The sequence below is a fragment of the Virgibacillus sp. W0430 genome, from assembly GCF_051846935.1.
In the GTDB taxonomy this organism is placed as follows: domain Bacteria; phylum Bacillota; class Bacilli; order Bacillales; family Amphibacillaceae; genus JBPYCR01.
This window is the reverse complement of the sequence record NZ_JBPYCS010000007.1, coordinates 57672-115342: the sequence shown is the minus strand read 5'-3', so window position 1 is coordinate 115342 and position 57671 is coordinate 57672. Positions and strand designations below refer to the sequence as shown.

Here is a 57671-nt window from a genome sequence, read left to right as displayed (position 1 = left end):
AAAGGAGTTCTTTGATTGCGTACGGATCGTTTTCAAAACATCGTTTACTTTTCCAATATGAATAACCGTTGGAACGAGTGCAGTTGTTGGACCAGGTAGTTCATTTCCTTTTTGTTCAACAAAGGAGCCAAATTGCATTTTAAGCATACGAAAAAGTTTCTTTTCGGTTAAAGCTAACAGATACATCGAACGATTGCTTTTAGCATGCTCTAAAATTATTTGAATAAATACGTAAAAATATCCTTTTCTTTGAAAATCGGTATGAATACATAATTTATCTATTTCCCATACACGGTTTTGATTTATACGAAATTCTTTATACGTATTAAATGCTGCTCTTCCCGGACCGTCTACCGTACTATAAGATGTATTCGGCTTATATGGGATTAGCTCCAACGTACCAATGACTTCATTTTTTTTAAACGCATTTTTCTTATATAGTAAATTGTATCTTGTTCCTACTTTTGTATATGGATCATTATACCAACCATATTGCTTGCAAAAGTATTCCCATGTTTTGGCAAAGCTCTCTTGCTGACGCTTTGTTTTCACTTTTTCATACAAGTAAAACCATCCTTTATTAAAATTCATATCAATTTTGGTAAAGTTTTGCAGCCCTTATTAAAAATTAAGAGCTGCAAATTCCATCGAGCTTTAAATTAACTGTCACAAAGTTTATCGTCCCAAAAATCCGACTCTGCTTCCGCAGATGCGCTCTTAAGTTCTGGCCAGCATTTCATCGTCTTGCTTACATCCAACTCTTCTAATTGTGGTGTTATCCATTCTTTTTTCACATTCTTCACTCCTTTCTCTTATCCTACAATGCTATGTATAGCCTCATGGCATTGTATGCTGCATAGCAATAAACTATGCAGCAACTTGTTCTCTTTAAAGAACGAGTTGATGCATATATGATACCTAAGTTCGCTTCTATTTGCAACAATTATTTTAATATTTAGAAAAATAAATCCCTTAAAAAACCATTTCCAGCAAATATATGACTAATGGTCCTAATAAGACGATAAATATCGCAGGGAAAATAAATAACATCATTGGAAAGATCATTTTAACAGGCGCTTTCATTGCTTGCTCTCGTGCTAATTGCGTCCGTTGCTCACGAATTCTTTCTGTCAATGTACGAAGCACTTTGGACATACCGACTCCAAGCATATCCGCCTGAATAAGGGAAGTAATAATGCTCTGGAATCGAGGTACCGGAACACGATTTCGTAAGTCAGAAAATGCTTCTCTTCTTGACTTTCCTAGCTTCATATCTTCAATCGTATCCATAAACTCCTCTGACAAAGGACCTCTTGTTTGTCTGCATACCTTTAGTAATGCCGAATCTAAACTCATTCCCGCTTCAATTGATAAATTAACCATATCAAAGAAATCTGGCATTGACTTTTCAATTATTAATCGCCTTTTTTTCGTTCGGTTGCTTATATAAAAAGAAAGAAAGTACATTCCTAGAAGTGCCATTATACCTGCTAAAAAAAGGTTAGACAGCGGACTTTCGCTTATACTGCTTATCATTGCAAACACAGTAATAAAGAATAAAAGCCCAATAATAGATTGCATAAGACGAAATTCAACCGGTGTTAACTTAAACGGATACCCTGCCTCACGCAACCTCCGTTCCAGATCATTTTTTTTGTTTTGTGGTAGTCTTTTATCAATGAATACCTTTAATTTATTGCTTAGTGTGATAATACTTTTAAAATGCGTTCGTTTTGTAACTTCTTCGCGTTTTTTTTGTATGCTTCCTTCCGGTGAAAGGTGCTCGGTAATTCTTCTTGAAATTACCAATTGCTTACGATACACCTTTGTTAAAGCCCCTGCAAACAGAAAAGTGAAAAAAGTCATCGTTATCAAAAAAAGCAAGATCATTAGCATTGTTTACACCTCGATATGCACAATTTTCTTAATAAATAGCCAGCCAAGAATAATATTAATTACCCCAATAATAACCATCCCCCAGCCAAGTGGATGTGAGAATAGCATAAAAAAATACTCTGGATTGACAAACCGAATATAGACGGCTAATAATATCGGTAAAAGTGTTACAACGATGGATGACATTTTTCCTTGTGCAGTCAATGCTTGTACTTCATCTTTAACGCGCCCACGATCAATGATGGTCTCTTGCATCGTTTCCAGCAAATACGTTAAATTCCCTCCACTTGAACGTTGAATAAGAATCGTATTAAGCACGATTTCCAACTCTTTATCGGGCAGCCGTTTTATTAAATTTGCAAAGGCATCTTCCACATTAACCCCGTAATTAATTTCCTTTAATGCATTTGCAAACTCAGGCCCAAGTGGTGCATCAACCTCATCTGCAACCATCTTCATCGTTTGCATAAAACTAAATCCTGCCCGTAGCGCATTAGCCATTGTGCCAAGTACGTCTCCTAGTTGCTCCGAGCATCGTTGGAGCCGTTTTTTCCTTCTCTTTTTTACATAGACAACCGGTAATTGAAAACCAATTACACCTAGTAATATAATAAGTACAAAGTGAAACGCATAAAAGTAACCAATTAGCATACATATCATTGTTGTCATTATTCGGCCAATAAACAGCTCTCCTGCAGATAGTTGTACACCTGATTGTGTTAAAATCGGCTCATATTTGGAAAGGTTAATTCCCTTTTCAATCGCATACCCTACCCTTGTCACAAACGGTGTCTTTTCTTTCGCTTTACTATTCTTCTTTTGAGGAGCCGAGTCCCCTGGCTCGAGCATTCCATATTTCTTTAGTCTACTTCTGTATTTCTGCTTACGTACCATCCGTGTCGCTGTATATTTAATTAGTAACGTCGTCCCAATAAATGAAATTAAAATAATAATCAGGGAATAATATTCCATTACCATTCCCCCCCAAACATATCTTCTATATGAAAACCGGCATTTTTAAATTGCTCAATACAATGTGGCTGGACGCCAGTTGTAACAAAGTTACTATTCTCAGAGGAATTGTTAGGTGAGGGCTGATAGATAAATACATCCTGAAGAACGATTGTGTCCCCTTCTAAACCTAAGACTTCTGTTATACGGGTGACTTTTCTTGTTCCATCTCGCATTCGTTCTTGTTGTACAATTAAATCCAGTGCACTCGCTATTTGTTCTCGAATGGCTCGGACAGGCAAATCAAACCCAGCCATTAAAACCATTGTCTCTAGACGAGCCAATAAATCTCTAGGCGAATTTGCATGCCCGGTACCCAAGCTTCCTTCATGCCCGGTATTCATTGCCTGCAGCATATCCAATGCCTCTGCACCCCGCACCTCACCTACAATAATACGATCTGGTCGCATACGTAATGAGTTAACGATTAAATCCCTTATCGTTATTTGCCCTTCTCCTTCAATGTTAGGCGGACGTGACTCCAATGAAACAACATGCTCTTGCGTAAGCTGCAGCTCAGCAGCGTCTTCAATGGTAACGATCCGTTCATCCGATGGGATAAATGAAGACATCACATTCAATGTACTCGTCTTCCCAGATCCTGTTCCTCCACTAATAAAGACATTTAACCTTGAAACGACGGAAGCTTTTAAAAAGGCGGCCATATTTTCATTTAGTGTACCAAATCGTACCAAATCATGAATCGTAAAAGGATCTTTAGCAAACTTTCGGATAGTTAACGTCGGACCATTTAAAGCAAGCGGTGGAATAATCGCATTCACCCGGGACCCATCCGGTAGCCTTGCATCTACCATTGGCACACTTTCATCAATTCTCCTACCTAGTGGCGCAACGATTTTTTCAATAATACGCAATACATGCAAATTATCACGAAATTGAACATTCGTTTTTTCAATTTTACCTGAGATTTCAACAAAAATGTCCTTTGGCCCATTCACCATTACCTCTGAAATCTGAGAATCTGCTAACAGAGGTGAAATTGGTCCATAGCCTGTTAATTCATGCGAAGTATCCTTCAATAACTGTTCTTTTTCCTCATAAGAAAGATGACTTCCTTCCTTTTCAAAAAACACATTACATAGATTATTAATAAGTGGTTCAATGTCCTGGCCTTGGTTAGCAGGTTTTTTAAGCTCATCCACAAGATAAGCGTGTAGTTGTCTCTCCAAATCTTCTAATTCCTCTTCTTTATTCATTAAGGAATCTGGTGGCTTGCTTTCTATTTGTTCTACAATCGGCTTTGTTCCTTGCTCTTCTTTACCAAGTCTTGATAATAAAGACATTTATGCATGCCCCCTTGCTTGAACAACTTGCTTCTTCTTTTTTCTATTTCGGTCTACTTCGACACCAACTATAGAAGATGCCAAGCGAAACAGTTGCTTCGCTGGCGCAGATCGTGGGTTAGAAAAGCAGATGGGATTTCCTTCATTTATTGCTGCACTCATCCCTTTTTCATTTAAAGGTAAGCTTGCAAAAACCTTTCGCCCACAAACTTTCTCAACGGTTTCAAGCGTTATTCCTTTAACCTTTGCTTCTTTATTCACAATCACTTTAACTTTTGCTGATAGCTTTAATGAACTGATCGTTTCGAGTAGTAGCTTGCTATTTTTCAACGCTGGCAGCTCGGGAGAAGTCGTTAATAAAATGTCATCGGAATTTTCTAGTGCAACAATGGTATTTTCATTAAAGTGTGAAGATGTATCAATAATAATAATGTCAAACTGTTCTCTCATTAAACGAATAGCTCTGCGCACATCGTCTCCTGTAATTACTTCTGCAAACTCCGGTCGATGTGGTGCTGACAAAAAATGCACACCACTTTTATATAAAGTTAAAAACCGATCGATTTGAACCCCGCTTTTATCCTCTTTAACCCAGTCGTAAATACTTTTCTTAGCGCTTACATCACAAAATAATGCAACATCACCAAACTGTAAATCTAAGTCTAGAATAGCTACTTTCGACATCTTCTTGCTAAATGCTATTGCAAGATTAACGGCTAAAGTTGTTTTCCCAACGCCGCCTTTTGTACTCGTAATCGTAATGACCCGTGATGCCTTTGTTTTTTTTGGTTTTTGGGCGGCTTTATGTGTTTGTAGTTCTTCTTTTTTTTCTATTGCCGCATCTATATCTCTTTTTATTTTCGAAGTAGAATCGGTTAAAAAGACAACATCGCTTGCTCCAGCTCGCAGTGTTTGCCTCATGTCTATATCTTTCTCGGCATTAAAAGCTAACAATACGCTCAAATGGGGAAAATAATATACAAGCTGTTCGCATAAATGATATACGTTATAGGAAGGGGAGTCAGGTAAAATAACAAATGAATGTGCCTCTGCCTTTAGACGATCAAGTAGCATCGTTTCATTCGTAGCCCAATCCACTGCATATGCTTGAAAGTCTAATGATTGTTCAAGCTTTGTTTTGAATTCTTGCGTCTCAGCCATCACACATAATTTCCTCACTATTTAAACACCCCTTCGTGTAACTCGTCCTCATGAACATGTGTCCGATCTTTTTCTAACTGTTTATCCCCTTCTGTTCGAAGCATTAAATACAGGTCATATTTAGAGGCAAATCCAAGCATTAAGCCTTGGTTCGGTGTCACTTCTATTGTTACCATTTGGTATCGTTTCATCGTTTCTTCATCATCGGCAGCATGGCCAACGGCTAACACCTTCACATTTTGTACGAGAAGGGTTGCAGAATCATGATGCGTTTCTTTTTGTTCCTCTGGAACGACCATAACCGTAACAATATCAACATATGCTCCTGGTGTAATAAAACCCGCTATCCCTTGGGCGTCTGTTACCTCAATTGTCATTGCCCGCCTTCCTTCTGCAGCAGGAATTATTTCATTTTTCCACGGCTCATGTTCATCATTATCTAAAGCTTCGTCATCTTCACTTACATCTGTATCCTCTAAATCATCTTCGGCTACTGCCACTGTCGCATCGACGGGTTCGGTTGACTGCATTTTCGCCTCATTTAGAACAACATACATTAGTCCCGCAGCGATAACACCGAACAACAAAGCAATAATCCAAATTTTTTTTCCATTCATTCAAGCCACCTGCTTCATCTCTTTTAGCTTAATTTGTTAATTTCACCCCATAAATCCCATAATCTGGTCCCGGCTCAAAATCTCCATCTGTCACAATTTCGATAAACTTCCCCTTTATTTCTTTATCTTTCACAGATTCAATCCAAAAAGCAGCAAAACCAATAATTGTTGCCGATGACCTACCATTTTTAAATTCTTCAACGACTGGAATGATAACAACTCTTTTACACGTTTTATCTGCAGTATGATAATCGGAGCAATACGGTCTGTTTGCAGTATCATCTGCTTCCCGATCATTAAACGCAGATCTAACCTTTCCCCACTGCACACCTGGCTCTGTATCGACATTTCCAAGCTGTTGCTCCAATCCTGTTTTAATACCGTTCTCTAAATCAGCTGCCCCTCTACCACCAATCGCAAGATAACCATAGTTTCCGCTATCCCCTTTACCAGGCGTTTCATTTAACTTATATGTTGCACCTTTTGCAAAATCCTTTTTTTCTATTCCGATAGGTATAATTTCATTTCCTCTTAGTAAGCCACTGGCGATTTCTGCCCGTGCATCTGCTCCAACATCAGCAGAATTAAATCCAATTAGCTTCGCAAATGTTAATTCTTTACGAACCGTCTGACTCACCTCAATATATTTTTCTCCGGCTCGTACATCACTTAGCGGTATCGTGTACCCATTTTTGGCGGCTAAATTAGTTGCAACTTGCTTCGATTCATTTACAGATATAGTTAGCCTTTGTGCTCCTCCAAGTACTGCAGCATCTAACGCCTTTTGTAGCTTACTTTTTTCAAAGTATAAGCTGCCGGCATCCACGACAATTGCGGTAAATCCAATGATCATAAACATACTAAAAGCAACGAGTATCATCGTAGAACCAGCCTGTTCTTTATGAGCCCTTAGCATAAACTGAAATATAATTTTCATCATTCTACCCTCATTACCGTTTTGTTTTCCAGATTAAACGAACCGATAAATTGGCCGATAATTGGCGTTAAAAAATCAATAGGATATACAAGAGTAATCGTGACATCTGTTCCACTTTCACGATTACCTTTTCCTGCAGGTGCGATCGATATGCTGACATTATCTTCTTTAAGGCTACTCGTAGCATCTCTTATTTTTCCCGTAATGACATGATCCTCTGTCCCAATTGCTGCTGCCCGTGCCCCTTCTCTACCTGCATGATCTAACGTTAAAGAAGCATGAAATACCCTACCAAAATCTGTAATACCGAATAATAATAGTAGCAATATTGGTAATATAAGTGCTGTTTCTACAATTGCTTGTCCTTTTTGAGATCTCATATGTAAATCTCCAATATGTACGTACACAATGCACCAATAGCAATTGGAATTGCATACGGTATCGATATTAGTTGCGTTGCGCGCTTCGTTATCGTTAACGAGCCTTTCGCGCTTTTCAAAAATAAACAAGAAAGAAAAATTGATTTTATTGTTAAGCGAAACTGTTTCCTTTTTAGCAAAATAATAAAAGCAATAATGCCACCAACCGCTGCGCCATATAGGCCAGCATACAGAACAAATAGCATTCCTTTCCAAGCACCGATTGCAGCGAGCAATTTCACGTCGCCAGCACCGATTCCTCCCATGGCGTAAGGTATTATTAGCAGCGCAAACCCAACGAGAAACCCTTTACCACTGAATAAAAAACCGTCTAAGCCTGCGGTGAAAGCATGGTATATAAAAGCAAGCAGACTAGCAGGTAAGGTAACAGCATTCAATATTTTACGTTCACGCAAATCCGTAACGATGCAGATTATAAGCATGATGATAACTATCGCATTCACCATCGCTTTCATCTCCTTTCCAAGTGAAGAGAAGCCCTGCCAAGGCAGGGCATGCAATAATTAAAGCGCATCTACAACAGTTTGGAATAAGGCTACTAGCTTAGGTCCAATTAATGCTATGACAGCAATGGCTGCAATCGAAATCAAACCTATCAATAACCCATACTCCGTCATCGCCTGTCCATCTTCCTCTTTAAAAAAATTCGTTACAAAATTCATTTTAATTCCTCCCTTTTTGTTCGTTCGATATACTGAACTTAAACGGATTATATAGCGTAAATACTTTTTTGAAAAATCTCAAAATTGGGCATTTTTTAAATAAAAATCAGGTTTTTCTTCCATTTACTCCTGTTTTCTAGTTATTTTGTACTATTTCATTTTTTATATCGAATGAATTGTTTTGTATAATGAACAAAAGATGTGGAGGTGTTGTTCTTGAAAGCGCATGATGTAAAAGCTATTTTGAATATTATCTATGCGGATAGCGCTTGGAAACGAATGAAGGGCTTAATGTTTTATAAGCAACCGATTTCAAAAATAGGTTTATATATCGTTCCTTGTAACTCAATACATATGTTTTTTATGAGATTCCCAATTGATGTTGTTTTTACCGATCGATCAAATCGTGTTGTTAAAGTAGTGCGTGCGTTAAAACCTTGGAAAGTTATTTTTCCTGTTAAAGATGCGTATGCTGTATTAGAACTTCCTACTGGTACGATTGCAAAAGAAGGAATACGAAAGGGCGATTATATCGTAATATAAAAATTCGACAAAGCGTTCAAATTCGATGTCGAATCGATGTCGAGCGCTTTGTCGATTTTTATTGTAAATCCACCTATTTTATAAGCAATTTTCGGCAATAATTTCGAGTTTCTTCCTATATAATATACAAACGAAACAAAACAAAGAATAATGGCGCAATAATTGAGACGTAGACTGCACTTACGATCATCGTTATTGTGCTAATTGAGCCTTCTAGCTCACTGCTTTCCATAGCCTTTGCAGTCCCTATGGCGTGAGATGCACTTCCAAGTCCTACACCCCGCCCAATTTTGCTCTCTATGCGAAACAAACGAAATATATAAGCGCTTAGCATTGTACCTCCAATACCAGCTATCATAACAAACACCGCTGCAAGCGTTGTAATCCCTCCAGCTGCATGGGCAATATCCATTGCAACAGGCGTTGTGACCGACTTCGGGGTTAACGAAACAATAATTTCATCTTCAAATCCAGCCCACTTTACGAGCAAAATTCCAGACGAGACTCCAGCTATTGCGCCTATCAAAGATCCGAGCAAAAGAGGAATTGCTAATTTTTTTAATATTTGACGTTGTATATATAGCGGATACGCTAACGATACTACAGCAGGACCGAGCAATTGATTAATCCATTCCCCACCAATCATGTACGTCTCATACGACATATTAAAAATATATAATAGGAAAATAAGTATAAACGTTGATACAGCAACAGGTAATAGCAACGGATGCGCATACCTTTTATACAGCCAATTTGCGAAATTAAAAACAATAATTGTAACAAAAATGATGCCTGCTGCACTAATTAAGTGAACCATCGGTGCTCCTCTTTAGCTAGCCATTGACTTGATAAGCTAGAAGCTGTCATAACAAAAATTGTACTTATGAACACAATGATAACCAACATTATTCCTTTCCCGCTAAATAAATGGAAGTAATTCATCATTCCTACGGTAGCTGGGATAAAGAAAAAAGCGAGATTGTTCATCATAAACGTTGCACCCTCTTGAATCCAACTTACTCGTATTCCTTTCGTTAATAATAGAAGAAATAAGATGATCATTCCGATTACGCTGCCTGGAACAACTAGATGAAACGTAAACTGGATCCAATTTCCTAGTAAATAAATAAAATAAAATAAACATACGTGTATACTTATTTTAAATATGCTTTCGATACATACCCCTTCTTTCTAAGCCGGAGTGCACTAATTGTAGCGAACGACGTGTATCCGTCTTTCAATCTATTGGAAAGCGGACTTCTGTGGCCATAGCTGTTTAACGTATAATATTGTCAGCAATCTTTGTTTCCGCATCAATCGAGTGGATACATTATTAGACATTGTACTTCTAGTAGCGTACCAATCACTTTGGAATTTGCGTCGAAATTTCGTTTACACAACAGACATAAAACGACACTTACTCATAATTACTACTTGCTTTTCATCTAATTTTACCACCAATTATTGTCATATCTACATCGATATTCAATAGCTCATCTATTTCATTACGTGCAAATGGGTTTGTTGAATAAACGGTCATATCTGCCAGCTTACCTCTTGTAATGGTGCCTTTTATTCGTTCCTCATTCGTTGGATAGGCGCCCATTACAGTAAAAAGCCGAAATGCTTCCTCCAATGTTAGCTTTTGTTCAGGATTATATCCATTATATACTTCCCCTGGTTTCCTTCGGGTCACAGCTGCATGAATGCCTAGCAATGGATTAATCGGTTCAATCGGAGCATCAGACCCACCAGCAGCAAGTACTCCTAATTGCATATACGTTTTCCACGGATACACCCATTGGATCCGCTCTTTTCCAAGCCTTTCTTCAACCCAAGGAAAATCGCTCACTAGAAAGCGAGGCTGAATGTCTGCAATTCGAGATGGATGAACAAGTCTCTTAATTAGATCTTTTCTTACTACCGACGTATGAATAAGTCGATCACGATACGCAGCTGCTGGAAATTCATCCAACACATCTAATGTGTTCTCAAGTGCTTGATCTCCAATAACATGTACCGCAACCGGCATCGCCAGTGCACGTGCGCTTCGAACGTGTTCATACAGCATTTCTTGATCAAACATTGGCGATCCATATTCATTCGGTGCATCTGCATAAGGCTCGGACATAAATGCCGTGCGTCTGCCTAGTGCACCGTCCGCAAATATTTTTACTGCACCTATTTGTAATGTTTCGTTACCGAAGCCTGCATACATACCACTTTCTTTTAATTGCGGTAAATACTCATGATCGATTAATAAATTACAGCGGAGCCCGAGTTCTTCGTGATTTAATAACTCATCATACAGGCGATATGTTTGATCGAGTCCCCCCAAATATTTAGGATCGTTTGTATGCACACTCGTTATGCCTTTCTGAAGTGCTAGTTGCATCGCTTTTCTTAACGCCTGCTTTAATTCTTCATATGTATAATTAGGAATTTGCGCTGTAACAAGATCGGACGCCGTTTCCAGTAAAAGTCCGGTTGGTCGCTTTGTTTGTTCGTCAACAACTATTTTTCCACCTTCTGGAACAGTCATAGATTTAGTATATCCGATCTTCTCCAATGCTTTTGAATTAACTAAAGATGCATGCTCACACACTCGTGTAATAAATAACGGATGATGCGGTGCTACGCGATCTAATTCTTCTATTGAAGGTAAGGTACCGTCCGTATATATGTTTTCATCCCAGCCTCTACCAATAAGCCAGGCATCCTTTTTTAAAGTTGTTGCATAGTCGCGAATCATTTCTAACGTTTCGTTCTTAGTAGTGACACCTGATAAATCAAGATTTAACAAACTTATAGCGACTTTGGAAAGATGGAGGTGACTATCTACGAGCCCTGGAGTCACAGCTCTACCTTCCAAATCTATCACTTTACTCTCTGTTCTTCCCCATTGCAACAGCATCTCATCCGCTGTACCTACGTCTATAAATCTGCCATTGTCTACAACTACTGCTTCTACAATCGGCTTCGATGCGTCAAATGTATAAAAAGTACCATTCGTGTAGATTGTTTTCATGCAAATCTCTCCGTATCTTTTCTAATTGTATCCGTTTTCAAATGGAAATGTAGTTTGTAAAAAATAAAAGGTCGACGCAAGCGTGTGAATAGGAGAGGAACCATTGGATTGGACGTATGTGTAAATGCGCCGAGTCACTGGCGACAGTGAGCGAAGCTATTACACATACTTGTAACCCAAGACAAGTGTTTTATTAGTGACCGTGCAATCCACTGCTTTGCTAATACGAAACAAGCAAGCATTGGGAAGCACCCAAGCCTCTAATGCCAACGCAGCGATTGAATCGTCTCTTGACTAGGACTACTCATGTTAATAGGTGGTGGGTTCATAGAAGACCTCCTGCCACAAGAAAAACTTTCTAGCCTTTTTGTAATAATGGTTCCATTTGATGAAAGTAACCTTATAGATTACTATCAACAAAAATAGTTAAAACTTGCGCACCTTTATTATCTACAGGAACAAACAAATGTGGCTTTTCGCCTTTAAAATAAGCCGTATCTCCTTTTTCCATAAAATGCTTTTTCCCATCGTACATTAAATGAATAGAACCTTCCAATATGTAAATAAACTCTTCCTCTGAATGCGTGTATGGTTCGTAGCGAAAATTTTCGTCCTTTGGTGTTACGTGAACAATTGTCGGCTCTACATTTGAATAGTCTGGGCTCGCCAATAATTCATACGAATAACCCATGCCCTCGTCTCCCATACGATGCATACGATTTACTTGAGACAACAATACGAGGTCTGTTTCCGGGTGGTCATCAAGCACCCACGATAAAGAGACTTCCAGCGCTTCACTAATTTTTGATAATGTTGCAACCGCAGATGCCGTTTGTCCATTTTCTATTTTTGATAACAAGCTTTTAGAGATACCGCATTCGTCTGCAATTTGTTGCTGTGTTTTTTTCATTCGCAGTCTCGCTTGTTTTACTTTTTTCCCAATGTGATCGATATTAATGAAAATTGCCTCCTTCCACCAACCATTCCTGCATTACTTACTATTTATTATAATTTGCTCAACCGTCATGAGTAGAGGTGCTTTTATCATAGATGAGCACTTAAATTTCGTCAAGATGCGCATTTTCGAACAAATGCAGAAGCCCTTAAGAGACAGCTGTATTTCGCATATATATACTTAAATTATCATACTTTTATACGTTTTCAATGATACCAACGGCGTTACAGCATGATGCTGTGTCACAAATAATATTCGCTAGCCTAACATGTGCCCCCATTGTTAATTTCCATATAAATTATATTACAAACAGATGTATTATTTATATACCCGCTACAAAAATGAAACCATTCTAAAACACAATAACCATTCGAACAGTAGCATTTCTTAAACAATAAGAAAGCGATGGGAAGCCCATCGCACATTATACGGTTGTTTATATTTTATTTTTTAATTGATTGGCAAAGCATTCAAGTTATTACACAATTCCTGTCAACCACACTGTCTGTTATTAACACACTTGCCGTTCTCTTTTTTGTTACGTCAATACACCGAGCAACCAAGGCGCAGCATATAGAACCATAAATAAGACACCATAATTGACGCCATTTTTATGGAGCAAACCAGAAACGAGCGCAATTAAAATGGTTCCGAAAATGTTAATCCAACCAGCATCCATAAATGCGAGCATTACGACTAGTCCTGCAAATAATCCGATAAGCGCTTCATGTGGAATCCATTTAAACACGAACAAACAAATTTTACTTGCATATTTGATCGTTATGTAAAAAGTAATTAATAGTGCGATAATTGCACCGATAATCGTTACCGTCATAATTTCACCCATTGATAACAAGTGGTGTATATTATTTTCAGGTGTAAAGACTGGAGGTGCGTTAAATAACCCAGCAGCTGGGCCAATCGCCATAGGTGACAACGGCAGACCGATCGCAATTAACGGTACGAGCGTTCCTGATATATAGGAAGCATTCGTTAATCCGTCCATTGTTGAAATTGCCCGAGAGGCTCGCTTAACTGGGTCTTTAATATGACGTGTCAAAAACTCACCTAAAAATACAGTCATGCCTACAGGAGACAAGAAAAAGGTAACAGAACCTAAAAAGCTCCCCAACGCAGAGGTAGATACCTCTTCTTTTGTCAATATTTTAAACGGGTTCGGAAATCCCTTTTCTGTCTTTGACGTTTTAAAAGTTATTTCCTTATTTCCGAGCTGTGGTAACTTCTTTCGGGTTTCTTTATTTAATAATTCAAATAAGGTAAACGCAATAGGACCGATCGTTATACCTAGAAAAAAAGAAACAAATACGTTTGAATCTGCTGGAATAACTTCAAGTCCCCAGTATAAATGGCGTAACCCTTGAATAAGCAATGCAAACGGAATAATTACCGATAATGCCAAAATTTTGTTCTTTGCCATTAAAGCAAGAAAGATCGCCCCGAAAAAAAAGATCAAACCAGCATACGCACTTATTTTATCTGCATACGGCAATATAATATATGCAATGAGCAAGCTTGCAGGAATTGATACAAGTGTGCCAATGACTGACCCAGATGTCATCTTTTTAATACTAACATCTGGCATACCATGTGCTTTTAAAACCATCGCATGTTCAACCATAGGGGCTGCCATGACCCCGCCGGGAATTCCAGCAACCGCTACAGGGATAGAATCGGTTAGTTTTTTGGCGATAATCGCTGAAATGAAAAACGCTAATATTACATAAGGGGATAATCCTAATAAAGCAAGTGCGATCGTGACTGGTGCAAGCACCGCAGTTTCATCGGTCCCCGGCGCAATTCCGATCAGTGTATACAATACAGCACCACTGATGCTTGCTATTATTACTTGTATAATGATAATCGTATCCACAGATTATTCCTCCCCCTTTTCTTTAACGATGTTCCGCTTCGGCTTTATAATTATACTACTTGAAATAAATCCGATAACCCCACCAATAAGTCCAAAAATCAGTGGCTGTGGTGCTTCACCAGGTGCAATTAAGTACCCACCGAGTGAGAAGACAATACATAAGAGCATGGAAAACAGTAAATCTCTTGTTTTAACATGGTCGCCCCATACTTCAACATAGTCTTTTTTGTCCAATCGTCATCACTCCTACTCTAATTTGTGTCTTACTTTTTTATGTATTCATCAGGATTGCATAACTCATTATTTATTGTACTTGTACTTGCGATAAATTTCCTCTATTATTTCATAAATTTCATTTAGTGAACTATTTTATTCTGAATCTTCACTTGCGATTATGTTTTTTAAAATTGTTCAATTAATACTTTAAAGATTGAACAATTGCTTGCATAGCATCGTATCGAACAGTACCTTTTTCCAGTGCAATACGTACTGCTTCTTCAATTTGGTTTCCTTTTGCACCGACCATGACGGCCATATTTTTCGCATGAAGCTTCATATGTCCTCGCTGAATACCTTCATCTACTAACGCGCGCATTGCTGCAAAGTTTTGCGCTAATCCGACCGATGCGATAATTCCTGCGAGTTCTTCGGCAGAAGTCGTCTGTAGGATTTTCATAGCTGTTTTAGCAATTGGGTGTGCTTGAGTAGTCCCCCCGATAATCCCTACAGCCATTGGTACAGCAATGGTTCCTGTAATTGTACCATTGCTCTCTATTTCCCAATGTGTTAATGACTGATAACCGCCTCGTTTAGCCGCATAAGCGTGGGCACCCGCTTCAATCGCTCGTGTATCATTACCAGTTGCAAGCACGACCGCTGTTATGCCATTCATTATCCCTTTGTTATGTGTTGCAGCTCTATACGGGTCTGCAAGTGCCATTTCATATGCTTGAATAAATTTATTCGTTCGCTTTCTGTCTCCTTTAAATGGGTCTTGAAAGCTTGCACGCGCTCGAACAATTCGTTGATCCGCTAAATTAGACAAAATACGTAATACGGCCTCGCCACCTGTCATTTTTTCTATCCTTAATGCAGCAGCTTCTGCCATTGTATTTACTGCATTCGCACCCATGGCATCCATTGTATTAATGAGTAAGTGAATAACGACAGTTGCTTTTCCATTGGCCTCGATTACATGCGCCTCTAAATTTTCCGCACCGCCACCTAAAGCTACAAGCGTTGGATCCTGTTCATTACATATGTGTAAAATTTCCTCCTTGTTTTCATAAATCTTTGCCACTGCTTGATACGGTTGTGCTACATTAACGATATGAATTTGACCTCTCATTATTGAACCGGTGTAAGAGGTTGTAAAACCACCTAAGTCATACGCTAATTTGGCTGCATTACTAGCAGCTGCGATCACAGACGGCTCTTCCGTAGCCATCGGTACAATTACGTCTTTCCCATTTACTTTAAAGTTAACAGCAGCTCCTAACGGGATCGGAAAGACTCCAATTGCATTTTCTACCATTTGATTAGCCTGTTCAAGCTGCAATCCATTGCATTCGGTTAGTGTTTTTTTTTCAATTTCTGTTAACTTTACACTTTCTCCTATTTTATCAATTCGCTCATTCGGCGAGAGCTTATAAAATCCTGGTATTCTCGATGTCATCATGCTTTTCCTCCCTGGTTATAATCGTTTATAAAAAGAATGTGCCTTCAAAGTGCGGCAATAACTTGTATGGACTTCATACGTTCAACTGTGGATATTGTTACAGGATACAATTGCTCGTCTCCTGTTTTTGATCGATTCGTTTTTGTAGCAACGTATTAAGTTATTTAAAACGCATTTCATATCTTTTCTGTAGTCGGTTACCGGGTAGTCGACTTGGTTTTTTACGTATTAATGCCTCGTAACTATCGATACATATCACTTTTTTAAAGGTGTCTCAATAATTCATTTGCTTTTAAAGTATAAACAAAACCATTATTTTCCCTTACGTTATTATTGCCAGCAAGAGAAAATAATGGTTCTTTACTATTTACATTTATACGACTATATATTCGTTTATCCTTGTGCTGCAGCATACATGAGCGATTTACTCGGGAGCTGTTTCCCTAATTTCTTTTGAATATAAAAACCTGCTTCTTTTACTTTCTTTTCATCGATTCCTGTTTTAACTCCCATACCATGAAGTAAATACAACACATCATTTGTTGCTACATTCCCTGCCGCTCCAGGTGCGTACGGACAACCTCCTAATCCTCCTACAGAGCTATCAAAGCGTGTAATCCCATATTCCATCGACGTCATTATATTGGCGATCGCCATCCCTCGTGTATCATGGAAATGCATAATCATCTTTTCCTGAGGGTAGTATTTTAATAGCACTTCTAATAAGTTCTCGACTTGTGACGGTACTGCAGTTCCAATCGTATCTCCTAATGATAAGTCATCAACACCTAGGGAATAAAGCTTCTCACAAATTCGTAATACTTGAGTTGGAGTGACTTTTCCTTCAAAAGGGCAGTCAAAAACGGTAGAAATATATCCGGTAACATGCTTCCCAGCTGATTTTGCCTCATCTATTACTTCCTTCAAAATGGAATACGTATCGGCAATCGATTTGTTTATATTACCTTTATTGTGTGAATCACTTGCCGACATAAAGATAGAAGCACCATCAATTCCAGCCTCCAGCGCATGCTCAAGCCCTTTCATATTTGGAACCAAGGCAGAATAGCGTACATTCGGATTCCGCTTAATTCTCTTACCTACTTCACGCGCATCGGATAATGCGGGTATCCACTTCGGATGAACAAACGAAGAATATTCAATTTCCGACACTCCTGAATCGGATAGCATATTAATCCAAGCAACCTTATCATGTGTATGCACCCAATTCTGTTCGTTTTGCAATCCGTCACGCGGACCGACCTCTTTAATTCGTACTTCCGTTGGCCATTGTCTCATTCCCTACCCCTCCTTTTCCTGTACATACGATTAAATGACTTGAGTTTTTTCAACTAATAATGCGAGCATTATTCGTAACGAGCGATCACACTTGCGCCATGGAGATGAAGGCGCTTCCATATACATTTTATAAAAAGTATGCTGCTTAATCTACTTATATTCATCTTTGTTTCTTTTTATTCAACATTGTTGAATATAATATATTACAAATATTGTAATAAGTCAAACGATATATCTACTAATAATATATTATATGTAGCAACTACTCTTTGATTGACGGAGTTCTCCGTAAAAATGTGCCGCTTTTTATCATTAGACACGAAAGCTTGCAGGAAAAAAGGGATTATAAGCAGAGAGGTATGTCTTTTTGGCAAAAAAGCGAACGACGCCTATTTATATAGACGTCGTTCGTTTTTTTGGTACTTATAAAATTAGTTGTAGCTTGCAATTGATAGTGCACCTTATACTTACAGCAATTTTTATATACGCATGTGGGCAATTGGCGCACAATTGCGAGTAGGCGGGCAATTCGCGAGCGCGAGACGCTACTTTGCGAGCGCGAGACACCACTTGGCGAGCGCTGGACGACACTTTGCGAGCGCGGAACGGCACTTCGCGAGCGCGGGAACGCACTTTGCGAGCGCGGGAACGCACTTTGCGAGCGCGAGAACGCACTTTGCGAGCGCGAGAACGCACTTTGCGAGCGCGGGACGACACTTTGCGAGCGCGGGAACGCACTTTGCGAGCGCGAGAACGCACTTTGCGAGCGCGGGACCGCACTTTGCGAGCGCGGGACCGCACTTTGCGAGCGCGAGACGACACTTCGTGAGCGCGGGAACGCACTTTGCGAGCGCGGGAACGCACTTTGCGAGCGTGGGACACCACTTTGCGAGCGTGGAACACCACTTGGCGAGCGTGGAACACCACTTCGTGAGCGCGGAACGCTTGAATCGGATTTACACCATTACTTTACAAATATCGTTTGTAAATTCAACAGGGTCACCTACTGGCAGACCTTCGATTAATAGCGCTTGGTTGTACAATAAACTTGTGTATAGTTTTACTTTATCCTTGTCCGTATCATATGCTTTTTTCAGTGATTCAAATACTTCATGATCTACGTTAATTTCGAGTATTTTATCTGCTTGTACGTTTGGGTTGTCCGGCATTTGCTGTAGAATTTTTTCCATTTCAATGGACACTTCCCCATCTGCAGAAAGGCAAACTGGATGTGAGCGTAATCGCTTAGAAGCTCGTACATCTTTTACTTTGTCCTTTAGCAAATCCTTCATATAGTCAAACAACTCTTTGTTCTCTGTTGCTTCTTTTTTCTCCGTTTCTTTATCCTCAGCGTCATCAATTCCTAGGTCGCCGCTTGAAACGGAGCGGAATTCCTTTTCTTTGTATTCATTCAACATGCGGATGGCAAATTCATCCACATCATCTGTAAAATACAAAATTTCATACCCTTTATCAGCAACTAATTCGGTTTGTGGTAGCTTATCCAATCGCTCTACGGAGTCACCTGCAGCGTAGTAAATATATTTTTGATCCTCTGGCATCCGTTCAACGTACTCGTCAAGCGTGACAAGCTTTTTCTCTGTGGAAGAATAGAACATGAGCAAGTCTTGTAATGTTTTTTTATTTGCTCCAAAATCACTATATACTCCGTACTTTAACTGACGTCCAAATGTATCGTAAAACTTTTCATATTTTTCTCTCTCGTTTTTCAGCATGCTTTTCAATTCTGTTTTTACTTTACGTGTTATATTTTTTTCAATCAGCTTTAGTTGACGATCGTGTTGTAGCATTTCCCTGGAAATATTCAACGATAAATCCTCAGAATCGACAAGACCTTTTACAAAACTGAAATAATCCGGGAGTAGCTCGGCGCATTTATTCATAATGAGCACACCACTTGAATACAATTCTAGTCCTTTTTCGTATTCCTTAGAGTAATAGTCAAAGGGCATTGTTTCTGGAATATATAAAATCGCATGATAACGAATTGTACCATCTACACTTGTATGAATGTGTTTTAGTGGCTTGTCAAAACCATAGTGCTTTTCTTTATAGAAGTTCTCATAATCTTCATCTGTTAGCTCACTCTTGTTTTTGCGCCAAATTGGAACCATGCTGTTAATTGTTTCTTCTTCTACATAGTCAACGTACTCTTCTTCATTATCCTCCTTTGGTTTGCTTTTCGTAATATCCATTTTAATTGGATAGCGTATAAAGTCGGAATACTTTTTAATAACCTCTTGTAGGCGATATTCCTCTAAAAACTCTTCGTACTTTTCATCCTCGGTATCCTCTTTCATCTGGAGAACAATTTCCGTACCTACCTCTTGTTTATCACTTTGTATAATCGTATAGCCATCCGCACCTTCTGATTCCCACGTATACGCTTCATCGCTTCCAAGTGCACGGCTCGTTACTGTTACTACGTCAGCCACCATGAACGCGGCATAAAATCCAACACCAAATTGACCAATTATGTCATGGCCGTCTTCAATTTCATTTTCCTTTTTAAATGCGAGGGAACCACTTTGTGCAATTGTTCCGAGGTTATTTTCCAACTCCTCTTTCGTCATCCCAATTCCTGTATCAGAAATTGTTAACGTACGTTTTTCCTTGTCTGCATCTATTTTTATGTAGTAATCCCCTTGATTAAACGTTAACGAATCATCTGTAAGAGCTTTATAATAAATTTTATCGATAGCATCGCTGGCGTTAGAAATTAATTCACGTAAAAACACCTCTTTTTGAGAATAGATCGAATTAATCATCATTTCTAGCAACCGCTTGGATTCGGCTTGAAACTGTTTCTTTTCCATGAAATCGCTCCTTTATCTATCGTTTTTTCATTTGATAAATGATGGCTCACCAAAGATATTATAAAATACGAGAACAAAAAAATAAAATATTTAGCACTCTTGCTGCGAGAGTGCTAAAAGAAAAATAGTTCGTTTCGTTTCAGTTACTATTCATTCAGCTGTACCGCTTATACAGCTAATACGAAATGTACAATTGATGCTATGCTAGCCTCGCTTTACAAATTCTGATTTTAACTTCATTTGCCCGAATCCGGGAATTTTACAATCAATATCATGATCCCCACCAACAAGTCGAATGTTTTTAACTTTTGTTCCCATTTTCACTGTTGACGTGCTTCCTTTTACTTTTAAATCTTTTATAACCGTAACAGTATCCCCGTCGCTTAGCACATTTCCATTTGCATCGCGGATGGATTGTTCTTCTTCCGTGTGCTCCTCGCTCGTTTCTGCTGTCCATTCATGGGCACATTCAGGACAAACAAACAGGATGCCATCTTCATATGTATAAGCTGAATTACATTTTGGACAATTAGGTATTGCTGTCATTTTCCATCCCCCGTTATTATAGTAATTAAGTAGTTCTAAGATCTTTAATTCGTTTCATTCTTGTCGTGAATTTGTTCAATTCGGGCAAGACTATTACGCCAATTTTCTTGAATTGCCTGTATGACTTGCTCTTTTTTGTTAGCCTTGTATGCTTCAATAATCTTCAAATGCTCCAATCGTGATTCACCGCTATACATTTGCTTACTAAAATAATGAATTTCCATCCGCTGAATTTTCACTTTTAAGCTTGCAAGCATACGTGTTAATTCCATGTTGTTTGACTTTTGAATAATTTTATCATGAAACGCTTGATCTGCCTGAAACACTTCTATATTTTCGCCACTTTTTAGCTTCTGTTCAAACGTTTCATTTATTGCTTCTAAATCGCTTATGTCTGTTTCTCCAACATTTTCAAACCCTTGCGCAGCAGCGAGAACCTCTAAAGCTTCTACAATGGAGTATATATCTCGCGCCTCTTGCAAATTGATGGCTGCAACTTGTGTCCATCGATTCGCTTTCGTAACGACCAAGCCATCATCCTCCAAGCGAAGAAGTGCTTCTCGAATTGGCGTACGACTTATGCCTAAAACATTCGATAAATCTTGGTCACGTAATTTTTCCCCTGGTTCAAGCTTACCAAGCATAATCCACTCTTGCAGTATGTCATAAGCTTCATCGCGCATAAACGTCCGTTTTATTTTGACATCCTTTTTTTTATTCATTTTAACCCCTCTTTTTTTAACCATTAACCAATTGAGCCAATTATACTACATTATACGCATAATGTATTTAAGCCGACGTTATTTCGTCGGCTTAAGCGGTAATTATAGAAAAGGTACTCGGAATCTATTGTAAACGTCCGATATTGTTTCTATATTTTATTAATTAAGGAAGTATAAAATTGAAACGCTTCTACAATCTTTTGAACTGCACAATGTTCATTATCCATATGTGCTAGCTTATGCTCACCTGGTCCGAATCCAATTGTAGGAATACCCATACTCACAGGTGTAACAGCATTTGTGCTAAAATCCCAAAAATCATACGCTGTAGGAGGAGTTCCGTATATTTCTTCATACGCTCTGTTGCAAGCAATTGTCAGCTCATGATCTTCGTCAATTTTCCAAGCAGTATGAAAGGGATTGTACGTTATGTCTTTTCCTGTCCAGCTTTTTCTATGCAATGTACCAATTTCCCACGTTGCATTTTTCCCTTCAATTAGGCTATCCATTTCCTGTTTTATCATCTCTTCGGTTTCACCTAGCACGATCCGTCGATCTAAATATACTTCACACGCTGATGGGACGGCATTTAGAGAAGCGCTAACACTCGATATTTTTGACATAACGAGCGTTCCTTTTGAACCTTCTTCTCGCATTAAATGATCGTTTTGCCTTTCTACACGTTGAATAATTTCCGCCATTTCATAAATGGCATTTTTACCCTTTTCAGGTGCAGATCCATGGGCAGATACACCTTTTGTTTTAATGAGCATTTGCGCCTTCCCTTTATGCCCGAGAGTTATTTTATTATCCGACGGCTCGCAAATCACCATGTAATTAGGTTTTAATGCAAGCTCTTTAAATAAATGCTTTAAATTTTCCCCGTCACAATATTCTTCATTCACCGTACAAGACACGTAGATTGTTTTGTCTGCTGCATAACCGAGCTTTTTTGCTGCAGCTCCAGCGTATATTGAGGCAGCAATTGCAGACTTCATATCGACCGCTCCCCGACCGTACAGCTTACCATCGACAATCTCTCCGCTAAATGGAGGCACAATCCAGTCCTCTACATTGTTTGCTTCAACCGTATCCATGTGAGAATCAAACATAATCGACGTATCGCCATTTCCGATTCTGCCTACAACGTTTCCAAGGGAATCAATAATAACTTCATCATAGCCGAGCTTTCTCATCTTTTTTTCAATGCATAAGGCAATTGCTTCTTCATCGTCGGAATAACTTTTTATTTGAACTAACTGCTGTGCAAATGCAAGCACTTCAGATTCCATATTTCTCCACTGAATAGGCTCCAATCTACTTTTCCCCCTTTTATATGCACTTCATTAATCGTTTGGATAATGGCCTTTCCACACAATATCAAGGTAATGCTGATAATCTGTATCGCCTTCTGTATTAATAATTGCAATTCGAGCCTGCTCATCCAGCCCTAATTCTGCGCAAATTTGCTCATCTTCTTCTTCTCGTAGCGCAAAAAGGAGTCCAAGTGGAACAGCTCCTGATTCACCGGAAACAATCTTTTTATCTCCAGTAAGTGGATTACCAAGCACACGCATCCCTAGCGCCGCAATACGATCATCACAGGAAAAAGATGCAGAGGCATACTGCTTTAATATACGAAACGCACGATTATTCGGCTCTCCACAGCATAAACCTGCCATTATTGAATTCATATGGCCCGTTACAACTTCCATATCGCCTGTAGCACTCGAAAAAGAGCGATAATAGCAATCTGCAAGGTTTGGTTCTACGACTAGAATTGTTGGGCATTGATCCTTGTAATATTCCTTAAAATAAGCAGCAATTCCTGCAGCAAAGGAACCTACTCCCGCCTGTAAAATCAAATGTGTTGGTGCCTGCTTATCTGAACGCTCCAGATCGTCAATCATTTCTTTTGCAATACCCGCGTACCCTTGCATAATCCAAAGCGGAACCTCATCGTATCCTTCCCACGCCGTATCCTGTACGAGTATCCAACCATTTTCATCTGCCAAGTCGGCACACATACGAACGGTTGCATCATAATTCATATTCGTAACTTCCGAAAAAGCACCTTCGTTTCGAATCGCCTCCAGCCTGGAATGAGAAGACCCTTTCGGCATATAAATAACCGATTTATGACCAAGCTCTCGAGCAGCCCAAGCGATCCCTTTCCCATGGTTTCCATCGGTTGCTGAAATAAAAGTTAACTCGCCTAGCTGTTCTTTTACTTCTGGTAACTGCAAATCCGCAAACGACAAATCGCTAATATCTTTCCCTAACTGCTGCGCAAGATATTTACCAACGGCATAAATCCCACCCATTACTTTAAAGGCGTTCAAACCAAACCGTTTCGACTCATCTTTAACGCTTATATCCGCCACCTTTAAATAACGTGCAAGTTCCTTTAAGGAAATGTACGGTGTTTCTTTATAAGCGGAATGTGATTTCTGAAACTGTAATACGTTCGTAATGTGCTCGGTTGAAAAGGGAGCGAGCTCCTCATCGTTATACGTTGAAGAATAAGACTTATTTTTTACCCATTTTATGTTCTTTTCAGCTGTTTTTTCCATGTCATACCACCTCAGTTTTTTTATTTATAAATTTCTTTGTCATCTTTTACACTTAATTAATTTTTATTAGCAGTATTTTTTCGCTTATTGATATGTAATATATCACATATATTAAAACAGTCAATGCCACAGCTACGAATATTTTATTTCTGTCAGAGCATTTTTTTAGAAGGACTATGCAGTCAAAGTAATTGGAAACTACTTTTTTATACTGAATAGCAATCCATTTTGAGGCTTGCGATCAAGCTCCGCCAAAATACTAGACCTTGAAATACATAAGCTCCAAGGAATGTATCGATTGTCCATTGGCTACTGAAGGCATTTGTCAAAAAGTATTTAAGGTGAAGATCCCCAAAGATCTTCAAAAATATATAGCTCCAGCTCGGGGATCAGAAGTTTGAGAAATTATCTATTATCGACGTACACCCGTTGAACGAATGAATGCATATCTTAAAGAGTTCTTTCAATTAAACAATGTTCGTTACAGAACAGGTAAACGCGTCACCTTAATGTGTACAATGCATCTAAATTAGCAGTTGATCGAATTCATACAGCATTCAACCAAGAAACAGAGGTTGCATAGCAACACAAACTCGTCTGTGTGGAATCCGGATCCACGCAGACTCCTGCAGGTAAAGCAACAGCCGAAAATACATTTTAAAAGTTTTGGGAAAAACGTTTAAAATTAGTTGAGGCGTTGCCTGCGGAAAGCGGAGTGGATTCGGATGGAACACAGCAGCCACCGATCTAGCTTTAAATTTTTAAGTCGATTTTAAAATTCTGTTCTTTTGTGATTTTTTAAAAATGGCAATGATGAAATTGACTCACTTATAAAAATAAATTCGTTGCTTGGTTTAGAGTAAATCAGGGAATACGTAAACAAGTAGTAAGCAGAGGCAACTCTGTGTGAATTGGAGGGTGACGTGTGAAGCAATTTGCAAAGCTACTCATTACTGGGATCCTATCTGGGTATATTCTCGCTTTTTCCTTAAAAATAGTGAAATTTGTAACACATAATAAAGCGTATGATCTTCTATTTAATATGGATTATATTCCTATTATACAGGATTGGCAGCCAAGCTTGTTCTGGGGAATATGCTTTCATTATGTTACTTGTATCCTTAGTGTCGTTCTATTGTTTTACATTTTAAAGCTACTTTACCTTGAACGATCCATTCACCCTTATGTACTTGTATATTCAATTGGAGGTGGTGCGTTATTTTTCTTAACGTCTTTATCCGCTCAGCCTCCTGCCGCAACTGACTTCGCGGCTTGGTTTTTTTGGACGGCCGGACATGCTGTATTTGGTGTGGTTGTCGGACTACTCATAAAATATTGGGAATAGCACGGTTGTTATATCGTAATAAATCTATTATTACTTGAGGGAAAGCCTACTAAATTGGATGTTAGAGTTAACAAGCGGGACTGTATTTCATTAAATACTATTCCCGCTTCCCACTTACTATTTTATATAAAAGTCTGATGTTTCTGTAGCAACAAAAGTTGCTTTGTATAAATCTCTTACCCGCCGTTTCGTAAGAGATTTAAGAAGAATCTATCAGTAAAGCGACAATTTGGTTAAGTATAAACCGGTAAAACGCCAATCCTGTCTATGGGAATGGAGTTTTCCTGCGTGTTAAGTTGCTCCAGCAGATACGTTGTTAATGAGTTTACTTTAAAATCATATTTAGCTTTTCATTTCATTTTTAAGATAATGATACAACGTATTTTCGATAACCCTCTCCAATATTAAATTCATACGTACAACAGGAAGCTCTTTTCCTTGATCATTAACCATAGTATCTTGTTGAACGGCCTCTTTATCTGGAAGAGGACTATACAAAAAGGCCTCTTTTACGTAAAATGCAAAAGAAGCCTTTTAAAGTTAGTACTATACGTACTTAATAAGTTTAAATAGTTTTTCAAATCTATAAATCCGCTTCACACAATCAATTCTGGTTCATACATAATCGTATGTGGAGCATGTCGATCTTTATTTAAATGAGAAATTAGTACTTTCCCCGTATCTTTGCCCATTTGATACGAATTCTGTTTTATATAAACAACATTCAACGTTTGCATGAGCACCATGAACTCTATTTCACCGTAGCAACCGATTTTTACTTGATCAAGCGGAAGATTTCTTGATTCTGTTAATCCTTTAATTGCCCCAGCAGCCATTAAGTTGTTGAAGGCAATAATAGCTGTCGGCACGTTTTTTTGGGAAGAAAAATGTTGCACCGCTTCATAGCCACACTTTTCCGTAAAATCACCGTTGTAGATGAAGGAGTCTTCAACTGAAACGTCATGCTCTTCCACTGCCTGTAAAAAACCTTTATAGCGATCACGTCCTGTGTTTACATCAAGTGAGCCGTTAATGACACCTATGTTCGTATGACCTTGATCAATAAAGTGCTTCGTTAATTTATATGCACCGAGTTGGTTGTCTTCAGTAATTGTAGAAATCCTATGTTTTATTTCTTCATTAAAACGGTCGATTAAAATAATTGGAGTTCCTGTACTAGCTAAGCGCTCTATTTGTTCTTTGTTTTTACCAGTTGTTGCTAGGATAATTGCATCTACTCTTTTTTCATTCATTAATTCAAGAAGCTTTGCTTCCTTTTTTTCATCTTCATTTGAACTCGAAAATATTAGATTATAGCCGTATCTTTCAATTTCATCTTCAACACCTTTAGAAATTTGCATAAAATACGGATTTGAAATGTCGGGAATTATAACCCCGATCATGTTTGTTTTTTCTTGCTTTAAGCTTTTAGCCACTGCATTAACTTGATAATCGAGCTGCTCTATTTTTTGAAGTACTTTTTTCTTAATTGGATCACTCACATATCCGCTGTCATTTATCACACGTGACACAGTCGCAATAGAAACTCCTGCTTCCTTTGCTACATCTTTAATTGTTACTCTCATTACAGCTCACTCCATGTCTAGCACAATGAAATATAAATGCCTATAAGCATTTCGTACTATTTCATCTTGTATTCTTTTGAATATTGCTTGGAAACGTCGTACATTTGCTTAATTTCCAATTGCAATGCAGAATTAAACTGGACTTTGTCCGTATTTCTGCATGCATAATCTTCCAATATCCCTTCGAGCTTCAAAAAGTACTTGGAGTTCATTGGATAGAGCTGTCTTTCAATCGTTGATGCAAGTCCTAGGAAGCTTTGCAATTTATTCGCTTTTTCTGGAGCGTTTTCCCAATCTTCATACAGACGTACATATAGATCGGGATGGAAGTTGCACATTATTCCACTATATCCATGAGCACCGAGCTTTAATGAATCTAATAACGTTGGTGCATTTGCATTAAATATTTTCAAATTACTATTGTTAACTGCAGCAAGCTTTTGTTCGATATCTCTTACATTACAGCTCGTATCCTTCAAGAAAGAAAAGCGATCCGTAGCCGCACACCATTGAAGTAATTCTGGAGATAATAAGCGCTTATAAGGTAATGGACATTCATAAAATCCAAGCGTAATCCCGTCGGTTTCACTTAGAATTTTTTCCACATTCGCTTTAAATACATCGTCCGACTCATCGCTTCGCGCAAGCTTATTCGTTAATAAAACAACTGCGTCTACTCCTGTATTAGCAATTGCCTTTATTTCATCGATTTGATCTTGAATAGCAAACGAAACATTTCCAGATGCAATGACAGGTACTCTTCCATCTACCTTTCTCGTTACAAACTCAGCAAGCTCAATTCGCTCTCTTAGTGAAAGGTGAAACATTTCACTCGATTGACAAACTGCAAAAAGACCATGCACCCCATTGTCAATATACCACTCAATCAAATTGTCCAAAGATTTATAATCGATCAAACCATCTTTTGTAAATGGTGTTATCATCGTTGGCCATACGCCATTGGCGATCGTTTTATTCATAATGCATTACTCCTCCATTCGTTATATATCTAATAAATTCGGTAAAAACAATGAAATTTCTGGAATATACGTTACTAATCCGAGCACGACAAGCATTACTAGAATTAACGGCCATATTTCTTTAATTATTTTATTCAACGGTGTACCCGAAATACCAGACGTTATAAACAGCAACATACCAAATGGCGGTGTTGATAAGCCAATCATCATATTTAATACGATCATAACACCAAAATGTACCGGGTCAATTCCCATCGTTTCAACAAAAGGAAGAACCATTGGGATAAATACTAATGTCATTACCATCGTGTCAACGAACATTCCCATAATTAAAAAGAAAATATTTATAACTAATAGCATAACGTACGGGTTATCTGTAAGACCGAGCATAAAGTCGGAAATTAAAGCAGGAATTTGCTCGTATGCAACGATATAAGAAAAGCAATACGCGGCTCCAACAATTAATCCGAGGTTTCCCGTAGTTTTGACTGTGTTTTTAAAAACAATGCTAAGTTTCTTAACGCCCATCGTACGATAAACAAAAATAGAAATAATGAGCGCGTATAACGCCGCAATAGCACCTGCTTCTGTCGGAGTCATAATCCCTGTATAAATACCAATTAATAAAATAACAGGTGTCAATAAAGCTGGTATTGCTTGAAAAGAGTATGTTAGAAAAGAACGGAGTGTATATTTCGGTCCTCGTGGATAGTCTCGTTTTCTAGCAATATATACAATATATAACATTAAAGCAACTGCCAACAGAATTGCTGGTACCATTCCAGCTAAGAACAAAGCACCAACAGATGCACCTGAGAGCATTGCATAAATAACGAGTGGAATACTTGGAGGAAATAGTGGTCCAATTGTTGCGGACGCTGAAGTAATTGCAGCACTAAATCCATCATCATATCCTTGTTTACGCATTGCCTCTATTTCCATTTTTCCTAAACCAGAAGCATCTGCCACAGCAGATCCAGACATACCTGAAAACACGGAGGAAGCAACTACGTTAACATGCCCCATGCCACCTTTATATCTACCTACGAGCGCATTGGCGAAAGTAAATATTTTGTCAGTAACATACCCAGAATTCATTACTTCTGCAGTAAAAATAAATAGTGGAACGACCAGAATTGTATACGACGAAAACAAATTGGACAACAATACATCTGACACCGTTCCGATATCTTGTCCTTTCATAACAAAATAGAATATTGAAGTTAGAATCATGCCTATGGCAACAGGAACTCTAATGATAAAGGAAATGACAAAGATAAGAATGGTAAAAATCAATATCGAGTCCATGTTAACGCCCTCCCCGTGTAGCTTCATTTACATTGTTTTCTGTTGAACGTTGCTGTTTAAACTTCTTAATGTCAATCACGATATCAATTACTGAATACAGGATGAGCATAATGAACAAAAGAATAAACGGAAAATATACGATATTCATTGGAATGCTAAATGTCGTTGTTTTCGATATTTTTGAAAACTGGATAAAATCATATGTCGGATACATCGCTATTGAAACAAGGCAAATAATCATTACATTACCAATTACTCTAAAAAGAAGCTGTATTTTTTCCGATACCATGTCATAAATAAACGTAAAAGCAACATGATCCTCTGTTCTTCTAGCATAGATTGCACCTAAAACAATTGTCCACACAAATCCAATCGCAGTTATTTCATACGTCCACGCTAACGGTGCGTTTAATACGTAACGACTAAACACCTGAATAACAAACGCAACAAACATAATAAAAAATGCAATTATCGGCACATATACCTCTACAAAGTTCCTAAATAGCAATATAAATTTTTTTAATGTTGACATCGAAACACCTCTATAACAAATACTTGACCCCACATAAGTCGGGTCAAGTATATTGTTTCATAAATTAGTTGGCCATTTCTTGAATTTTTTCGTATAGATCCATATCCCAAGTGCTCGTCATTTCTTCATTTTCTAAATACTGCTTTTGTACATGATTCATAAATGCGTCAATATCTGCTTCAACAACATTTACACCTTCTGCTTCAAAAAACTCAACGAGTCTTGCTTCGGATTCAATATTCATCGTGTCTACAGTATTTCTTGCATCTTCTACAGCTTCATACATTTTCTCCTGTAGCTCAGGTCCCATTTCTTGCCATACTTCTTCATTAATTGTCGGCCATACAGTATCAATTACGTGGTACGATAATGTAATGTTTTCAGCTACTTCATAAAATTTAGCATTTTGCACAGTTGGAAGTGGGTTGTCTTGTGCATCTACTGTTCCTGAGCTCAATGCCATATACAGCTCTGAGAAGTCAACAGGTGTTGGATTGGCACCAAGTGCTTTTCCTAAGAACAACCAAGACTCTGTATTAGGCATACGAAGTGTTACACCTTCAAGATCTTCTGGTTTAGTTATTTCTTTACCAATATCACGGTAGTTTAATTGTCTAGAGCCTAGGTAGAAAGCTCCAAGTGGTCTAATACCAAGCTCGTCTACGATTTGTTCAAACACTTCATCGCCAATTTCGCCGTTGAATACTTTTGTCATATGATCGTAATCTTTAAATAAGTACCCAGAAGTAAACATAGACATGGATGGGATGTTTTCAGCTACCCATGGTGCAGAAACATACGCCATTTCTAAATTACCTCTCATTAAAGCCTGCGCTTCGTTATCCTGATTGTACAAGGATCCTGAATGGTGAACGTTCACAGTAACCTGACCATCTGTTTTTTCCTCAATGGATTCTTTTAGCGTATACAAGCCTTCTGTATGTGCATCATTTGGTACACTAGCTGTTGAAAAGTTTAGTTCAAATGTTTTGTCCGTACCTTCGCTCTCTGAAGCAGAATCTGAATCAGTACCTTCATCTGCGTCCTTGTCGCCTCCACATGCTGCTAAGACGAGACTTGCAACTAGAATTACCATAAATAAAAACCAATTTCTCTTTTTCATAACTTTTCCCCTCTCAAATTTATACATTTTATTTAATAAAGCTTTTCGCTTTATTGTAAAATTCTTACCATCGGCTTATACAGGCTTCTTCATAAGCTGATGTACATCGGTTAAACTTGGTATAGAAGGAATCGCTCCTTCTTTCGTTACTGCTAAAGCTCCGGCAGCATTGGCGAACTTCACCGACGCGTCAATCGATTCTCCACAGGCCAACTGCACTGCAAGCGCTCCGTTAAAAGTGTCTCCTGCTGCTACGGTATCCACTACTTGTGCTGGGAAACCAGGTATATGCAGCACACCAGAAGCACTTACAACGGCTGCACCTTTTTCGCCAAGTGTAATAATCACATGGTTAACTCCTAATTCAAGCAGTTTTTTTCCTGCTTTCTCAGCATCCTTTAAATTATGAATTGGGATGCCCGTCAGCAATTCCGCTTCGGTTTCATTTGGAGTTAAATAGGTTACATGCTTCAATATATTAGGACTTAATTCGGTAGCTGGTGCTGGGTTTAAAATGACTGGAATATTCTTATCTTTAGCAAGCATTACAGCCGCTTCAATTACTTGTAAATCCATTTCCAGCTGAAGTATCATCATGTCGATATCATCAATAATTAATTCAAGCTTTTTAAGGTCGTCAATACTGTATTTCATGTTTGCACCTGGTACGACAACAATTTTATTGTCTCCACTAGCGTCTAAGCTTATAGAACCAATCCCAGTTGCATACTTAGTATCACGTACGACATAATCAATATTAATTCCGTGCTTCTGCAGCGTTTGCTCAAACTCATTTCCAAACTCATCGTCACCGAGCTTTCCAGCCATTGTAACCTGGGCACCAAGACGTGCTGCGGCTACTGCTTGATTCGCCCCTTTTCCACCTGGGAATCGATTAAAGCTATCCCCTATAATCGTTTCACCGACATTTGGAAAACGATTCGTACGAACAATTAAGTCCATCATAAAGCTGCCAATTACTAATATGTTCGGTTGAGTATTACGATTAACTTGTTGCATTCCATCTCCTCATTCATTCTTCTCTAATTGTTTCCCCAAGCTTCCCCCAGGATGATATACATGGAAATCCTCTTTTTGAAACCCTTTATTTTTTGATAAAGCACAAGCAAGAGCATCTCCAATTACGAGCGTTAAAGTTGAGCTCGTTGTTGGTGCTAATCCTAGATGATCTGCCTCTTTATTATAAGCGTACGTCAATGCGACTTCACTAGCTGTCGCCAATGTAGATGTGCTATCTTTTGTAATTGAGATACAGCGCGCACCTATCGTTTTTAGGCTTGGCAATAGGCTCAATACTTCGGCTGTTTCCCCACTGTTAGAAATAAGAATAACGATATCATTTGGTTCAATCATTCCTAAATCCCCATGAACACCTTCTGTAGAATGAACAAAAAAGGCTGGTGTTCCAGTGCTTGCAAGTGTTGCAGCAATTTTCTTTCCAATATGCCCCGATTTACCTACGCCAGTAATAACAACTTTACCGCTGCTACCTTCTATTAGCTGGACCGCCGCATCAAAGCTTGGGCCAACTTGATCGGCAAGCTGAAGAATTGCCTCTGCCTCACTTCGAATAACACCCTTTATGTAATCTTGATTACTCAATAAGATTCCCTCCTACCTGTAAACGTTTACGTAAACGTTTACCTAGAATTTTACATGATATTCGATACGTTGTCTATACCCATTGTAAAAATTTATTTACCTTTTTTACGAATGATTAATATACAATTTGATTTTATTCAAATTAAATTATACCTATGCCAAGATTGTAGAAGGTACGTTTAACATCTACAACCTTAATAATCATCTTATTAAACTAACAAACGAGAATTTAAAACATATTTTCCCATCCCGTTTAGTAGATATTTAGGGCAACACTTATGGGGATTGAATTGGTAGAATCCGCGCTCATTCGGTTCCTCAAATTGGGAAACCCTACTGCTTCCACAAGCTTTACTAGAGTAAACCAAACAACTGTGCTGGCGCGAGCGATGGTTCTTATTGCATCAATGGTCGGTGTGAAAGGATTGGGAGAGAAAGTGCTTGTATCGAAGTGACATCGCATTAGGCTTTGAAGCAGGAGGAAGTATTTTATTTCTTGTTATCATTAATTGACGGAATTACAATTGGAATTGCTAATCAATTCTAGAAAAATAGGAGGGTAAGCGAATGACCGCACAAATTAAGTTGAGGCATGCATTAAAGTTTTTTAGTCTATGGTCCAAATATTTCTTCCAATAAGTTCTATAACTCATTTCCGTCTTTTTTAGCGGTTATTTAGAAAATATCCATAATCCGCACCTGCCTATTCCCACGTGGCGTTTGAACACAAACTTCATCGCCCTTCCGATGCCCAAGTAGTGCTTTTGCCATTGGCGACTGTAAAGTTATTTTTCCTTCCGATGGGTCAGACTCAACACGATTCACAAGCTGATATACAACGCTTTCGCCTTTTGGAATATTTGTTATCCGAACGAAGGAACCTAGCGTTACAACTTCACTAGTTGATTTTTCAATTGTTCTTGCATGCTGAAGCATATGCTCAATTGTATTTATACGTTCGGTTACGCGCGTTAGTTCCTCTACTGCACTTGAATACGTCGGGTCGGACGAAAAATTGCAAAAGCTTCGGGCTCTTTTAACACGTGCCTCCACATCCTTCTGCTTAATTGTTTGCAAATAATCCAGTTCATCGGTAAGCTTTTCTAGTCCTTTCTCTGTTAACGAATACGTCACATCCACCTGTACTACCCTCCATATCATTAAAATATTCTTCATTTGATGATTCCACTTTTCAAAAGATAAAAAACCCATATTCCACCAATAAGGCGAATATAGGCTTTTCTATTCTAGTACATCCCTATCCTTCTTAACTATAAAAAAAGAGCCTTCTTTTTCTCTAGTTTTATAGAAGAACAGTAGATAGTTGGTTCATATCTACGTTTCCTCCCGAAATTACAGCAACCACCCTTTGATCAGCTAGATTAAGCTTTTGGTGCATTGCCGCAGCAATTGTTACTGCACTGGACGGTTCGATTACTTGCTTTAGCCGCTCCATAACATAGCTAAGTGCCGAACGAATTTCATCCTCACTAACTAAAACTAAGTCATCCAAATACTTTTGTAAAATAGGAAAGGTCAAGTCGCCAGGCTGCGTCGTACGTAATCCATCCGCAATTGTCTCCGTATTTGATATAGGAGTAATCGTACCTTTATGTAACGATAAATACGTATCCTTTGCCATTTCAGGCTCCACACCAATTACCTTAATTTCTGGACGTGTTTCTTTTACGGCAGTTAAAATACCGGAAAGCAACCCGCCACCACCGACAGGTACTACGATGGCATCCGCGTCCACTATTTGATCCATAATTTCCAGTCCTACTGTACCTTGACCTGCAATTATTAACGGATCATCATACGGTGGGATAAACAGACCTTGCCTCTCCTTCGCCAGCGCCTTTGCTCTAGGGATTCGCTCAGCTGAAGTTGTGCCACACATTTCAATCTGTGCATTGTATGCTTTAATGGCATTCACTTTACAAGCAGCTGCATTTTCTGGTATAACTATTGTCGCCTCAACACCTAGCCGCATTGCAATATAAGCAACAGCTTGCCCATGGTTTCCAGAAGAAGCAGCAGTTACATGCTTCGTGCCCTCCTTTACCGCACGCAATACTTTATTTGTTGCACCGCGTATTTTGAAGGATCCTGTTTTTTGCAAATGCTCTCCCTTTAAAAACAGTTCATTCCCACACGTTTGAGACAGTTGCTCTGAGGTAAATATTGGCGTAACTTTTACGATATTACGTATCGCTTCTCTCGATTGTTGTATATCATTTAATGAGATCAATACAATTCCCCTTTCTAAAATAGATTACACGCCACATGTGGCCGCTTCTATACTGTGTGGGTCGCTTTTTAGAAATGTCATCGAGCGTCCAGTCTAAAAAATGCACGAAGCTGCTGTCGCATTAATTTACTCAATGTAATTTTTCAACACCTTTTATGTATCGTATACATGTAATTTAGCGAATATTCGCTTAATTAACTTTAAATGTAGACACTTCTCGTTAACGCACCAAAAAGGAAAGTAAAGATTTGTACTGCGGCGCGACATGCCCCCTGTCGCACCGCTTTATAAAGATAGTTGTGAAAAACCGGTATAAAACAGACACCTTCTAACAGATCCTAAATTACTGCTAATATTCAAGTCCGCTTAATGATGCGGCTCCCACGTGCTGACCCCACCTCTTACATTTGCGAGTTTTGTAAACCCACGGCGCTTCAATCTTTTACATGCTTCATTCCCACGCATGCCTGTTTGACAGATAACAACTATCTGTTTCTCTTTTGAAAGTGTGTTTAATTTACTCTTTAATTCGTGTAAAGGGATGTTTTTAAATCCGTATATGTGAAGTTTTTCATACTCTCGCACCGTGCGAACGTCAATAAATTGGTACTCGTCGTTCGTATTGCTTTTTAACATCGGGCGTAGTTCATCTACCGTAAGCTGTTCCACACCACGTGGTGGAAGTATCTTTTTTAACACAAGTGCGCCAAACGTAATTGATATCGCAAAAATAATTAGATCCATAAGAGAGCCTCCCTCGTAAAGTTTAGACGTTATTCTTTCACCTATTGTCGCTTGCTGTTTTCCATTTGAACTCGTATATATTTCAAAAAAATTATTCGCTGTTATGTCTATTTTTTGCACTCCATGCGGATGATTTTCGCTGGAGCCGCCCCTTACATTTGAAGCAACTTTAACTACCCAAGATAAATTCGTAGTTGAATATATATTTGAACAAGTACGTAAAAAACAATGCTATATTTTATATTAAATTTAATTCCATTTGTAAACAAGCCTAATCCATTTGCCGCACTAAGAATAATAACTGGCATGACAACAGGCGACAATAAAATGGAGATTACACTTCCCGATGTAATTGCTAGGACAATTAGCTCAGGCGGATAAGGCAATGATAAGCTTTCAAGTATTCCAGCAACCAATACCATAACTGTTAATGGGCCTAAGCTGAAAAAGCCAAGAATAATTACAATAAACGGCAACAAATAAAGCAAATTAATAAAAGGCAAATGATTTTGCGTATAATAAAGACCTTCCACAACAACCGTTGCAAATTCCGTTTGATTCAATCCATAAATTAAGACACCGACAGCAACCATTACACTTAGCTGGTACGATTGCTTCATCATATCTTCCATTACGTAATGCTTGGCAACTCGAAAGAACTTTCTCACCTTACGCTTCATTAAATAAAAAACAGATGTCCATACAACGACAACGATTGGAATAATGAGCATTAAAGGTACATGTAGCACAGCATGCAAAACAAAAATTGTCCCAAACAAAGTAATAAATAAAAGCGCAAATTCAAGCACTTTTTGTTTACGTATTTCCACATTGGATGCATGCTTTAAAACATTATTAATCTCTGTATTTAATGCTGGTGTTAATTCCACACCGTAGCTTTTTTCCTGAAACATAGAAAACAAAACTGCCACTACAGTGCCAAGTAATGCCATGCCAAACCCTTGTAAAATGGCAATCCATAAAGAAGCTCCTAATGTTTCCACAGAAAATATAAAGCTCGGAATACTAATAACCCACATTGTCGATAGAGCAAAGCCACGTAACAGAGCCGTTCCTTTGAAGTTTTCCCACACTTCACCCTTTTGCTCTTTTAAAATAACATTTACAAATTGGTACATCATTGGAATGGAGCCAAATAACAAAAAATACGCAATCACTTGGGTAAAAGCTACTAAGCCAAAGTAAAATTTCCGGCTCGTATTAATAAACGTATGAAAAAAGGCCATAATATCCTCGACATACGGCTCTTCTTGCAATACCCAACTAATAAGCGGAACGACGATTAAAAGTCCGATAATATTGCGCATTTGTAAAATCCCGTGCATAATCCCTTCAATCACAGGTCCATCTGTAAAAATAATAATGCCTACACCGATGAGCAGCAGGAAAACGGGTATTTTAAATTTAAATAATGTACTTTTTATTCCGGCAAAAATGAGAATACAAATACCGCTAATGGATAATACATATTCAAGATTGCTTGAATGGATAAAAGCAGTGAAAAAGTGTAAGAGCGCGAAGCTGGCAATCGATAGCCGTAACCCCCATGACCGAACGTCCGTCATGCAATTACGCTTTCTGAAACGGCTTTAGACACCCAATAGTATGCTGCGTTCTTCTCGTTTTCTGAAGCTTTTCTATTTCTTTGTAATAATCTATTCGTTCGTTCACGACTTAATACATGCAGGTCCCCACAATTATCCATCTGTGCAATTCTCCTCCAGTATCGTCTGTTGCCCTTTATTTTATCATATTAACCAAAAAATAGATCGTCGAAGGCTTCTCTGTCGTAGGCGTTGGTATATATGCATTCATATTTCTTTATTTTTAAAAGCGTGAAAGGCATTAATAAATGTGCTCGTTTCCGTTTTTACCGTATACGCATACATTCCTTTTGTCGTATGAAGAAACAACAGTCCACCAGCAGATCCTATTCGTCTGTACGACATATCGAGTACTATCTTCAATGGAAACTCACGGTATTCGGTAACGACTTTATCTTCATACAAATAAAGGATCCGCTCTTGTTCAACTTCTTTTTTTTCGACACTTGTTACTTCTCTAATCACTTTAATATATGGCTGTGTAGCGATTAACCGCATACAATTCTCCTTTTATAACCGTTTTTATAAATTCATTGCTTCAAGAAGTTCTTCATTTCCTGCTTTGTCTAACAGATTTAAGATAAGCTTCGTAGAGGTTTCAATTTTCTTTGTTGTCTGTATGGTGCGCGTAATCGTATAAATCCGGTCTTACTGTAAATAATACACCTTAAACTTACGTAAAGGAGGATAACGAATGGACAGTCAGCGCGCCAGAGCTATTATCGATTCCTCTACTCTAATTAATGTTAATTATCATGGTGTTCCTGTTTTTATTCAACGTGTAAATGAAGAAAATCAAACCGCAACTGTTTTTCCTTTAAATGAAATGGACGCTGAGCAAATCGTTCCGCTTTCCGGGCTTATAGAAGAGGATCTATTTACTACGGGCAGCTTGTCTATGAACACGCAACGTGCAGCTCATATTGCCGAATCGCCAGAAATGAAGCGTGTCACATATAACGGACAACCCGTTTATATTCAGCACGTAGATGAACAGAACGAAACTGCACGTGTTTTTCCACATGATCAGCCAGATCATGAAATTACCGTACCAATTCATGGACTAAAAGAATAGTAACTAAAATTTGGCCTTCTGTATTTCAGAAGGTCTATTTCTTTTTATGTACCTCACTTTTACCTGCTGCATGTTTACCTTTTTATAAAGGATGTTGTAACAATTCATTCACAATATAAGCTTGCACTTTCCTTTCGTGATTCTCTTTTGATGATACAATAAGAATAGTCATATTTATTAATAGAGAGGAACGTACAAATGACGAATAAACCTTTATCAAACGAAAAGAATTATACACCGATTATTATTACATTAACGGTCGTCATTAATCTAATTATCGTGATCCTATTTTTAATACCGAAGCAGGACCGTGATATTCCATTTGATATTACAATTTTACCAAGATTAAACGCGATCTTTAACTCATTTACCTTTATTTTCTTACTGGCAGCTCTTTTTTTTATTTTACGAAAAAACATTACAATGCATCGCAATTTTATATTTGCTGCTTTTACGTCGACGGCACTCTTTCTCGTCACTTATTTGACCTACCATACACTCGCTCCGAGTACAAGCTATGGAGGCGACGGTATATTAAAGCTTATTTATTATTTCGTACTCATAACGCATATATCGCTGGCACCAATCGTCGTAGCGTTAGCATTGTTTACACTCGTTTGGGGGCTTACACGTAAAATTGAAAAGCATAAAAAAATCGCGCGCTGGACAATGCCAATTTGGCTATACGTCAGCTTAACCGGTGTGCTCGTATATATTTTAATTTCTCCTTATTATTAAACGAATTAACCAATTTTTATTAATCCAAACAGCTATTATGTGCCAGGAATTAACCATTTATCAAAATTGAAATTCGCATGTATTTAATTGGTGCTGCATAGAATCGTAATCAAATTGATTACTGCTTATTGTAATTTAAACGGGTAGCGTGTCGTACACTACAACTCGACGATCGTTACATGTGTTAGCGGCGTACATTTCTAGTTACTCTAGGCAAACACATATGATAGCATGATAATAACTTACTGCTTAACGGAGGGCATAATGGAGAATAAACAGACAAACACGAATTCAATTATTGCTTTAATTGTTGGGATCTTGTCCATCCTCATACCGATTATTGGCTTACTATTAGGTATAATAGGAATTGTTTTTTCAAGAAAAGCGACAAAAGAAATGAAAGTATCGAATGAGCTCGGAAGTGGAATGGCAACAGCTGGGCTTATTTGCAGCATTGTCGGCATTATTTTAAGCTTCTTTGCGATTATCGGTATTATTCTGTTTTTTACTGCACTTATAAACATGTCCTATTATTAACAGCAAGTAACCGTACAACGTTTAATAGAAATAATCTGTATGTAAAAAGGAAAGTCAGCTCGGTTATCCACGGATAGACGGGGTGACTTTTTTTTAATATCTCAAACGGGAACAAATACCTATTATTTTTAATCGATGTGTATAGCGACACTTTTATCCTCTATTACCGTTCGTTATTAAAATAAGATAAAAAAAGAAGCCCGTTCGTTTAATTAGTGGCGGACGGACTTCTTTAACGCATAAAATGTTTGATTGCCATGAATTATACATTCACTCTTTATTCTCTTTTTTATTAGACTGCAAAAAAAAGGTATACGGCTTTTCCGATTTTGTCAGCAAATGATAGACATAGGAAGCTGTCCTATCATATCCACTCTCTACCTTTTCGGCTAAATAACTACTCCGCTCATATAAAACGGAACGAATATGATCTAGCTGTCTTAATGCTTTTTCAACAAGTGCTTCTTGGTTTTGTAGCTTCGTCTGCACCTGTTGCTGATCATCTGCTTGTTTCTTTAGTTCCTCCGAAATGTGCTCATATTGCGCGCTTTGATCCGATAGCTGGGTTATTGTTTGTTTTTGTAAGCTTAGACATGCGTCAACTTGTGCCGATACAGTTTTGCTTGCATCTTGGAATTGATGTAATTCGTGTAATAGCTTCTTGTTTGATTGATGAATTTCTGTTATTTGCTTCCTTGCCTGCTTATTTAAAACCGTCTCCTCTTCCAAAAGCTGTTTAAGCTGTGCTTCACTTTCTTCCAACATTGCCAACCGCTCCAATACATCGCTTTTAAAATTTCCATAATGAACACGATACGTTTCTAATTGCTGTGCAAAAGCTTCTTCACTTCGTTGTCTTGATATTTCCTGAAGATTATATAACACCTTTATTTTGCGAATGGATTCGGTGATCGATTCATTAATGTTGTGCTGTTCCTTCTTCCATTCGGACAACGTATCATATTGGTAATATGCTTGATTAGGCGCTTGGAGACGATTCGTATTCATAAACAGATTCGGATGCGCTTCAGCATTAATAAATAAACTCATACGCACTGCCCCTCATTAACGAATTAATTTATATTATGCGCACAAGAGCCAACAAGGGACAATTACCCTAGTTTTATTATGAAAAATGGGTGTTTACCTAAAACACGTTACTGACGACTCTTTAAATACAGCATTAACGTAAAAACCCCTTCAATCTACCTTCCTCCATTGCTTCCCTGGCCAAAACGCGTATCGTCCTAACACCGTTGTAATAGACGGAACGAGCAAAGGTCGCACGACGAACGTATCAAGTAATATGCCTAATGCGGTAACGAGACCAAAATGAACGAGCACTTGTAATGGCATAACAGCGAGGACAGAAAAAGTCCCTGCTAAAATCAAACCGGCAGAGCCAATAACGGCACTCGTTTCACTAACACCTTCACGAATAGCCTGTTTAAGTGGTGCCTTCTCACGCTTTCGCCAAATGCTCGAGGCCATAAAAATATTATAGTCTTCTCCGAGCGCAACTAGGAAAACAAAGGCATAAACAGGAATAAGCCCTTGCATTGCATCTGCTCCTAAAACATAATGAATAATTATCCACCCTAATCCTAAAGCAGCAAAATAAGACAAAACAACCGTTGCGAGTAAATAAACCATCGCTACGAGAGAACGTAAATATACAAACAGCAATAACGCAATTATCGTTAAGACAGCTGGTATGATGACCGATTGATCACGCTTTGCCATTTGTTCTGTATCGTATAAGGTTGCTGTTTCTCCACCGATCCAAATCTTTTCTTCTGATCCCTTTATGCCTGCCCTTTCCAGCTCTTTTTCGACTACTTCTTTTATTTTTGGAATTCCATTGATCGCAGCATCCGAATAAGGGTCGATTGCTAACGTAATGTCCATAATTTGATAGGAGGCATCATTAGATCCCTTAATAGGATCACGAACACGCTCGATCATATCGAGCTCCATTACCCTAGCTTTGACAGCGTCCACCGTTGTATCTGTATGAACGATTAGTTGAACAGGCGCAATCTCACCTGGAGGATAATGTTCAGAAAGGATAGAAATCCCTTCACGTGACGGCATATCCTTAGGAAAAGAATCTAAGAGACCGTATGTATATTCAGCTTTTGTTGTAAAAGAAGCAAGCCCACCAAGAGCAACCAGGCAAATTAGTATGATTAACCAAGGTTTTTCTGTTGACCAACGTCCAAACGCTCTCCCTGCAGGTCCTGTTGACTTCGAGCGACGCAACCGTCTTCCTTTTTTCTTTTCCAGCTGTTTAATCATTTCTTCTGTTCTCGGGATAAACGGAATAAATGCCGCCCTGCCCAAAAGCGATAAAATCGCAGGCAATAGAGTGAGTGCAGCAATGCCCATTATAAGTATCGATAAACTAAATGGGATAGCAAAGCGGTCATACGATGCATAATAAGCAAGCGCCAATGTAAGAAGGGCCGTAACCGTTGTTAATGCGCTAACCATAATCGCGCCACCCGTCTCTTTTATTGACCGCTGTAATGCAGCATACTTACTTTCTTCCTCTCGTAATTCATCCCTGTATCTTGATATCATAAATAGACAATAATCGGTGCCCGCTCCAAATAAAAGAACGGTCATAATAGAAATCGCCTGCGCGTCCACTTCGATCCAACCCTTTTGAGCGAGTACACCGAGGAGTGGATTAACAAGCCCGTAAGCGAAACCAACAGCAATTAAAGGTACAATCGCTAATATTGGTGAACGGTACAACGTAATGAGCAAAACAAGTACAATAAGCACGGTAGCGATCAGCAACGTCACATCCGCACGGCTAAATAATGAAACAGCATCTGTCTGAATCCCGACTGGACCGGTCAACCTTACATGCAAGCCATCCTCTGAAAGATCACTTGATGCAATACCGGTACCCATTTGCAATTCAATCTTATTTCCCAGCTGAGCCAATGCTTCATCTAACTCATCTGTTGAAGCATCCTTATTAAAAAACAACGGCGTGTTAAGTGCCTTTCCATCCTCTGAAGCCATTCCTTTCAGCGCAGAGAGCGGCGCTTGATCAAGAGGTGGAGCAAATTGCTGCTTCACTACCGGATCCGCTGCAAAATCTGCATAAAGCGTCTGGACTTTTTGAAAGTCAGCTTCCTTTAATCCACTTTCACGATACCACGCGAATAACAATGGTATACCTGCATCATCAGAAAACTGTTCCTCCACTATTTTTGCTGCTGTTACAGACATCGCGTCCTCTGGAAGCAGTTGATTTGAATTCGTTTCCTGACTATTTACTTGTGGCCAAACGGCGGAAAATACGGCTACAAGTAAAATCCAAATTATTATCGTTACCCAACGTGTTTTTTTTCCGGTTATAAACTGAATCCAGCTTGAAAATACATTTTTCATCTAGTTCCTCCCTGTTTGAACCTCGATGATTCAACTTTATTTTTAGACGTTACTTCCTATATACCTTTAATTCCATTATACGTAACATTCTTTTTTATACACAACGGATTTAAGAAAACACCCAAACAATGTCATTGATATGATAAACTTGGTATAAAATTAAAACCAAATTAAAACACGAATTGCTTCCTAAAATGTATCTATATATATTACTATACCGTTCATTATTCAATGCTAACCAAAAATAATTGCTAGGTAAAGGTGGGAATCCCTTGCAAGAAAACGAAATTGTTTTCGTTTTCTCCGATCTTCCAATAAGCTTTGGTAGTGGCCTCGTATTAAAAGGCACTCGTTTAACCGTACGTCGAGAAGAAATTATCGGCTACATCGGTCCTAGCGGGGCAGGTGAAAGTACGACTGATCAGCTGGAACAAACTTTTTTATAAGAGATAAGGAGATGCCGATGTTTATCGTTCAAGTTAATGAGGAGTTGAATATGCGAATGCTCGCAGTCAGAGACGCACAAGCATTATTTGAAATTACAGAGCGATCAAGGGAGCACTTACGCAGCTGGCTTCCTTGGATTGATGAGATGAATTGTGTAAATGATTCGCTTCAATTCATTAAACAATCCTTTCACAGCTATGCAGAACGAAGCAGCTTAACAGCTGGAATATTTTATAAAGAGGAACTGGCCGGCGTGATCGGTTTCAATCAATTTGATTGGAAAAATAAAATTGGATATATCGGCTATTGGTTGGCAATTGACTATGAAGGACGGGGAATTATGACGCAAGCCGTGCAAACGTTAACGGATTATGCATTTCGTGAATTAAAATTAAATCGTGTTGATATTCGCGCCGCTGCTAAAAACAAACGAAGCCGAGCTATTCCAGAACGGCTTGGTTTTTCAGAAGAAGGGCTGCTTCGTCAAGCAGAGTGGCTCTATGATCATTATGTAGATCATGTCGTTTACGGTATGCTGTATGACGACTGGAAGCACCGCCAATCGGGTTAACTTTTATAAGAGAAAAGGGAAACAGAGGGATCTTTTACCCTCTGCAAACACCTTGTTCATAGCTTTTATTTACACTTTTGCTGTGCCACATAAAAAAGGCGAATAATGGACGGGTTAGCAAGGCATCAAACCGCCCGAAGCATGTGTGTTCACAGGCTTAATTATATACTTGCTTTTAGCAATACCAAGCTGCTCCAACAATAATCAGCAAGATAAATAGTACGACAATCAAAGCAAAGCCTCGACCGGCTCCGTGACCTCCGTATCCACCAGATCCATATCCGCCGTAGCATCCACCATGTCCGTAAGACATACGATAACCTCCTATAATTTATTTTTACATTAGTAGCCGTAGCCTACATATGCTGCACCTACAATAATGAGTAAGATAAACAACACTACAATTAACGCAAATCCACTGCCGTGGTTGTATCCTGTATCACCCATTTGCTAACACCTCCTTATATCTTTATTAACAATGTATGTCATTTTACTAATTTGGATATGGTTTTAGCGGAAATTGGGCTTCCATACTGTTAATATATCTACCTAAAAATCTGCTTATCGGGGTTCTTTGCAAACGACGTTGGTGATGTATTTTAAGTCGCGGATTACGTACTAAATGAGTGGAACGAAAACATGAATGCTTACGATCTGATTTCTTTGACTTGCACTACAGCGAACGAGCTTTCCACGCTTACTGCCTTAGCTTCTGTAGCCATAAGCAACTCGACAAGTGAATTTCTTTCACCAACGTTACATTTTGCACAACCCTTATTCGTTCATAAAAATGGAAATGCTCTTGTTCAATTACATAATAATAAGTTGTATTATTTGAAAGGCAATGAACCCAATTCAGACGCGATTTAAATGGTGGCGAAATTTACTAAATTAAATCAATTGAGAAGTAAGTAGGCGTGTTCTATTTACGTTCTTCTAATGGCGGTGCATTTTCAACGTAGTTGGTTGGCTTCGATCTGTGCAATGGAAATGGAGGGAAGGGGTAACAAAGAGGAACTCGTTGCGTTTTTCTTTTTTCTGTACCTATCTACTAAATAATACCCTACACTATAGCCAGCCATTTTCGGATAGAACTGGAAGCCATACATAATTTCTTCATATCGTGTCGACGTTTTCAGTATGTCCTTGTTCGGAAGGATCAGTCGTTTACACATTCGTTCAAGCTGACTGTTTGTATAGTACGTAGTCCAAGGGGCGGTTGCTTCTTTCCCATGTCTTTCCCGTACAGCATTTTCAGCTAATCCTTCCAATATTACTGCATCCAACAGCGTATAATCTGCTTCGTTCTTTTCATCATGCGCAAGCCGACAAACGTGATTGTATTCATGTGTAAACAAAGCTTGTATTTCTTTTTCTGTGTTATATTCTGAGAGAAACAAAAATAGTTTGTCACTAAAAGCTAACCCAGATTTTCCCCCATGATGCATACGCAAATACCGACTTTCCTGATTCGAAGGTAGGATGAAAATCGGAATATTAGGCCCATGCCAAGCTGAACGCAGTGTTTTAAATTCCTGATGGACAAGCTTCCAAACCTCTTTCCTTTGAAAGGAATCCAATAATTGTGTACCATTATCCGTCGGCTTTTGATACATCCCATGCAAACCTAAATACGTATGAAGCTCTTCAGCCGACGCTTTGGAAAAGTATGTCGCAAGCTTTTTACATATTCGAAGTGGATGATCATACGCTTTTACTAACCATTGATCGGTACGAACGACGCCCATCTTTATACCTCCTAATCCTCTCGTGACTAATAACGTATGCAGTGTGATCGTAATACTTGCTTCCGCTTACGCCTATTATTTCTAATCATTCCTTAAATTCAGTACAAATACCTGCTCACGTCCATTTCATTCGAATAAACTATTATAAAGCAATTATAAGAAAGGAGCATATATATGTTTCCGGATAGACGAAGACCAACGCCGCCTCCTCCATATAGGCGCTTTCAAAGGTCCGTACCCGAAAGACGCACGCAAAAACGAAGTGCAGCAATGCCTAATCTTATTTCTCGATTCCGTAAGCCGGATGGCCAGTTTGATTTAGATAAGATCACAGAGGCAGCGGTACAATTAAACAAACTTTATGGAGAAGTGAGTCCAATGATTTCAAAAATTAAAAGCAGCGTACGCAAGTAAAGATGGGCGTACTGAACAAAAATAAGCGGGCAGTCTATAAAGACACCCGCTCGTTTTGTTTAATCTGACGTATGTTCAATGTCAACATATGATCTGCTGTCATTATTTTTTGGTACAGTTATTTTTAATATCCCATTTTTAAAAGCTGCCTTTGTTTCGTTTTTAGATATTGGAAAAGGCAATGCTACCAATCGCTCCGCTTTTCGATACGATTGTTCCTTTTTATAATAGTGCTCTTTTTCATTTACCTTCTCCATGGATGCCCGGTCTTCCACCGTAATACGAAGGTTGCTCCCGATAATCTCAATTTCAACCTGATCACGCGTATATCCGGGCAGGATTGCCTCAACGATTACAGCGGATTCTGTTTCGTACATATCTACTTTAAAGCCTTTCGGATTCCAGAATGTGTTGAAATTGCTAAATGACTCGTGGAAAAAAGCATCCATTCGCTCCATAAAATCGTTCAAAGGCGATTCTTGATTACGCTTGGCTGGGAATTCCCCTTTATTTCTTTCCATTTGCCACCCTCCTTGTTTACCTGCTCTTCATCATTAACATATGCAAATAAACAAAAAATTACTGGGCGTATTTTGGAACCCTTTTACCATTGTTGCACTCTAGTAGGTGGGGTATACGGTAAGCACACCGTTCATTAGACAGAACACAAGCAAATGAATTGTTTCATAATCGAATCGTCTCTACTCTAATTAAGCGTGCTTTTTTCTAATTTACTTAAGCCCCTGGACAAATGCTTCTAGACGATCCATTCCTTCTTTTAATACATCCATTGAGCACGCATACGAAATCCGAATAAACCCTTCACCATAACTCGTAAACCCGCTACCAGGAACAACGGCAACTCCCTTTTCATGCAAGAGCTTCGTCGCAAAATCGAAAGCAGACAGCTCGTATTTCTTTATCGATGGGAAAATGTAAAATGCCCCGTTCGGCGCTACAACATCAAGCCCCATACGTTGAAGCCTTTCCTGCCCATATGCTAAACGCTTTTTGTATTCCTCGTTCATCACCGCCGGTGCATTTCGGCAATTCGTTAATGCCTCAATTGCCGCCATTTGACTCGGCAGAGAGGCACATATGGAATTGTACAAATGTACCTTAAGAACATGTTCCATTAAATGGGCAGCACCTAGTACATAGCCGATTCTCCAACCCGTCATCGAATGTGACTTAGACAAACCATGAATAAGAAACAGCTTATCTTTTAAGCTCGGGTAAGAGGCAAACGAACAATGCTTGCCACTGTATGTATTTTCACTATATATTTCATCCGAAATGACAAACAGCTCATGCTTTTCAATCACAGCAACAAGTTCATCAAGCAATTCCTTATTTAATACAGTACCCGTTGGATTGGAAGGATAATTAAACAAAATGGCTTTCGTTTTTGATGTAATTAACGACTTCAATCGTTCCGGTGAAGGCAAAAAGTTTGTATCTACCGTATTTAAATAAACTACTTTTGCTCCGCACAGCTGGATGATCGGCTCATAAGCGGAGTAAATTGGTGCAGGTAAAATTACTTCATCGCCTTCATTTAAAATCGTGCGAAAAATCGCATCAATTCCTTCACTTGCACCGTTCGTAATAACGATTTCTGTTTCTGGATCGTAGGTGAAATTATATTTATCTTGAAAAAAGGACGCGACCGCTTGCCTTAATTCTAGTAAACCAGCATTATGCGAATACCCTGTTTTATTGTCCAAAATCGCTTGGACTGCTGCTATTTTAATCGGATCAGGCGTCGGGAAGTCTGGCTGACCGATCGTAAAATCAACTGCATCAGGTATATTTGCAATTTGATTGGCAAACTGGCGAATCTCTGGAACTTGCAATGCTTTCGCTCTTAAATTAATCATTATGTTAGCTCCTTAAATTGATGTGAATTGTCCTAAGACCGTTTCAATCGAGGAAAAATTAATATTCTATCGATTGCTTGCTAGATAATTCTTATACGCTATTAATGCGTTATAATGTAATGCGGCTCCTTACCTTCAATCGAACGAACGACATTTTCAGCTGTTCTTACTTGCAACTCCTCTTCTGCTTCCTCTGATAAATAAGCAGCGTGAGGGGTTATAATCACTTCTTCTAGCTTTAATAGCTCGTTGTTTAAATTAGGCGGCTCCTCTAGCAAAACGTCCAATCCTGCACCTGAAATATGCTTCTCCTTAATTAACCGGACTAAATCTTCCTCAACGATAACGCCACCTCGACACGTATTTACGATTAACGCTCCTTTTGGCAAAAGCTTCATTTTTTCGTAATTAAGCATATTTTTCGTTTCTTCCGTTAGAGGAACGTGTAAGCTTACGAGGTGCGATTGCGTCAGTAATTCATCCAACTCAACCGGTGTTACGCCGTATGCTTCAAAAGCGGCTTCATCGGCATAACGATCATGAGCGATGATCTTCACACCGAACGGCTTTAATCGTTTTGCTACTTCCCGAGCAATTTTGCCAAAACCAAGCAGTCCAATAACAGTACTACTTAACCGATGGATCGGAGCTGTGTCCGTTGGGTCCCATTTTCCTTGCTTTGCCTTTTTATTATAAGCAGGCAGTCGACGGAGTAATGTTAAACATAAAGCGAGCGTATGATCACACACTTCTTCCACACAATAATCAGGAAGATTGCTTACAGTAATACCGCGTTTTGCTGCAGCTTGCACGTCGACATGATTAAAGCCCATTCCGAAAGTAAAAATAGCTTTACAATTTTCTAACTCACGCAACAACTCATCCGTCACTTGAAACGCAACTTGAGCAACTAAAGCGTCGGCATATATCCCGAATTCCGCTTTATCCTTTTCAAATGTTGAAGCTGTTGACAGTTTATATTCAATACCATGGCGCTCATATACTTCAAATTCTTTATCGTGTGTTAATCCTGCGTCATCTATTATCCAAACCTTTGCTTTCTTTTGCATAGATCGTTTTCCTCCTTATTGTTCAACAAATATCAATAAAGCAAGCAGCCATTATCCTGGCTGCTCCTAATGCAATGCGCTAACATTAATATAAAAGAGTAAAGCATTCCATTCATGGGATTCCTCTTTTTAAGCAAAATTTCTTCTCAAATGCATAATGTAAACCGTTTGCATGTCTTACAGTTGGATTGTTTGAATAATATCTTTTAATACTTTCGCCGATTGTTGCAATTTTTTCCGTTCGTCTGCATTCAATTTTAATTCGATGATTTCCTTTACTCCCGAACGATTAATTACAGAAGGAAGGCCAATATATAAGTCATCCAAATCGTATTCACCGTCTACGTAAACAGAAATAGGAAATACCGTATTTTCATTTCCGAAAATAGCCTTTGTGAGCTTGGCCAATCCCATGCCAATACCATAATGCGTCGCTCCCTTTGTTTCCAATACATGTTGAGCAGCGTCACGCACATGAATAGAAATTTCTTCAAGGGTTGTTTTATCTTCTTGATGAACCATATCCAACACTGGTTTTCCGCCAATTGTGGTTGCACTCCACGCAGCCACTTGAGAATCACCATGTTCTCCAACAATATACCCGTTTACGCTATGTGGATTAACTCCAAAATGTTCTCCAAGCATGTAGCAATATCTTGCCGTGTCTAACACCGTTCCAGATCCAATTACACGGTGCTTTGGCAGTCCTGATAGCTTCCATGTCACATGCGTCATAATATCTACAGGATTAGAAGCTATTAAAAAGATTCCATCAAAACCAGCTGCCATCACCTGTCCTACAATCGACCGGAAAATCTCTGTGTTTTGCTCCACAAAATCAAGCCGTGTAGCATCCTTATTTTGACTCGCACCTGCCGTAATACAAACAATATCTGCATCTGTACATTCCGTATAGTTTCCACTTTTTATAGCAGCAGGTGAATCCGCATAAAACAATGCGTGATTTAAATCCATGGCTTCCCCTTTTGCTTTGTCGCTATTCATATCGATCAACACAATCTCATTTGCGATGGATTGGTTTAAAAGCGCATACGCATACGATGCACCAACTGCTCCGGTCCCTACAATTACTACCTTGTTTTTAGCCATTTAAATCACTACCTTTACCTCTAATATTCGTACGAATAGTACTGTAGCTGTATAATTTCGGTCGTTTTGTCTACTTAATTAAAAAGACTCGGGATCCATAACGATAACGCCGGAACATACGTAATGACTAATATACAAATAATCATCGACACAATAAACGGAATGACCGCAACTGCAATCTTTTCAAATTTAACCCGGCCAACGCTCGAGGCGACAAATAAATTAACACCGAGCGGCGGAGTAACAAATCCTATTGCAAGGTTTGCAACGAGAATAACACCGAAGTGAATCGGATCTACTCCTACCGATGTAACAACAGGCAAAAGAATTGGAGTTAATACAACGAGTGCAGAAATCGTATCGATAAACATACCAACTACTAATAAAAGCACATTAATCGTTAGCAAAATGATAACCGGACTATTAGAAAACCCAGTAATAAAATTAGCAATGCTACCAGGAATTTGTTCCAAAGTCATAAAGTAAGCAAAGGATACAGATAACCCGATAATAATCATCGTCGTTGCATTTATAACAACTGCTTCAAGAAACCCGTCAAATATCGTTTTCCATTCCAGCTCTTTATAAACAAACTTTCCAATAATAAGCGCATAGACTGCTGCTACTACTGCGGCCTCTGTCGGTGAAAAAATTCCGCCGTAAATACCACCGAGTATAATAACGGGAATTAACAACGCCCATTTCGCCTCGTTTACTGCTTTCATTAAATCTTTAAAGTTAACCTTTGTTACTGTATCCGGTTTATAGCCCCGTTTTTTAGACATAATAAAGGACAATAGAAGCAAGACGCCACCAATCAGCATCCCCGGCAAAATCCCAGCCATAAACATGCTACCTACAGAGACACTCCCAATAACACCATATAAAACAAACGGAATACTTGGTGGAATAATTACTCCGATAGAACCAGCAGATGCCGTAACAGCCGCTGCAAATCCACCGTCATACTTTTTTGCAACCATTGCTGGTATCATAAACCCGCCAATTGCTGCAACCGTTGCCGGTCCCGAACCAGAAATCGCCGCAAAAAACATACAAGCTGTAATTGTAACGAGGGACAAGCCACCTGTCATCCAACCTACCATTACAGTTGCTAAATCGAGTAACCGTTTGGATACACCACCCTTTCCCATTAATATACCGGCCAGCATAAAAAATGGAATGGCTAGCAACGGAAAAGAGTCCAGTGCTGTAAAAGCTTTTTGTGCAATTATATCCAATGGTAGCGTCGTCCCAAAGTAAATAGCAACTAGTGCGGAAACACCGAGTGAAATAGCGATTGGCACGCCAATTAACAAGCAAATAAATAACGTTCCAAACAATAATCCTACTGTCATTACATCGATTCCCCGCTTTCCAGTTTGTCATAGTTGCTTTTAGAAATTTTAATAAGCTGCTGTATTAAACGGATAGACATACCTGCGCCGCCGATTGGGATAGCGAGAAAAGGAATCCAGAAAGGAATTTGTATCGCTGGTGAAACTTGTCCATTTCGTAAGCTATCTAGCACGAGCTTTGTGCCAAATACCGCTAAAAATAATGCAAGCAAAAACCAAATAATAACCGAAACCATCTCTAATATTTTACGAATCGTTCCATGAAACAAATTTATAAACGCTTCTACACGAATATGTTCTCTTAATTTCACCGCATAGCTCGCACCTATCCATACTTGAAAAACATGAATATATCTAGCTGCTTCCTCTGTCCAGCTCGGGGCATTTTGTAGTACATAACGCCCAAATACTTGACTTGCTATGAGGGCAACCATTAGGACGAGCGTCCAAACTAATACTATTTCTTCCAGTCGTGCAAACCTTTTAGCCATGCTGCACATCCTTTTCTTTATAAGTATTCGAAAAAAACGTGTAAATTCTCCAAACTATCTTTACCTATTTCAAACGTTTTTATAGCTTCATCGCAGTGCCCTTTTTACTTAAAGCTGCACTGAGAAATTCACTTGAAATATAAGTGATGAGGCAATTCAAAAACAATTAAATAACCGTACCACCTATTACCAAAAATTCTGCACATGAGGAAAGAAGGGAAATCAGTACCTACTGATTTCCTCCTCAATTGATGCATATGAATGCGATTTATTATTCGTTTGCTGATAATGCTTTATTCACTAAATCCTCACCGAGCTCTGGAGTGTACTTATCGTAAACTGGTTGTACCGCTTCACGAAACGCCTTTTTTTGTTCTGGCGTAAGCTCATTTACTTGCATGCCTTCCTCTTTCAAGATTTCTAACCACTCTGAATCTTGTTTCTGTGCGATTTCTCGTTGCTCTGTACGATATTCCTCTGCTTTTTCCATTACAAGCTCTTGTAAGTCTTCTGGTAAGTTATTGTAAAAATCGTTATTCATTAACAAAATTGTTGCTGCGTAAAAATGGCTGCTTAACGTTAAGTAATCTTGCACTTCATAAAACTTGTTCGTATATAATAATGAAATTGGCTGTTCCATTGCATCATACGTTCCTTGTTGAAGTGCTGTATACAATTCCCCAAAAGCAAATGGAGAAGCATTCGCACCAAATTGCTTAAACGTATCTGTTTGAAGCGGGTTTTCCATTGTACGGAATTTTAATCCTTTTAAATCTTCTGGTGCTTCGACTGGTCCTTCGTTATTTGAAATATGGCGGAACCCATTCTCTGCATATACTAAACCTTTTAAATCATTATTTGAAAGCTCATCTAATAACTTTTGACCCATCTCTCCATCAAGTGCTTTATAAGCCGCTTCGTAATCATCAAATAAAAACGGAAGGTCAAATACCATAAACTTTTTATTAAAAGAGGAAACTGCCGCAAGTGCTGGTATTGTCATTTCTACATTCCCTAGCTGTACCGCTTCAACTGCTTCTCGATCTGAACTATAAAGTGATCCGTTTGGAAAAAGCTCCACAGTCAAACGGCCATCAGATTCTTCTTCCAATTTCTTTTTAAAATTTTCCGCCGCTAAATGCGTTGACTGCTCTTCTGATACGAGATATGCGAGTCGAATTGTGTAATTATCTCCGCTTTCTCCACCTTCTCCATCACTTGATGAACTGCCACCATCTGGACGTCCACATGCCGTTAATACTAAAATAGATACGAGTAATAGTGTAATAATTTTCTTCATTTTATTTAAAGCCCTCCTCAAGATATATGTAATTATTTAATTGCTAACATTATTTCGATAATTACGTAAAATGACATGACTCTGATGAACCGGGCAAACTGGCATGTCGATTATACGATTATTACTACTTAAATGCAGCTAGGGTTACTTTTTTAATGATACAAGATTGTTTTCTCAACGTGTCGGCGGTAATTATTTGATCATTTATAAGCCGTATTGTAGTCTATAAATACAGGTTTTTAAAACGTGTGGACGGTACATTTAATAGGGGTCAATGAATGAATGTAATGTAATGTAGCAATCGCTTTCAATTCACTCGTATAATCTGTATGAAGCAACACTCCTTTTACGTATAACAGTATACTGTATACAACATAATAAATTAATTCTCCTCATTTGTAAACAGGTTTTTACATGTTTTATTTTACAAGTCGTTCAAACTGTAACCCAACAAAACAACTTCCCAGCGTTTTCAACAGTATTTATCGAAGTTTCATTAGTATTTGTTAACATTCTTTTGAATTTTAGCCGAATCGAACAACTAAAACACCCCTCTCTCTGCAAAAGCGTTAAAGAAAGGGGCAGCATCCTTTTACACATATATTCGACACTCGCATGTTTATTATATTCCCTACATGTGTAATGTGCTTACAGTATATCGGACAGATTTTGCTGGGCTTCCTGTACTTGCTGCCGAACATCATGCAATTGCTCGAATGCTTGCTGAAATTGGGCATTCTTAGTAATATCCCATCCAGCATCCTCCTGAATACGTCGAAGCACATGCTCAGCTTGCTGTAATTGTTCATCCGCTTGATTTAAAACACCTTCATCCGAGCCTTGCGCTTGAAGAACAGCCCCTTGAGCACTTTTGATTTGTTGGCTTGCTTGTTGTAATTGATTATGCACATCTTGCCGCATCTACGATACCCCTCCTTTATGGCTACTCTCCATAGAATAACCGTTGAAGGCAACTTTTATGAATTCAAAATAAATGGAAAATGTTTCACAAACTCAACTAAGTCCTGTTCTCGGTTTCTTGAATCAATGGTGCTTGAATTGTGAAATTCAAACAAATCGGTATAATAGTATTAAACGATTGTAGATAACGGTATGCGATTGTGAGCGATACGAAACCGAATCAAATAGGACGGTCTTTGCATTGCTAGCTAAATTTCATTCAATACGTGCGCTTGACTATAACCTTTTTGCTTTTAATGGTACAATTTAGCTATAAGAATTACTTTTGAATTTATTATGAATCTTACTATGCTAATGAAATTCATATTAAACACTGTAGAGGAGAGGAAAATATGCAACAAAAAGAACAATTTGAAAAAATAAAGAATGGTAAAGGATTTATTGCTGCTTTGGACCAAAGTGGAGGAAGTACACCGAAAGCACTTGCTGCATATGGTGTTCCAGAAACTGCTTTTAACAATGAGGAGGAAATGTTTGACCTCGTTCACAAAATGCGTACACGAATCATCACTTCACCAGCTTTTGATCCCGAATACATTTTAGGTGCAATTCTATTTGAGCAAACAATGGATAGCAAAATCGAAGGAATATATACAGCAGATTACTTAGCTGAAAAGAAAGGGATTGTTCCTTTTCTAAAAGTTGATAAAGGCCTTGCTGACGAATCAAATGGTGTACAAATGATGAAGCCAATGCCAGATTTGGATGAATTACTAAAGCGTGCGAATGAGCGTAATATATTTGGAACTAAAATGCGCTCTGTTATAAAGCAAGCAAATCCAGAAGCGATTAAAGCAGTCGTTGATCAGCAGTTTGAGGTTGGAAAACAGATCATTGCTGCAGGACTCGTACCTATTATCGAGCCGGAAGTGGATATTCATAGCCCAGAAAAAGAGAAATGTGAAGAGCTAATGAAAGCAGAGATCCTTGATCACTTAAATAACTTGGGTGAAGATGAGTTTGTTATGTTAAAGCTGTCGATACCAACAAAAGCGAACTTATACAAGGAGCTTATTGATCATCCAATGGTTATTCGTGTCGTTGCATTGTCTGGTGGGTACTCTACAGAAGAAGCAAATGAAAAGCTAAAGGCAAATGACGGTTTAATTGCTAGCTTCTCCAGAGCATTGAGTCAAGACTTGAATGTTAACCAAACGGACGATGAATTTAATGCGAAACTTAAAAGTGCTGTTAAGTCTATTTACGAAGCATCTATTTAAATACAAAAAGCAAGCAGACGCACATGTGTCTGCTTGCTTTTTTTCTTACACGATCCTTTACTTACTTTTATAGTACTGATCCTATTTGTACGGTTTGCGTTCATGTATTTAGTGCCTTTTCCATCGAAACGACTTCTAATTTGACCCCGTTATCACGATATAAGTGCTCTTCATCATATACACGGTAGCCTAGCCGCTCATACAATGCTATGTTTTTAGCAACCATTTTTCGGACCTTGCAGCGACTATAGACCTTTCCAGCTTTACTTGCATATTCTTCTACCGATCCAATTAGGCTCTTTGCTATCCCTTGCCCTTGCTTTTCAGGGAGCACGGATAATCGATAAAAATAAACGTCTTCTTCCCTTAGACGAAATCGAATCATACCTACAGGTGTTCTATCTATATATGCGAGTAAAGCTTGCTCTTGCTTTTGCAACCCTTCTTCTATAGATGCCAACGATTCCTCTAAGGCTGTTGAAGGTGGCGTTTCATTTTTATACGTTTTAAAAGCCTGCATCATTAAACTGTAAATAATTGGAGCATCTGAGCGTGTAGCTTTTCGTACCTTCACCGCACGTTCTCCTTTCTAATTCCAAGCAGGTATTTGCCAGTATTATAATTCATTTATATGATCGTACCACTGATCCTTTGTTCGTGCACGGGTCTAGGCGCTTAATTAGCTACACTCTAAGTATTACTGCTCCAAAATGTTTAGAACAAAACTCCACGCTTCACGGTTCGATAGCTCCTCAACGGGCACTTTCATATTAGCGCCTAAGTAAACGGTTCTCCCTTCGATCGCAACAACCATCGCTTGAATAATTGGGTCACTATCATTTTTCTGGTACACATCTCCAATTCTTGGCATTCCTTTTGCTTGCGACCCGTTCTTCTCTACTTGCATTCGCTCAGCCACAACGTTTGGTACGTGCTCGTGTATGTGCTTCGAGTCCGCCTTTTGTAAATCAATCTTCGTTGCCCCGTCCTCTAACCCTGGAACCATTACCCAATATTCATTATGCTTAATGCCATTTTCCTTATTACTAATCACCCCATTTTTCTCAATAGAAGATACCATTTCGATCGCATGTAAATGGTGGTGATCTAAGGAATCTGGCATCGGATTAATAACTAAAATATAATCACCAACCTTTGCCTTAACGTCTTTACGCAACGTATACCGTTTATAATTACAGACAAAGCTATCTAAGTGCTGTGGTTTATATAGATCTATTTCTTTCGCTGTTGCCAGCTGTTGTTCGAGATCCTCAAGCCGTACGAGGTGAATTGACTGTTTAAAAAAAGGCTTTACTGTATAAACCTTATGCAATTGGTTGTTGTAGTAAACAAACTGTCCTCTTTTCACATTCAAAAGCTTCAAAAAAAAACCTCCTTTGTATTGCTTTTCAAAAAACACACTTAAAAATAGAAGCATACGTTTGTTAAGAACGATTATTGAACACTGTTTATCCGAAGAGCTTTCCATTTCTGTCAATATATTTTCTTTGGTTCAATCTTTTCACGAGAAGTTTTTTAAAACACAAAGACTTGCTGCTAAAAGCTATTTCACTCGCTTTCTTTCACCGTTTTATAAAAGGAGACTGCCATTAAAATAACAATAATGGAAAAAGGTAGTGCAGCAATAATAAGCATGTTTTGAAAGCCACCAATTCCACCGAAATACATCACAATCGCAGCCATTGCTGATAAAGTGAGCCCCCATATAATTTTCACTGTATTTGCCGGATTCAACTGCCCCCCTGTACTAAACATACCTAAGACAAACGTAGCAGAGTCAGCAGATGTAATGAAAAAAACAGCTATTACAAAAACAGTTACAAACGACATCAGCGTTCCGAGCGGGTAATGCTCATACATGCCAAATGTGACGGTTTCTGTAGCCAATGTTGACAGCTTCGTAATACCCCGTTGCTCTAAGTCAATCGCAGATATGCCAAAAACAGAAAAGAAAATAATCGTCACAAAAGTAGGTGCTAGGAGTACTCCCGCAATAAATTGCCTAATTGTCCTTCCTTTTGATACACGGGCAATAAACATCCCTACAAATGGTGCCCAAGAAATCCACCACGCCCAGTAAAAGAT

General features: G+C 38.7%; 64 protein-coding genes and 2 pseudogenes (2 of these 66 cut by a window edge). 12 read left to right on the top strand and 54 right to left on the bottom strand.

The genetic code is table 11. The features are described 5' to 3' along the window. The 11 genes from ACLIBH_RS05945 to ACLIBH_RS05895 all read right to left on the bottom strand — a co-directional run. A protein-coding gene (locus ACLIBH_RS05945; RefSeq protein WP_439315781.1) for a hypothetical protein crosses the window boundary here: on the bottom strand, positions 1 to 564 show its 5' portion. Its footprint begins 84 nt before the window's first position; only the first 564 of its 648 coding nucleotides appear in the window; its start codon is at positions 562 to 564; the stop codon falls past the left edge of the window. A 95-nt stretch (positions 565 to 659) separates the two neighbouring features. After that, positions 660 to 794 carry a paeninodin family lasso peptide gene (locus tag ACLIBH_RS05940; protein WP_439315780.1) on the bottom strand — a complete coding sequence of 45 codons (135 nt, stop codon included), beginning with the start codon at positions 792 to 794 and terminating at the stop codon, positions 660 to 662. A gap of 178 nt (positions 795 to 972) precedes the next feature. Continuing rightward, positions 973 to 1890, bottom strand: coding sequence for a type II secretion system F family protein (locus ACLIBH_RS05935; protein ID WP_439315779.1), 918 nt, complete (start codon positions 1888 to 1890; stop codon positions 973 to 975). 9 nt (positions 1891 to 1899) lie between these two features. Continuing rightward, the gene (locus tag ACLIBH_RS05930; RefSeq protein ID WP_439315778.1) at positions 1900 to 2868 is read right to left on the bottom strand and encodes a type II secretion system F family protein; all 969 of its coding nucleotides are present in this window, start codon (positions 2866 to 2868) and stop codon (positions 1900 to 1902) included. Next, the gene (locus ACLIBH_RS05925) at positions 2868 to 4211 is read right to left on the bottom strand and encodes a CpaF family protein (protein ID WP_439315777.1); all 1344 of its coding nucleotides are present in this window, start codon (positions 4209 to 4211) and stop codon (positions 2868 to 2870) included. Before ACLIBH_RS05925 ends, ACLIBH_RS05930 begins: the two co-directional genes overlap by 1 nt. After that, on the bottom strand, positions 4212 to 5390 hold the full coding sequence (locus tag ACLIBH_RS05920) for an AAA family ATPase (RefSeq protein WP_439315776.1): 1179 nt from the start codon (positions 5388 to 5390) through the stop codon (positions 4212 to 4214). Then, positions 5390 to 5989 (bottom strand): Flp pilus assembly protein CpaB, encoded by a 600-nt coding sequence (cpaB, locus tag ACLIBH_RS05915; protein WP_439315775.1) that lies wholly within the window; start codon positions 5987 to 5989, stop codon positions 5390 to 5392. Before cpaB ends, ACLIBH_RS05920 begins: the two co-directional genes overlap by 1 nt. A gap of 28 nt (positions 5990 to 6017) precedes the next feature. Beyond that, a complete protein-coding gene (locus ACLIBH_RS05910; protein WP_439315774.1) occupies positions 6018 to 6929 on the bottom strand; it encodes a pilus assembly protein TadG-related protein in 912 nt (303 codons plus the stop codon). Beyond that, the gene (locus ACLIBH_RS05905; RefSeq protein WP_439315773.1) at positions 6926 to 7306 is read right to left on the bottom strand and encodes a TadE/TadG family type IV pilus assembly protein; all 381 of its coding nucleotides are present in this window, start codon (positions 7304 to 7306) and stop codon (positions 6926 to 6928) included. The genes ACLIBH_RS05910 and ACLIBH_RS05905 overlap by 4 nt, the downstream gene beginning before the upstream one ends. Then, positions 7303 to 7812 (bottom strand): A24 family peptidase, encoded by a 510-nt coding sequence (locus ACLIBH_RS05900; RefSeq protein WP_439315772.1) that lies wholly within the window; start codon positions 7810 to 7812, stop codon positions 7303 to 7305. The genes ACLIBH_RS05905 and ACLIBH_RS05900 overlap by 4 nt, the downstream gene beginning before the upstream one ends. A 57-nt stretch (positions 7813 to 7869) precedes the next feature. Further along, complete coding sequence (locus ACLIBH_RS05895) at positions 7870 to 8028, bottom strand: Flp family type IVb pilin (protein WP_439315771.1); 159 nt, start codon at positions 8026 to 8028, stop codon at positions 7870 to 7872. Positions 8029 to 8244: 216 nt separating this feature from the next. Between ACLIBH_RS05895 and ACLIBH_RS05890 the strand changes: the two genes are divergently transcribed. Beyond that, positions 8245 to 8571, top strand: coding sequence for a DUF192 domain-containing protein (locus ACLIBH_RS05890; protein ID WP_439315770.1), 327 nt, complete (start codon positions 8245 to 8247; stop codon positions 8569 to 8571). Between the two features lie 115 nt (positions 8572 to 8686). Here ACLIBH_RS05890 and ACLIBH_RS05885 read toward each other — a convergent pair whose 3' ends face one another. The 13 genes from ACLIBH_RS05885 to dpaL form a co-directional block, all read right to left on the bottom strand. Further along, positions 8687 to 9388 carry an LrgB family protein gene (locus ACLIBH_RS05885; protein ID WP_439315769.1) on the bottom strand — a complete coding sequence of 234 codons (702 nt, stop codon included), beginning with the start codon at positions 9386 to 9388 and terminating at the stop codon, positions 8687 to 8689. Next, positions 9376 to 9729: a CidA/LrgA family protein gene (locus tag ACLIBH_RS05880; protein ID WP_439315808.1), complete on the bottom strand. Its 354-nt coding sequence runs from the start codon at positions 9727 to 9729 to the stop codon at positions 9376 to 9378. Before ACLIBH_RS05880 ends, ACLIBH_RS05885 begins: the two co-directional genes overlap by 13 nt. A gap of 283 nt (positions 9730 to 10012) precedes the next feature. Further along, on the bottom strand, positions 10013 to 11599 hold the full coding sequence (locus tag ACLIBH_RS05875; protein ID WP_439315768.1) for an amidohydrolase: 1587 nt from the start codon (positions 11597 to 11599) through the stop codon (positions 10013 to 10015). Between the two features lie 400 nt (positions 11600 to 11999). Continuing rightward, complete coding sequence (locus tag ACLIBH_RS05870) at positions 12000 to 12542, bottom strand: helix-turn-helix domain-containing protein (RefSeq protein WP_439315807.1); 543 nt, start codon at positions 12540 to 12542, stop codon at positions 12000 to 12002. Between the two features lie 550 nt (positions 12543 to 13092). Beyond that, complete coding sequence (locus tag ACLIBH_RS05865; RefSeq protein ID WP_439315767.1) at positions 13093 to 14445, bottom strand: tripartite tricarboxylate transporter permease; 1353 nt, start codon at positions 14443 to 14445, stop codon at positions 13093 to 13095. Between the two features lie 3 nt (positions 14446 to 14448). Continuing rightward, positions 14449 to 14679, bottom strand: a complete 231-nt coding sequence (locus ACLIBH_RS05860; protein ID WP_439315766.1) for a hypothetical protein — start codon at positions 14677 to 14679, stop codon at positions 14449 to 14451. A 181-nt stretch (positions 14680 to 14860) separates the two neighbouring features. Further along, complete coding sequence (locus ACLIBH_RS05855) at positions 14861 to 16123, bottom strand: hydroxymethylglutaryl-CoA reductase, degradative (protein ID WP_439315765.1); 1263 nt, start codon at positions 16121 to 16123, stop codon at positions 14861 to 14863. A 393-nt stretch (positions 16124 to 16516) separates the two neighbouring features. Then, positions 16517 to 17422 carry a hydroxymethylglutaryl-CoA lyase gene (locus tag ACLIBH_RS05850; RefSeq protein WP_439315764.1) on the bottom strand — a complete coding sequence of 302 codons (906 nt, stop codon included), beginning with the start codon at positions 17420 to 17422 and terminating at the stop codon, positions 16517 to 16519. A 956-nt stretch (positions 17423 to 18378) separates the two neighbouring features. Continuing rightward, the gene (htpG, locus tag ACLIBH_RS05845; RefSeq protein ID WP_439315763.1) at positions 18379 to 20259 is read right to left on the bottom strand and encodes a molecular chaperone HtpG; all 1881 of its coding nucleotides are present in this window, start codon (positions 20257 to 20259) and stop codon (positions 18379 to 18381) included. Positions 20260 to 20463: 204 nt separating this feature from the next. Next, on the bottom strand, positions 20464 to 20805 hold the full coding sequence (locus ACLIBH_RS05840) for a zinc ribbon domain-containing protein YjdM (RefSeq protein ID WP_439315762.1): 342 nt from the start codon (positions 20803 to 20805) through the stop codon (positions 20464 to 20466). A gap of 44 nt (positions 20806 to 20849) precedes the next feature. Next, entirely contained in the window at positions 20850 to 21527 is a 678-nt protein-coding gene (locus ACLIBH_RS05835) for a GntR family transcriptional regulator (protein WP_439315761.1), read from the bottom strand. 149 nt (positions 21528 to 21676) lie between these two features. Next, positions 21677 to 22843 (bottom strand): YgeY family selenium metabolism-linked hydrolase, encoded by a 1167-nt coding sequence (locus ACLIBH_RS05830; RefSeq protein WP_439315760.1) that lies wholly within the window; start codon positions 22841 to 22843, stop codon positions 21677 to 21679. A 30-nt stretch (positions 22844 to 22873) separates the two neighbouring features. After that, positions 22874 to 24100, bottom strand: a complete 1227-nt coding sequence (gene dpaL / locus ACLIBH_RS05825; RefSeq protein WP_439315759.1) for a diaminopropionate ammonia-lyase — start codon at positions 24098 to 24100, stop codon at positions 22874 to 22876. A 263-nt stretch (positions 24101 to 24363) separates the two neighbouring features. Between dpaL and ACLIBH_RS05820 the strand changes: the two are divergent. Both ACLIBH_RS05820 and ACLIBH_RS05815 read left to right on the top strand, forming a co-directional pair. Next, positions 24364 to 24683 (top strand): annotated as a pseudogene (locus ACLIBH_RS05820) (IS5/IS1182 family transposase); the annotation flags it as partial. Between the two features lie 342 nt (positions 24684 to 25025). After that, positions 25026 to 25445 carry a hypothetical protein gene (locus ACLIBH_RS05815; protein ID WP_439315758.1) on the top strand — a complete coding sequence of 140 codons (420 nt, stop codon included), beginning with the start codon at positions 25026 to 25028 and terminating at the stop codon, positions 25443 to 25445. Positions 25446 to 25787: 342 nt separating this feature from the next. On the opposite strand, the gene ACLIBH_RS05810 is transcribed toward ACLIBH_RS05815, so the two are convergent. The 8 genes from ACLIBH_RS05810 to ACLIBH_RS05775 all read right to left on the bottom strand — a co-directional run bounded on the left by ACLIBH_RS05810 (position 25788) and on the right by ACLIBH_RS05775 (position 32597). Further along, entirely contained in the window at positions 25788 to 25943 is a 156-nt protein-coding gene (locus tag ACLIBH_RS05810) for a hypothetical protein (RefSeq protein ID WP_439315757.1), read from the bottom strand. 98 nt (positions 25944 to 26041) lie between these two features. Next, positions 26042 to 27031: a LacI family DNA-binding transcriptional regulator gene (locus ACLIBH_RS05805; protein ID WP_439315756.1), complete on the bottom strand. Its 990-nt coding sequence runs from the start codon at positions 27029 to 27031 to the stop codon at positions 26042 to 26044. A 56-nt stretch (positions 27032 to 27087) separates the two neighbouring features. Continuing rightward, on the bottom strand, positions 27088 to 28011 hold the full coding sequence (locus ACLIBH_RS05800) for a dihydrodipicolinate synthase family protein (protein ID WP_439315755.1): 924 nt from the start codon (positions 28009 to 28011) through the stop codon (positions 27088 to 27090). Positions 28012 to 28032: 21 nt separating this feature from the next. Next, positions 28033 to 29319 carry a TRAP transporter large permease gene (locus tag ACLIBH_RS05795; RefSeq protein ID WP_439315754.1) on the bottom strand — a complete coding sequence of 429 codons (1287 nt, stop codon included), beginning with the start codon at positions 29317 to 29319 and terminating at the stop codon, positions 28033 to 28035. Between the two features lies 1 nt (position 29320). Further along, the gene (locus tag ACLIBH_RS05790; RefSeq protein WP_439315753.1) at positions 29321 to 29851 is read right to left on the bottom strand and encodes a TRAP transporter small permease; all 531 of its coding nucleotides are present in this window, start codon (positions 29849 to 29851) and stop codon (positions 29321 to 29323) included. A gap of 64 nt (positions 29852 to 29915) precedes the next feature. Next, positions 29916 to 30974 carry a DctP family TRAP transporter solute-binding subunit gene (locus tag ACLIBH_RS05785; RefSeq protein ID WP_439315752.1) on the bottom strand — a complete coding sequence of 353 codons (1059 nt, stop codon included), beginning with the start codon at positions 30972 to 30974 and terminating at the stop codon, positions 29916 to 29918. Between the two features lie 75 nt (positions 30975 to 31049). Then, positions 31050 to 31994: a ribokinase gene (gene rbsK, locus ACLIBH_RS05780; protein ID WP_439315751.1), complete on the bottom strand. Its 945-nt coding sequence runs from the start codon at positions 31992 to 31994 to the stop codon at positions 31050 to 31052. Between the two features lie 9 nt (positions 31995 to 32003). Continuing rightward, on the bottom strand, positions 32004 to 32597 hold the full coding sequence (locus ACLIBH_RS05775; protein ID WP_439315750.1) for a KpsF/GutQ family sugar-phosphate isomerase: 594 nt from the start codon (positions 32595 to 32597) through the stop codon (positions 32004 to 32006). Positions 32598 to 32875: 278 nt separating this feature from the next. On the opposite strand from ACLIBH_RS05775, the gene ACLIBH_RS05770 reads away from it, so the two are divergent. Further along, complete coding sequence (locus ACLIBH_RS05770) at positions 32876 to 33052, top strand: hypothetical protein (protein ID WP_439315749.1); 177 nt, start codon at positions 32876 to 32878, stop codon at positions 33050 to 33052. 220 nt (positions 33053 to 33272) lie between these two features. Here the strand turns inward: ACLIBH_RS05770 and ACLIBH_RS05765 are convergent, their stop codons facing one another. From ACLIBH_RS05765 to ACLIBH_RS05740, 6 genes are all read right to left on the bottom strand, one after another. Beyond that, positions 33273 to 33737 (bottom strand): GreA/GreB family elongation factor, encoded by a 465-nt coding sequence (locus ACLIBH_RS05765; protein ID WP_439315748.1) that lies wholly within the window; start codon positions 33735 to 33737, stop codon positions 33273 to 33275. A 163-nt stretch (positions 33738 to 33900) separates the two neighbouring features. After that, a complete protein-coding gene (locus tag ACLIBH_RS05760) occupies positions 33901 to 34848 on the bottom strand; it encodes a threonine ammonia-lyase (protein ID WP_439315747.1) in 948 nt (315 codons plus the stop codon). 366 nt (positions 34849 to 35214) lie between these two features. Continuing rightward, positions 35215 to 35592 carry a rhodanese-like domain-containing protein gene (locus ACLIBH_RS05755; RefSeq protein ID WP_439315746.1) on the bottom strand — a complete coding sequence of 126 codons (378 nt, stop codon included), beginning with the start codon at positions 35590 to 35592 and terminating at the stop codon, positions 35215 to 35217. A gap of 173 nt (positions 35593 to 35765) precedes the next feature. After that, positions 35766 to 37178: a hypothetical protein gene (locus ACLIBH_RS05750; RefSeq protein WP_439315745.1), complete on the bottom strand. Its 1413-nt coding sequence runs from the start codon at positions 37176 to 37178 to the stop codon at positions 35766 to 35768. Further along, positions 37175 to 37318, bottom strand: a complete 144-nt coding sequence (locus ACLIBH_RS05745; RefSeq protein WP_439315744.1) for a hypothetical protein — start codon at positions 37316 to 37318, stop codon at positions 37175 to 37177. The genes ACLIBH_RS05750 and ACLIBH_RS05745 overlap by 4 nt, the downstream gene beginning before the upstream one ends. A gap of 106 nt (positions 37319 to 37424) precedes the next feature. Then, complete coding sequence (locus ACLIBH_RS05740; RefSeq protein WP_439315743.1) at positions 37425 to 37715, bottom strand: hypothetical protein; 291 nt, start codon at positions 37713 to 37715, stop codon at positions 37425 to 37427. A gap of 196 nt (positions 37716 to 37911) precedes the next feature. Here ACLIBH_RS05740 and ACLIBH_RS05735 point away from each other — a divergent pair. The 4 genes and pseudogenes from ACLIBH_RS05735 to ACLIBH_RS05720 all read left to right on the top strand — a co-directional run. Continuing rightward, positions 37912 to 38073, top strand: a pseudogene (locus ACLIBH_RS05735) (H-type small acid-soluble spore protein); the annotation flags it as partial. A gap of 42 nt (positions 38074 to 38115) precedes the next feature. Continuing rightward, a complete protein-coding gene (locus ACLIBH_RS05730) occupies positions 38116 to 38292 on the top strand; it encodes an H-type small acid-soluble spore protein (RefSeq protein ID WP_439315806.1) in 177 nt (58 codons plus the stop codon). A gap of 198 nt (positions 38293 to 38490) precedes the next feature. Then, the gene (locus tag ACLIBH_RS05725) at positions 38491 to 39030 is read left to right on the top strand and encodes a DUF420 domain-containing protein (RefSeq protein ID WP_439315742.1); all 540 of its coding nucleotides are present in this window, start codon (positions 38491 to 38493) and stop codon (positions 39028 to 39030) included. A 264-nt stretch (positions 39031 to 39294) separates the two neighbouring features. After that, on the top strand, positions 39295 to 39567 hold the full coding sequence (locus ACLIBH_RS05720; RefSeq protein ID WP_439315741.1) for a DUF4190 domain-containing protein: 273 nt from the start codon (positions 39295 to 39297) through the stop codon (positions 39565 to 39567). Positions 39568 to 39837: 270 nt separating this feature from the next. On the opposite strand, the gene ACLIBH_RS05715 is transcribed toward ACLIBH_RS05720, so the two are convergent. Next, on the bottom strand, positions 39838 to 40617 hold the full coding sequence (locus tag ACLIBH_RS05715) for a hypothetical protein (RefSeq protein WP_439315740.1): 780 nt from the start codon (positions 40615 to 40617) through the stop codon (positions 39838 to 39840). A gap of 150 nt (positions 40618 to 40767) precedes the next feature. Next, positions 40768 to 42975, bottom strand: a complete 2208-nt coding sequence (locus ACLIBH_RS05710) for an MMPL family transporter (protein ID WP_439315739.1) — start codon at positions 42973 to 42975, stop codon at positions 40768 to 40770. Between the two features lie 272 nt (positions 42976 to 43247). Between ACLIBH_RS05710 and ACLIBH_RS05705 the strand changes: the two genes are divergently transcribed. Then, the gene (locus tag ACLIBH_RS05705) at positions 43248 to 43421 is read left to right on the top strand and encodes a hypothetical protein (RefSeq protein ID WP_439315738.1); all 174 of its coding nucleotides are present in this window, start codon (positions 43248 to 43250) and stop codon (positions 43419 to 43421) included. A gap of 17 nt (positions 43422 to 43438) precedes the next feature. Further along, positions 43439 to 43993: a GNAT family N-acetyltransferase gene (locus ACLIBH_RS05700; protein ID WP_439315737.1), complete on the top strand. Its 555-nt coding sequence runs from the start codon at positions 43439 to 43441 to the stop codon at positions 43991 to 43993. A 175-nt stretch (positions 43994 to 44168) separates the two neighbouring features. Here the strand turns inward: ACLIBH_RS05700 and ACLIBH_RS05695 are convergent, their stop codons facing one another. From ACLIBH_RS05695 to ACLIBH_RS05685, 3 genes are all read right to left on the bottom strand, one after another. After that, positions 44169 to 44306, bottom strand: a complete 138-nt coding sequence (locus tag ACLIBH_RS05695) for a YjcZ family sporulation protein (protein ID WP_439315736.1) — start codon at positions 44304 to 44306, stop codon at positions 44169 to 44171. Between the two features lie 29 nt (positions 44307 to 44335). Beyond that, on the bottom strand, positions 44336 to 44440 hold the full coding sequence (locus ACLIBH_RS05690; RefSeq protein WP_439315735.1) for a YjcZ family sporulation protein: 105 nt from the start codon (positions 44438 to 44440) through the stop codon (positions 44336 to 44338). A gap of 506 nt (positions 44441 to 44946) precedes the next feature. After that, on the bottom strand, positions 44947 to 45741 hold the full coding sequence (locus ACLIBH_RS05685) for a DUF2268 domain-containing protein (protein WP_439315734.1): 795 nt from the start codon (positions 45739 to 45741) through the stop codon (positions 44947 to 44949). 174 nt (positions 45742 to 45915) lie between these two features. On the opposite strand from ACLIBH_RS05685, the gene ACLIBH_RS05680 reads away from it, so the two are divergent. Beyond that, positions 45916 to 46155: a YppG family protein gene (locus tag ACLIBH_RS05680; protein WP_439315733.1), complete on the top strand. Its 240-nt coding sequence runs from the start codon at positions 45916 to 45918 to the stop codon at positions 46153 to 46155. 59 nt (positions 46156 to 46214) lie between these two features. Here ACLIBH_RS05680 and ACLIBH_RS05675 read toward each other — a convergent pair whose 3' ends face one another. The 8 genes from ACLIBH_RS05675 to ACLIBH_RS05640 all read right to left on the bottom strand — a co-directional run bounded on the left by ACLIBH_RS05675 (position 46215) and on the right by ACLIBH_RS05640 (position 54285). Next, the gene (locus tag ACLIBH_RS05675) at positions 46215 to 46676 is read right to left on the bottom strand and encodes an Hsp20/alpha crystallin family protein (RefSeq protein ID WP_439315732.1); all 462 of its coding nucleotides are present in this window, start codon (positions 46674 to 46676) and stop codon (positions 46215 to 46217) included. 210 nt (positions 46677 to 46886) lie between these two features. Next, the gene (locus ACLIBH_RS05670; protein ID WP_439315731.1) at positions 46887 to 48035 is read right to left on the bottom strand and encodes an aminotransferase class I/II-fold pyridoxal phosphate-dependent enzyme; all 1149 of its coding nucleotides are present in this window, start codon (positions 48033 to 48035) and stop codon (positions 46887 to 46889) included. A gap of 101 nt (positions 48036 to 48136) precedes the next feature. Then, on the bottom strand, positions 48137 to 49105 hold the full coding sequence (locus tag ACLIBH_RS05665) for a C-terminal binding protein (RefSeq protein ID WP_439315730.1): 969 nt from the start codon (positions 49103 to 49105) through the stop codon (positions 48137 to 48139). A 177-nt stretch (positions 49106 to 49282) separates the two neighbouring features. Then, complete coding sequence (locus ACLIBH_RS05660) at positions 49283 to 50215, bottom strand: L-lactate dehydrogenase (RefSeq protein ID WP_439315729.1); 933 nt, start codon at positions 50213 to 50215, stop codon at positions 49283 to 49285. 74 nt (positions 50216 to 50289) lie between these two features. Then, positions 50290 to 51573 (bottom strand): TRAP transporter large permease, encoded by a 1284-nt coding sequence (locus ACLIBH_RS05655; protein ID WP_439315728.1) that lies wholly within the window; start codon positions 51571 to 51573, stop codon positions 50290 to 50292. Beyond that, positions 51573 to 52064, bottom strand: coding sequence for a TRAP transporter small permease (locus tag ACLIBH_RS05650; protein WP_439315727.1), 492 nt, complete (start codon positions 52062 to 52064; stop codon positions 51573 to 51575). Before ACLIBH_RS05650 ends, ACLIBH_RS05655 begins: the two co-directional genes overlap by 1 nt. A gap of 271 nt (positions 52065 to 52335) precedes the next feature. Continuing rightward, positions 52336 to 53364 carry a TRAP transporter substrate-binding protein gene (locus ACLIBH_RS05645; RefSeq protein WP_439315726.1) on the bottom strand — a complete coding sequence of 343 codons (1029 nt, stop codon included), beginning with the start codon at positions 53362 to 53364 and terminating at the stop codon, positions 52336 to 52338. Between the two features lie 648 nt (positions 53365 to 54012). After that, complete coding sequence (locus ACLIBH_RS05640) at positions 54013 to 54285, bottom strand: hypothetical protein (protein WP_439315725.1); 273 nt, start codon at positions 54283 to 54285, stop codon at positions 54013 to 54015. A gap of 392 nt (positions 54286 to 54677) precedes the next feature. Here ACLIBH_RS05640 and ACLIBH_RS05635 point away from each other — a divergent pair, with 392 nt between their 5' ends. Further along, positions 54678 to 55565 (top strand): fructose bisphosphate aldolase, encoded by an 888-nt coding sequence (locus ACLIBH_RS05635; protein WP_439315724.1) that lies wholly within the window; start codon positions 54678 to 54680, stop codon positions 55563 to 55565. A gap of 100 nt (positions 55566 to 55665) precedes the next feature. On the opposite strand, the gene ACLIBH_RS05630 is transcribed toward ACLIBH_RS05635, so the two are convergent. From ACLIBH_RS05630 to ACLIBH_RS05620, 3 genes are all read right to left on the bottom strand, one after another. After that, complete coding sequence (locus ACLIBH_RS05630) at positions 55666 to 56139, bottom strand: GNAT family N-acetyltransferase (protein WP_439315723.1); 474 nt, start codon at positions 56137 to 56139, stop codon at positions 55666 to 55668. Positions 56140 to 56262: 123 nt separating this feature from the next. Then, positions 56263 to 56949, bottom strand: a complete 687-nt coding sequence (locus ACLIBH_RS05625; protein WP_439315722.1) for a hypothetical protein — start codon at positions 56947 to 56949, stop codon at positions 56263 to 56265. A 185-nt stretch (positions 56950 to 57134) separates the two neighbouring features. After that, positions 57135 to 57671: the end of a BCCT family transporter gene (locus ACLIBH_RS05620; RefSeq protein WP_439315721.1), read on the bottom strand. Its footprint extends 936 nt past the window's final position; only the last 537 of its 1473 coding nucleotides appear in the window; its start codon lies beyond the right edge, outside the window; the stop codon is at positions 57135 to 57137.

Bases quoted from the DNA above. Each gene is read 5' to 3' on its own strand.
- ACLIBH_RS05840 (WP_439315762.1), bottom strand. From the start codon at position 20,805: ATGACAGCAATACCTAATTGTCCAAAATGTAATTCAGCTTATACATAT.
- ACLIBH_RS05750 (WP_439315745.1), bottom strand. From the start codon at position 37,178: ATGACGGACGTTCGGTCATGGGGGTTACGGCTATCGATTGCCAGCTTC.
- ACLIBH_RS05695 (WP_439315736.1), bottom strand. From the start codon at position 44,306: ATGTCTTACGGACATGGTGGATGCTACGGCGGATATGGATCTGGTGGA.
- rbsK (WP_439315751.1), bottom strand. From the start codon at position 31,994: ATGCAACAAGTTAATCGTAATACTCAACCGAACATATTAGTAATTGGC.
- ACLIBH_RS05660 (WP_439315729.1), bottom strand. From the start codon at position 50,215: ATGGCTAAAAACAAGGTAGTAATTGTAGGGACCGGAGCAGTTGGTGCA.
- ACLIBH_RS05685 (WP_439315734.1), bottom strand. From the start codon at position 45,741: ATGGGCGTCGTTCGTACCGATCAATGGTTAGTAAAAGCGTATGATCAT.
- ACLIBH_RS05720 (WP_439315741.1), top strand. From the start codon at position 39,295: ATGGAGAATAAACAGACAAACACGAATTCAATTATTGCTTTAATTGTT.
- ACLIBH_RS05850 (WP_439315764.1), bottom strand. From the start codon at position 17,422: ATGAGACAATGGCCAACGGAAGTACGAATTAAAGAGGTCGGTCCGCGT.
- ACLIBH_RS05635 (WP_439315724.1), top strand. From the start codon at position 54,678: ATGCAACAAAAAGAACAATTTGAAAAAATAAAGAATGGTAAAGGATTT.
- ACLIBH_RS05675 (WP_439315732.1), bottom strand. From the start codon at position 46,676: ATGGAAAGAAATAAAGGGGAATTCCCAGCCAAGCGTAATCAAGAATCG.
- ACLIBH_RS05690 (WP_439315735.1), bottom strand. From the start codon at position 44,440: ATGGGTGATACAGGATACAACCACGGCAGTGGATTTGCGTTAATTGTA.
- ACLIBH_RS05745 (WP_439315744.1), bottom strand. From the start codon at position 37,318: ATGGATAATTGTGGGGACCTGCATGTATTAAGTCGTGAACGAACGAAT.
- dpaL (WP_439315759.1), bottom strand. From the start codon at position 24,100: ATGGAAAAAACAGCTGAAAAGAACATAAAATGGGTAAAAAATAAGTCT.
- ACLIBH_RS05790 (WP_439315753.1), bottom strand. From the start codon at position 29,851: ATGTCAACATTAAAAAAATTTATATTGCTATTTAGGAACTTTGTAGAG.
- ACLIBH_RS05715 (WP_439315740.1), bottom strand. From the start codon at position 40,617: ATGAGTTTATTTATTAATGCTGAAGCGCATCCGAATCTGTTTATGAAT.
- ACLIBH_RS05910 (WP_439315774.1), bottom strand. From the start codon at position 6,929: ATGATGAAAATTATATTTCAGTTTATGCTAAGGGCTCATAAAGAACAG.
- ACLIBH_RS05900 (WP_439315772.1), bottom strand. From the start codon at position 7,812: ATGGTGAATGCGATAGTTATCATCATGCTTATAATCTGCATCGTTACG.
- ACLIBH_RS05730 (WP_439315806.1), top strand. From the start codon at position 38,116: ATGAACACGCAACGTGCAGCTCATATTGCCGAATCGCCAGAAATGAAG.
- ACLIBH_RS05885 (WP_439315769.1), bottom strand. From the start codon at position 9,388: ATGGTTCACTTAATTAGTGCAGCAGGCATCATTTTTGTTACAATTATT.
- ACLIBH_RS05805 (WP_439315756.1), bottom strand. From the start codon at position 27,031: ATGAGAGTAACAATTAAAGATGTAGCAAAGGAAGCAGGAGTTTCTATT.
- ACLIBH_RS05835 (WP_439315761.1), bottom strand. From the start codon at position 21,527: ATGAATAAAAAAAAGGATGTCAAAATAAAACGGACGTTTATGCGCGAT.
- ACLIBH_RS05665 (WP_439315730.1), bottom strand. From the start codon at position 49,105: ATGCAAAAGAAAGCAAAGGTTTGGATAATAGATGACGCAGGATTAACA.
- ACLIBH_RS05755 (WP_439315746.1), bottom strand. From the start codon at position 35,592: ATGGATCTAATTATTTTTGCGATATCAATTACGTTTGGCGCACTTGTG.
- ACLIBH_RS05680 (WP_439315733.1), top strand. From the start codon at position 45,916: ATGTTTCCGGATAGACGAAGACCAACGCCGCCTCCTCCATATAGGCGC.
- ACLIBH_RS05800 (WP_439315755.1), bottom strand. From the start codon at position 28,011: ATGAATAAAACGATCGCCAATGGCGTATGGCCAACGATGATAACACCA.
- ACLIBH_RS05855 (WP_439315765.1), bottom strand. From the start codon at position 16,123: ATGATGACATCGAGAATACCAGGATTTTATAAGCTCTCGCCGAATGAG.
- ACLIBH_RS05905 (WP_439315773.1), bottom strand. From the start codon at position 7,306: ATGAGATCTCAAAAAGGACAAGCAATTGTAGAAACAGCACTTATATTA.
- ACLIBH_RS05700 (WP_439315737.1), top strand. From the start codon at position 43,439: ATGTTTATCGTTCAAGTTAATGAGGAGTTGAATATGCGAATGCTCGCA.
- ACLIBH_RS05925 (WP_439315777.1), bottom strand. From the start codon at position 4,211: ATGTCTTTATTATCAAGACTTGGTAAAGAAGAGCAAGGAACAAAGCCG.
- ACLIBH_RS05795 (WP_439315754.1), bottom strand. From the start codon at position 29,319: ATGGACTCGATATTGATTTTTACCATTCTTATCTTTGTCATTTCCTTT.
- ACLIBH_RS05935 (WP_439315779.1), bottom strand. From the start codon at position 1,890: ATGATCTTGCTTTTTTTGATAACGATGACTTTTTTCACTTTTCTGTTT.
- ACLIBH_RS05670 (WP_439315731.1), bottom strand. From the start codon at position 48,035: ATGATTAATTTAAGAGCGAAAGCATTGCAAGTTCCAGAGATTCGCCAG.
- ACLIBH_RS05895 (WP_439315771.1), bottom strand. From the start codon at position 8,028: ATGAATTTTGTAACGAATTTTTTTAAAGAGGAAGATGGACAGGCGATG.
- ACLIBH_RS05710 (WP_439315739.1), bottom strand. From the start codon at position 42,975: ATGAAAAATGTATTTTCAAGCTGGATTCAGTTTATAACCGGAAAAAAA.
- ACLIBH_RS05655 (WP_439315728.1), bottom strand. From the start codon at position 51,573: ATGACAGTAGGATTATTGTTTGGAACGTTATTTATTTGCTTGTTAATT.
- ACLIBH_RS05770 (WP_439315749.1), top strand. From the start codon at position 32,876: ATGGGGATTGAATTGGTAGAATCCGCGCTCATTCGGTTCCTCAAATTG.
- cpaB (WP_439315775.1), bottom strand. From the start codon at position 5,989: ATGAATGGAAAAAAAATTTGGATTATTGCTTTGTTGTTCGGTGTTATC.
- ACLIBH_RS05875 (WP_439315768.1), bottom strand. From the start codon at position 11,599: ATGAAAACAATCTACACGAATGGTACTTTTTATACATTTGACGCATCG.
- ACLIBH_RS05645 (WP_439315726.1), bottom strand. From the start codon at position 53,364: ATGAAGAAAATTATTACACTATTACTCGTATCTATTTTAGTATTAACG.
- ACLIBH_RS05740 (WP_439315743.1), bottom strand. From the start codon at position 37,715: ATGCGGTTAATCGCTACACAGCCATATATTAAAGTGATTAGAGAAGTA.
- ACLIBH_RS05930 (WP_439315778.1), bottom strand. From the start codon at position 2,868: ATGGAATATTATTCCCTGATTATTATTTTAATTTCATTTATTGGGACG.
- ACLIBH_RS05785 (WP_439315752.1), bottom strand. From the start codon at position 30,974: ATGAAAAAGAGAAATTGGTTTTTATTTATGGTAATTCTAGTTGCAAGT.
- ACLIBH_RS05640 (WP_439315725.1), bottom strand. From the start codon at position 54,285: ATGCGGCAAGATGTGCATAATCAATTACAACAAGCAAGCCAACAAATC.
- ACLIBH_RS05725 (WP_439315742.1), top strand. From the start codon at position 38,491: ATGACGAATAAACCTTTATCAAACGAAAAGAATTATACACCGATTATT.
- ACLIBH_RS05650 (WP_439315727.1), bottom strand. From the start codon at position 52,064: ATGGCTAAAAGGTTTGCACGACTGGAAGAAATAGTATTAGTTTGGACG.
- htpG (WP_439315763.1), bottom strand. From the start codon at position 20,259: ATGGAAAAGAAACAGTTTCAAGCCGAATCCAAGCGGTTGCTAGAAATG.